Genomic DNA, 42,730 nt, shown 5'->3' with positions numbered 1-42,730 from the left:
ATAATAACAACGACGCCTTCAGGAGGTTCTGGATCATATACAATTAAATATGAGCTAATAAGACCTAATCTAGCCGATGGTTCTAGTGCTTCTACTTTAATCTGTGATGTAAATGGAGGTAGTGAGACCTTTGTGGGAGATCATAAAACAAATTCAACTTTAAATAAATTTAATGTTTGTAATACATCTGGAATTCCATCTGTTACATCAAATGAAATTGCCCTTGGAGAATCCTATGTATTAACAGTTAAATTAATGGCCGATGCCGTCATTATTGCTACAATAACTGACAGTTTTGGTTGCATTGTCCCAACTACTACTAAGATATCTGCAGAAGATATACGTTGTTTTGCCGGAAAAAGTGGTATTGCAAAAGTGAAAATGTGTCATCAAACTGGTAGCCCTAAAAATCCATGTACCGAAATTTGTGTAGATGAATCTGCTGTACAGATACATTTAAATCATGGAGATTTTGTAGGAACTTGTGGAACAGAATGTGGAGGAATGACACACTTAAGACCCGTTGTCAAAGGTAAGGAAGAAATCATAGATGTCTCTGAATTCAAAGTGATTGCGTATCCTAACCCATCGAATCATCGGTTTACGCTTGCCGTACAGGGAGGCAGCGATGAGCAAGTGGAGGTAGTGGTATATGACATGCTTGCCAGAATGGTGAAAAGGATCGCAAAACCAAATGCGAAAGAAATCCAATTTGGGGAAGAATTGCCTTCCGGTGAATACCTTTTGTTGGTAAGACAAGGTGAGAATCAAAAAGCGATCAACGTGATTAAAAAATAAGTTTCATGTTTTATAATTAGTTTAAAAACCAACCCAAGACCACTTGGGTTGGTTTTTATATTTAAATCTGTCGCATTGTGCAAACAAATTTTAAAATTTAGTTAAAAAAATGATGGACTGAAAAACTTACATTTTAAAAAGGTAAATTTGAGAAAACTAAAAAAAAAACTTATGAAAAGAAATGCCACCGCAGTATGGAACGGTTCCCTAAAAGAAGGGGGCGGAAAACTAACCACCCAAAGTAAACTGATAGAAAATGCGCAATACTCATTCAAATCTCGTTTTGAGCAAGGTATAGGAACCAATCCGGAGGAACTGGTTGCGGCAGCGCATGCAGGATGTTTTACGATGCAGCTTTCGGCCTATATTGGAGAAGAGGGTTTTGAAATCGATAGCATTGAAACCAAATGCGAAATTGATTTGGTGGATGGCACCATCATAACTTCCCATTTGACTGTTACCGCCAAAGTAAAAGGCATTTCGGACGATGTTTTTCAACAACAGGTTACGAAAGCAGAGAAAAACTGCCCGGTTTCTAAAGTGTTGAATGCCGCCATTTCGACTGCCGCAACTTTAGTGTAAAAAAACACTGATATAAAAAAAAGCTCGATTTTTATGATGAAAATCGAGCCTTTTTTATTTTATATATTTTAATCAAATAAATCGGAGGACAAATATCGGTCTCCTCGATCGCATATTATCGCAACTATGACTCCAGATTCCAGTTCTTGGGCAATTTTCAAGGCTGTAGCCACTGATCCGCCGCTGCTCATTCCCGCAAAAACGCCTTCTTCGAGCGCCAGGCGTTTGGTCATTTCGCGCGCTTCCAGTTCACTAACCTCAATTATGCGGTCCACCTTGGAAGCGTTGAAAATTTTCGGCAAATATTCCTGAGGCCATTTCCTGATTCCCGGAATTTGGGAGCCTTCACTGGGCTGTGCCCCGATGATTTGAACGGCCGGGTTTTTCTCTTTCAGATAAGTGGAAGTGCCCATGATGGTTCCCGTGGTTCCCATCGCCGAAACGAAATGGGTTACGGTTCCACGGGTGTCGTTCCAAATTTCTGGACCGGTTGTTTTGTAATGGGCTTTCCAGTTGTCGTCATTGGCAAATTGGTTCAGCATCACATATCCGCCGTCGGCCACTTTTCTGTCGGCGTAGTCTCTGGATCCCAGGATTCCATCCTTTGCGGATGTTAAAATAACCGTTGCGCCATAGGCACGCATGGTCTGGGTGCGTTCCCTGGTTGAGTCTTCCGGAAGTACTAATTCGATATCGATATTTAACAACTGGGCGATCATAGCCAAGGCAATTCCCGTGTTCCCGCTGGTGGCCTCGATCAGTTTGTCCCCTTTTTTAATGTCCCCTCTCTCTAAAGCAGATACGATCATGTTGTAGGCTGCACGATCTTTGACGCTGCCTCCCGGATTGTTCCCTTCGAGCTTCAGTAAAAGTTTCACCTTTTTGTTTTTGACCAAATTGACAGTTTCCACTAAAGGCGTATTCCCAATCAGGTCTAATAGTTTTTGTGGCTCCATATTATCTTAGCTCTTTTATTTTTACTTCTGTGGTGGTCGTGTTCGTAACCAGTGATCTTGCCGGAATGGACTTGGTAATCCAAGTATTTCCTCCAATAATGCTATTTTTGCCTATGATAGTTTCGCCCCCAAGAATCGTTGCATTGGCATAAATGCATACGTTTTTTTCCACTGTGGGGTGCCTTTTGCTGTTTTTCATGCCTTTGCTTACGCTCAATGCCCCCAAAGTTACCCCTTGATAAATTTTAACGTTTTTTTCGATCACGGTGGTCTCCCCAATTACGATTCCGGTGGCATGGTCAATAAAAATTGGCGAATCGATCGTGGCGCCTGCATGGATGTCCGTACCGGTGATTCGATGGGCATATTCACTCATTAATCTGGAAAACAACAGCAGGTCCAGAAGGTATAATTCGTGGCTCAAGCGATAGATGGCAATGGCGTAAAATCCGGGATAGGCAAGATATACTTCCTCGATGCTATTTGAGGCGGGGTCATTTTCCAAAAAGTAATTGGCATCCCGGTTTAATTTTTCGAGTACCGATGGTAATTTTTCAAGGAAACTATCCCAAATGGAATCGCATATTCCCTTCGGCTTTTTGCACGCGATTACCGATATTTCTTTGAAAAGAAACTTCAGTTCATCAATACTTTCGCCTAAAGGGGCGTTCGAATCAAACAGAGTATAGAAGAGTTTTTCGGTAAAAACTTCCGTTTTTGTCTTGATACCGTAATTAATGGTCGCATGGCTTTTTAAGGAGGCAATATTTTTAATAATCAGATCTTTTGTCATGATTATGGATTTGAATTGTTAATAGAAAAAGGACTAGTAAAAGTGTTTTTAGCAAGGGCAACAACAATTCCTTGAAGAAATTGAAAAGTTAATTTTGAAAAAGAGTTTCTTGTTGCTCATCACTATATTTTTTTAGTTCAAATATAAAATGAAACAAATATATTGAACTATTTTGAATAATATCGCAAGAACTGATAGAGTCTACTAATGGCGGTATAAATTTCAATTTATGCTAATCGTGGATGTGTTATTATTTTAACATAAATAATTTTAAATGCGTAAATTAGCGTTGTAAAATCTGTTTAAATGAAACCTATTCCAACATTTACAAGCGATCTTTCAAAGAGGGAATTTCCATTGACTGATAAGGTTTCTGGAAAAATGATTCGCAAGCCAATACTGGCTTTGATGAAAATTGATTTTCCGGATTTTAGCGCCGATCAATTTTTGTCCATTTCCGAACTGAACTTGTATAGGGAAAAATACATTTCCAATTATTTGTCCAATGAAATAGGTGAGTTGTCTAAAATAGAAGACGCGGTTTCAGAAGAATTGAAAGAGTCTGAGTCTACGGTAAGCAAAGTGGAAGAAACGCGAGAATCCAGAACTTTTGGACAGCTTGTGGCCGATAAAGTGGCTGATTTTGGCGGAAGCTGGAAATTTATAATTTTGTTTGGCGTGTTTATCGTATTGTGGATTTTGGCTAATATTTATATTCTGTACAATAAAGGTTTCGATCCCTATCCGTTTATTTTGCTGAATTTGATTTTGTCCTGTCTCGCGGCTCTCCAAGCTCCCGTCATTATGATGAGTCAAAATCGTCAAGAGGAAAAAGATCGGGAAAGGGCCAGGAAGGACTATATGATTAATTTAAAGTCAGAACTCGAAATCCGAATGCTCCATGAAAAACTGGATCATTTGATCCGGCATCAGCAGGAGGAGCTAATAGAAGTACAAAAATTACAAATAGAAATGATGAATGATATTATTAGCAGAATAAATAAGTGAATCCTCTTTTTTGGATAAGGAAGGGATCAAAAGTGTTTGTAAATATAGCCGGCTATCATAAAAGCGACGTTTATTAGCGCGATTGCCAAAATCAGTTTTTGGGAAAAGAAGCGTCTGTATATAAAATGAAAACCAATAAAACCCAAAAATAATAAAGTTGTAAATAGGGCTGGATACATCCGGAAAGAGGCGGCAAATTCCCCGTTCAAAAGAAGGATCAATGACCTCTGAAAACCGCAGCCCAAACATTCCACTCCAAAAAGTGTTTTGCTTACGCAAGGAAACATATATTTTTCTAAATCCAATGGTTTTGTTTTTTACAATTTACAAAATAATGGCAAAGCTTTTTAATAAAAAAACAAAGCTATTTTAAATTTGTTACTTTTGGAATCTGATATGTAAAGAAATGAAAAAAATTTTAATTCCAATTATGATTGTTGCGATACTGGTTGCTTTTTTTGAGCAAGTTAGTGAAGACAAAAATGTGTATATAACGGTGATTGCAATAGCCGTATTTATGTTTGGAATGATGCGGCTAAGCGCCAAAACGCCGAGTAAAAATCAAGAAAAAGACGATAAAGATGTTCAATAAAGGAGATAAGGTTACCGTGCTGGATGAGGCTATAAATGGAGTGGTGCTATCAACCAAAGATGACGAGGTAACGGTAGAAACAGAAGACGGTTTTGTGATGACATTTTTTGTCAAAGAGCTTCTTAAAGTAAACGATTCCAGCAACTTAATGGATTCTATTAGAAGGATTAATGTAGATGAAATTAAAAAAGAAAAAGAGATGCCAAAACAGCGAAGTTTCGTAAAAGAACGCAAAGACAAACACGAAATTTCGGCCCCTGAATTCGATTTGCACATCGAAAAACTGGTGCCAAACAAACGCGGCATGTCCAATTATGATATACTGACTTTGCAATCTGAAACGGCCAAGCGGCATATCGAATTTGCCATCCGCAACCGAATCCCGAAAATTGTTTTCATACACGGAGTTGGCGAAGGCGTGCTAAAGTCAGAGCTTGATTTTTTATTGGGACGCTATGACAATATCGCTTTCCAAGAAGGAAATTATCAAAAATATGGACAGGGTGCCACGGAAGTTTTCATCAAACAGAACAGCAAATAACAGCATTGGATTTTAAGTAAAAAGCTCCCATTTACGATTGTAAATGGGAGCTTTTTTTGCCTTGTTTCTTTGGGTAAATTTCGCTTTAATTGGTCGTCAACAAGTCCCCATAAATGTAATTGTCTCCCAGCATAAAATCGCTGTTCCCTCTCTTCAAAGTTACCTTTTTAAGTACGATGGTGTGCTTAAAACTTCCGGGCCCGTTAGTGGTTGTGGTTACCTCAATTATACCGCTTACGCCAATTATACCCGTTACGGCATTCCATTCCTGATTGATCACCGGAGTGGAAGGCGTTGCGGCATTGCAAAAATAATCGGCCGTAAGAAGCCCTGTAAACAGGCGATACGTTAAAATGTTTGTAGTTGTACCAATATATCCTATTCTTGGACTGTTTAATGGTGTTACCTCATTTGCAATCAATGTAGGCTCGATATCCAAAGTTAATGATTCGGCACTGGTATAGTTGTAAATTAAATTGGAGCCGCTGCATCGTTCTATTGTTTCGTCAAAAAGAAAGGGCAGGGCTGTGGCCGCCGTCACATAGTCACCGAAAGGGAAAGTTTCATATACCTGTGTACCACTACTTTTTGCAAAAGTGATGTTTTTGAAAACGATGTTATGATTGTAACCTGAAATTCGGGTACTATTGTCCGTTTCATTGACGGTTTTTACTGCAGTCGTGAATATTTGTATTTTTCCGGCAGTAGCATTCCATTGATCGGTTACGATAGGTGTTGCGGGAGGTATGGTTTCGCAAATGTTGTTTGCTGATACGTTTCCGTCATAAAAACGATAAACCACGCGATTACTTGAATTTACGTCCAGTATCATTGGTGTGCCTGTCGAAGAAGGTTCATTCATAAAAGAACTTTTCGGAATTTCAAGAAGTAAGGCTTCCTTCTCCTTTAGTTTATATATAACATCATTGGTACCGCAGCTTTGAGTATTGATATCCTCAAAATTGATGTCTTCCTGAATTAAATCTCCGTCATCACAACCGTTTAATGCTAACACAAAAACCATAAGGCTTAGAACTCTTTTCATCGTAAAATATATTTTCACAAAAATAGCGAAAAAAATGACAATTGTTATTGGAGAATACACAATTGATATTTCATAACTTTGCAGTAATGAAAAAAGTATATCTAGATAACGCGTCAACGACAGCCATTCGTGCCGAAGTCATTCAAGAGATGACAAAAGTAATGGCGCAAGATTATGGCAATCCTTCCTCAACGCACAGTTTTGGGCGTAATGCCAAAAGTGTTTTGGAACTTTCCAGGAAATCAATCGCCAGACAACTCAATGTTCCGGCCCAGGAAATTATTTTCACTTCCTGCGGAACGGAAGCCAACAATTGGATCCTTCGCTCGGCTGTTGTGGATTTGAAGGTAAAAAGAATCATCACCAGTAAAATAGAGCATCATGCCGTTTTATACACGGTTCAGGCACTGCAAAGAGAATTTGATGTCCAGGTGGATTATGTCGCTGTCAAGGCGAACGGTGAAATCGACATCACGGATTTGGTGGAGTTGTTATCACAGGGCAATAAAACTTTAGTGAGTCTGATGCATGTGAACAATGAAACGGGAAATGTTTTGGATTTGAAGCGGATAGGGGTGATTTGTGAAGAAAATAGTGCCTTGTTTCACTCTGATACGGTACAATCGGTTGGAAAAACAGAACTCGACCTGCAAGCGTTTCCCATTGACTTTCTAGTAGCCAGCGCCCACAAATTTCACGGACCTAAGGGTGTCGGGTTTGCTTTTATAAGAAAAAATTCAGGTTTGCAGCCTCTTTTTTACGGTGGCGAGCAGGAAAAAGGATTGCGTCCAGGCACCGAAGCGGTCCACCAAATTGCCGGAATGGCAAAAGCACTGGAGCTCTCGTATGCCAATTTAGAAACGGAAAGGACTCATATTTCTGAATTGAAAAAATATTTGATATCCCAACTTGAGATTGAATTCCCTGAATTTTCGATAAACGGTAGCCCCGATGGCTTTTACAATATGCTGAATGTGTTGTTGCCATTCTCTGAAGATAAGACAGCGATGATTTTATTTCATCTTGATATGAAAGGGATTGCGGTTTCCCGAGGGAGCGCCTGCCAGAGCGGAAGCATAAAGGCATCACATGTGTTGGCGGAAATGCTCTCCGATGCCGATTTGAAAAAACCAAGTCTGCGCATCTCGTTCAGCCATCATAACAGCAAAGAAGACGTGGATTTACTTGTAGATGCATTGAAGGGCATCTGAAAACAAAAACCGCTTTAAAGCGGTTTTTCTGTTTTCAGGCCGTAAAGCAACGATTTTAGTCCAGAATGCTTTCCTCTTTTGCTTTTCGTCTTTTCAGTATAATTGATTCCCTCGTTTTGGCAGTGATCATAAGGCCTAGCATCATGATGAAGGCACTTAATAAGATAACTTGAATAATTACGGATTTATTGATCAATAATATCTGGTTCTTTGGTGCAATCGAAAGAAAAAGCAAGATCGTTATAAGTCCCCTTGGCGCCACGAACAGCAATGGGAAAAGGGGTATTTTGGAGATTTTAAGTTGAATTATCCGCAATACAAAAATGCCCAGCACTATACCAACCGACCACACCAATGTGTCTACATTGATGATTTCAGAGGTCTTTATCAAATATCCAAATAGAAGAAAGAATAGCGCTCTAACTAGAAAAGTGGCTTCAACTATAAGTTCTTTAAACTTGGATACTTCCTTATTTAATAATAGCAAATCGAGGCGAAAATTTTGGATCCATTTTAAATTCTTCAGTTCATCCAAATTACCGATCGATAATCCAAACACCAAGATGAAAATCAGCGCGGGCAAATGGAATATTTTTGAGACTTCATAAATCAGAATTATAAGTAAGATGATCGGCACAAATTTGATATGATGGTCAATTTTCTTCAGAAGAAAAGAAAGCAAAATGGTGGCGACAAATGAAATCGCGACAATAATTAAAATCTCTAAACAGAAATATCCGAAAGTGTCTATACCAAAACTGTTATTATAGACGATAAAGTTAAAGAATATTACACCAAAAATATCTGACAAGCTACTTTCGTAGATAATAAATTCTTTTTGACTTGAAGATAGGTTTCTTACACTTGGGATGGCAATGGCGCTGCTTATTACACAAAAAGGAATGGCATTCATCAGGCTGTCTTTGTAGGAATAACCGCCGTAATAATGCAATAAATAAGCTAGAGAAAAGGCCAAGACTATCAATGGGAGAAATGCGCCCAAAGAGGATTTTTTTATGAGACCAATTTTAGACTTGTTAAGTTCAAGTTCCAACGAGCCTTCCAATACGATAAGAATAAGTCCAATTGTGCCTAGTATCGGTAATGTGGATGAAAGGTCGGGAATGTCTATACTAAATAAGAACGTAGCTTCCCTAACGACCCAACCTAATAGCAGTAGTAATATCACCGACGGTATTTTAGTCCTCGCTGCCGTAAGGTCAAATAAATAAGCAACCAGCAACAAGAGACAAAGTGCAATTATTATTGTCATAGAAAATTTTATTTTTTTTTTTATGTTTTATTGGATGACCGGCAACAGTGATGGAAGCAGCCATGCGGAAATATAGTACATTTGATTGTCAAAACATAAAAATTAGTTTAAATATCAAAAATTAGTTTCCATTTGTTAATTTCATCTTTCTAACTATAATTGCACTGTTTGTTTTATTATTGGATTACCGATTTGATAATTAATCTAAATATTTCTCCATTATCAAACGGGCTTTAAAATAACACAATGCAGATTCAGCACCCTGATTGATGTTAATGCACTTGTCCTCCAGTCCGTCGTAAGACGCTCCATTTTCAGGATTATACATAATTTGCTGAAGATGGTTATTGCCCAAAAACCAAATAAAAGCCAGTTTCAGCTGATCTTTGTATTTTCTGTTTCGGGTTACCTCATTAAACAAATCTAAGGCGATAATTGTTGTGGCCACCTCAATGGGTTGTTCCCCATAAAACGTCCTTTCATTCTCTTTTTTAAACCAGCTTCTGTTTGAAACCACTTTTAATTGGCCTTTCATAAAATAATGGGACAATAAAAAATCAAAGGTGGTTAAGGCGATTTTTTTATATTTCATTTTGCCGGTAACCAGATAGCTATACATCATGGCCTCGGGCAACACATTATTGGCATAGGTCATGTAATCTTCATACCAGCACCAATTTACTTCCGAGTTGATGTGATAATGGCGCAGTAATTCATCGGCCAGTTTTTCAATATGCTTCTCAATCGCTTCTTCTTTATAGGTTGAATAATAATTATATAAGCCTTTTATGGCATAGGCCATAGCCCGCGGAGAGCTGATGTCATCAAGTCTCACAATTGCCCTATCCCAGCATTTTTTTGCCCTAAGCACAATTTCAATTGGCAGTGTGTCCTTATGGGCCACTACAGTTCCCAAACTCCACAATGCCCTTCCATTGGCATCCTCCAAATTGACCTCGCCATTCTGCTTTGTCAATTGATTTTCGGAGTCCTTGTAGTTATCAAACCAACCGCTTTCCCTTTGGATATCCTCAATATATTTCAGATAAATGTTTGCCATTATCAAGGTGTCATCATCCGGGAAAAGTTTATGGTACATGACCATATCAATCAGCGCCCTTGCATTGTCGTCAAGCGTATATCCGGATTCCGGATCTGGTTCTGAAAATTTTGAAAACTGGAGTATGCCAAGGTCTGTTGTCAGTTTTTTGATGTGATCCATTTTTATCGGCGGCAAATTGAACCTCAAATCTTCTTCTCTATTTGTTAAAGCACCGAACATTGATCCATATTTAATGGCAATATTTTCCCATGTTGGACCATGTGATAGCGAAAAGGCATTTTTTCCCATCGCAATTCGCTCCTCTTTATCTTCAATAAGCCGCAGGATTGCTTGTCGGAATTCTTCAGGCTTGTCAAATGCGGTCAATAGAATTCCGGCATTGCGTTCAAGAGCTTCAATGGCATGGGGTATTGGTGTGGAAATAACGGCGCAGCCGCAACTCATGGCATACGCAAAAGTACCGCTCACCGCTTGATTAGGATCCTTGGAGGAAAACAGGTAAATATCCGATAATGTTAAGTATTCCAGCAGTTCTTTCAATTCGAGATATTCATTGATGAACACAACATTGTTTTCCAATTTTAATTCATCTACAAGGCCAATGAGCAAATTGCGATATTTTTCCCCTTCATGTAGGATGATTTCGGGATGGGTTTTGCCGATTATGAAATAAACAATCTTGGGATGCTTCGTAACGATTTCTGTCAGGGCGAGCAGTGTCGTTTCAATATTCTTATTTTCGCTGATGAGCCCAAAAGTGGACAGTACAATTTTGTCCGTATAACCATACTTGATTTTTAACTTTTCTTTTTGCTCCCATAGGACGCTGTGGTTACCATGGGGGATTATTAGGGTTTTAGTCATGGAACAACCGTAATCGCTAATCAAAATATCTTGCGATTTTTTGGTAAGCACTATTATTCTGTCGGACAAATCGGTTATCGCATGAACTATTTTTTTTCTCTTTTGGTCCGGTTTGGGTAATACGGTATGAAAAATAGTGGCGATTGGTTTGTTTAAAGCCAATATAAAGGCCAGGACATAATCGCCATATTCACCACCAAAAAGGCCAAATTCATGCTGGATGCAAACCAGACCGATGTCTTTTCGTTCGTTTATTTTTTCGGCTATAATTTGGTACTCCTCCAATTTGGAAGAATTTAAAGTATAGGTGACCTCCTGACCGTAATTGCATTGGTTTTTTTCGTTTTGCAAAGCGCATATTTCGATGGGTAATGTGTCGCCAAATACAGTTTTTATCGCATTAACTATGTCACTTGAAAAAGTCGCTAATCCACATTCTCGCGGGGGATAGGAGCTTACAACCAGCATTTTTATTCCTTTTTCAAATTTCATTTCAGTGATTTTTTAAGGTTGTTTTCTTAATTCAAGAAGCAATTCGTTAATGTCCATTTTTGCTACTGCAATATGCGTGTCAGCGGCACCATAGTATATATAGAGGTCGTTTCCAAATTGTGCATAACCTGTGGGAAAAACGATGTTGTTTACCACGCCTTCTTTTTCCCATTGTTTAGTGGGGGAAAAAAGTGGATAGGGCAATCTGGAAATTTCCATTTCAGGTTTATCCAAATGCAATAAGGCGGCTTTTGCGTGGTAAATTTTTCCCGTCGTTGTTTCATGAACGCCATGATAAATTAATAGCCATCCATCGGGCGTTTCGATCGGCGGTACTCCGGCGCCGATATAATTCATTTCGTATGGATCTTTCGGATCCAAGATAATGTGGTCGGTTAAATTCTGTAGATAATCCTTCCAAAAGTCAAGAGTCAATTGTTTCCAGTCGTCAAATTTCACAATTTGGATTCCTGGCCAGATTCTGTGCAGCAGGACAAATTGGCCATTTATTTTTCTGGGGAATAACACCACATCTTTATCCCTTAACAATCGAGTCTCGTCTCCTAATACTCCTATTTGGGCAAATAGATTGTAATATTGATGGTATTTGGGGTTTAATTTAGTTTCATCACTACATTTAACGTGACTTTCATATTCCTCATAGTTAACTTGGGGTGTAATGATTCCGTGTTTTTCAAAAAGGATTAAATCTTTAGACGTGGCAAGCGCCCCCATGGCATTTATACCGTCAAAAGCAGTATAGGTTATGTAAAAGGAATCCTCGATCTTTACAATTCGCGGATCTTCAACTCCCTGTTTCTCATAATCAAAATCTCTCATAATCAACGGTTTTTCCATTCGCTCCACAATTCTCGTAGGGCCATCCGTTCTGGCGTAGCCCACGGTGGAGAAATTTCCGGTCTGGACTGCCCGGTACAGTATGTGGAGCGCGTTTCCATCCTGATAAACTGCAGGATTTAAAACTCCGTTATTTTCAAATTCGAAATTGGTGGGACTCAGTAAAATACCAAGTTTTTCTATAGTAACCATAATTTGATATTTTGCTTTTTGATCTGTCTTCTTTCTGTGCCCTATTTCTTCTGCTCGCGTGATTTTTCCCTTTCCAATTTTCGGAAATATCCTCGAAACAGGAAATTGTGTTTTAAGGCTTCTAAATTCTCATTCAGCCGTATGCTCGCTTGATTCACATTTATCATCGTAGAATCAATTTTTTGCACCAATCCGGGGTCGTTGGAAAGGTAATTCAGCGCCCCTTTGCCGTCTTTTATGTTCAATATGGTTTTATTGACATTGGTAATAGCTTTATTTATCTCGACACTTGAGTCGTCCAGGTTGTTAACTATGGTTCTGATGTTATTGGCTACAGCCGTATCTCTTAGAATACCGATAACATTATCTTTATTGTTTAAAGCTGAAATAAGTCTATTCAGATTAGATATCGATTCGGAGGTTTTTTCACTCGAGGTTTTCAAATGGCGCATGGTTATTTTTAGGTCCCGTGCCATATCCATATCTTTGACTAATAGGCCCACCGTCCCTTCGCCTTTGTCGATGTCATCTGTGATTCTAAGCAAATTTTCGGTAAGTTTCGCCGCATTTTTGTTTGTTTTTCCAAGTGTATTTAAAATGTCATCGGTACGGATGCGATTCAAGGAGGTGATTTTATCTCCTGGTTCTACAGGAGGTGCAGTTCCTTTTCCCGGTATGATGTTTATGATCATGTTTCCCACAAGTCCGTCGGAACTTATGGTGGCAATGGCGTCTTTGTTGATGTGTTTAAATATGTTTTTGTCGATAATCATATCCACTTGAATACTGGTGTCACCAATCATTTCGATATTTCTTACCGTTCCAACATTTACACCGGAATAACGTACATTGTTGCCTAATTGCAAACCATTTACATTATTGAAGACGGCTTTAAGATGATTTGTTTTTCCAAACATTTTTTGTTTATCGCCAATGAAATATGTGGCTAAAACAAAAATTAATAGTCCAATTATAACAAAGAGACCGAGACTTATTTTTTGCGATGTCGTTTTTTCCATGATTGCAATTATTTAAAGAAAGCTTGAACCTTAGGATCTGTCGAGGTCGATAGTTCAGCAAAAGTGCCTTCCGCATAGTTGATGCCGTCGACGAGCAAAATCATTCTATTCGAAATTACTCTGGCACAATCGACATCATGCGTAATAATAAGAGATGAGGTGTTGTATTTTTGTTGGATTGATTTCATCAGGATCAATATTTCCTTTGCCGTTATTGGATCCAGTCCCGTTGTTGGTTCATCATAAAGAATAACTTTTGGTTGTAGGATTAAGGTTCTGGCTAGGGCAATCCTGCGTTTCATTCCGCCTGAAAGTTCTGCAGGCATCAAGTTTATGGCATGTACTAAACCTACGCTCTCCAAAGCTTCCATTACGAGTGCTGTCGTGTCTTTCAAGACTCCGAATTTCTTGGTATGGCGTCGCAACGGAAATTCCAAGTTTTCCCGAACCGTCATTGAATCATAAAGTGCGCTTCCTTGAAAAAGGAAGCCAATTTCTGTTCGGAGCTCGTCTAACGAAGATCGATTGAGCTCGGAAATATTTTTACCCATGACCATAATGCTGCCGCTGTCGGGTCTTTCCAGTCCAACGAGGCATTTAATCATAACTGATTTTCCGGAGCCCGATTTGCCCATGATCACCAAATTTTCCCCTTCGTACAGCACCATGTTAAAACCATTAAGCACGTGATTGTCACCATAACTTTTTCTCAAGTCCTTGATTTCTATAATGGGTTTGCTATTTGGTACGGTTGCAGTCATAATCAGTTATAAATCATAAAAAATATCGGTCACGAAAACGGCTATAAAGTCAATAATGAATAGGAGCATAGAGGTAAACACGACCGCCGAGTTAGCGGCAAGGCCAACACCCGCCGTGCCTTTTTTGCAATAATAGCCCTTGAAACAGCCCACTAAGCCAATGGCAAACCCAAAAAAGAACGTCTTGATTGTAGCTGGAATCAAATCACCAAACTCCAAGGCATTAAAAACCTGGTTGAAGTACAATAAAAAAGACACATGACCTTTTACGTTTTCTACGAGATAAGAGCCGAAAAGGGATATCGCGTCGCCAAAAAAAACCAATATGGGAAGCATGAATGTCGTTGCCATGATTCGGGTAACAACCAGATATTTGAATGGATTGGTCCCGGATACTTCCATAGCGTCAATTTGTTCCGTAACTCGCATAGAACCTAACTCGGCGCCAATTCCGGAGCCAATCCGGCCAGCACAAATAAGTGCCGTAATAATGGGGCCAATCTCCCTTATAATTGAAATGCTCACCATCGATGGCATCCAAGAAACCGCTCCAAATTCCTGCAGGGTGGGGCGCGATTGCAGCGTAAAAACCAATCCGATGATAAATCCTGTAACCGCAACAAGGAGCAGGGAACGATTCCCCATATTGTAGCATTGACGGAGAAACTCCTTAAACTCCATCGGACGCCTAAATGACTCTCTAAAAAAACGCCCGGCGAAAAAGGAAAGCTCACCGATTTCAAGTAAAAAAGATTTGATAATTCCGATTATTTTAAAAACAGCATTCATAGGCATCATGAATTAATTTCAACAATGAAGCGCTACTCAAATATACGTACTATTATGCTGATTATCAGATATTTCAGTTGTTGTTAGTCTGCTTTTTTGATGGTTTTGTCGATAAAAGGGAGATAAGGAAGGGACGGCAAAACATTTGATACATAAATTCTTATAAAAGATGCCATCGGGAAAATGTAAAGCGTTTTTTATTAACGAAAAAACTGAGGGGATCAAAAGATAGCAGGTCGGATAGGATGGCCCAGAAGCCAAATTGAAACTCTATTTTTTTAGTCAATCAGCAAATCGCTGATATCAATCCGGTTGCTTTCGTGGGGAATGGTATTGCAGGTAATGATTTTCGCGGCGCCTGCATCCTTAATTTCCTGGAAAGCATTTGATGCAAAAACGGCATGAACGCCGATACAAATCGGAGGATTCATCCCCGCGGTTTTCAGATGGGCAATAGTCTCAATCATGGTTCTGCCCGTGGAAATAATGTCATCGACCAAAACGGGAATGTGGTCTTTGTAGCGGTCAAAATGAGGAATGGAAACTTCCACTGCGCGATCGCCATGACGTATTTTTGTTAAAATTATATAGGGAGCATTGGCATTATTTGCTACTTCGGATACCCATTGTTCGCTTTCGGCATCCGGGCCAATTAATAGGGGGTTAGCAATATTGTATTTTATCCATGCCGATATATGATTTGCCGCATGTGCGACTTTTGTAGGTATGCTGTAAATTTCGGATAGCGATTTTCTCCGGTGCAAGTGGGGATCAATCGTGATTAAAGAATCTGCGAAGCCCGATATTAGCATCGCAAAATACGTAGAAGTGAGGCTTTCCCCTGGATTAAAAACGGTGTCTTGACGCATATAAGAAAGGTAAGGAGCAATTAGGCAAATGCTCTTCGCACCCAATTCTTTCGCTGTTTTGGCCAAAAAATAGACGGCCAGCAATTTACTGTCGGGTTGATGAAGTGTGCAAACCAGAATCGCTTTTTTATTCTTTACACTTGACAGTATCCTAAGGTAGGTTTCCCCATCGGGAAACTTTCGCATTTCAAGCATGCCTTTTTCAGCGCTTTCCTTTTGTGCAAGTGCGTCGGTAAGCTCTTCATTTCCGGGCATTGCAAAAAAAATTTTTTTCATGATATTGACTCTAATAAAATAATATCCGTTTCCGTTTTCATATACTCTATTGCATAATTCAATTCCCCTTCCGTTTCGGCATAGATGCAAAAAAGTACATCTTCTTTTTTTACTATCGTATTTAGAGGTGTCAGAAGCAATACCCCAGCTTTAGGATCATGCGGAGCCCCTGCAAGCTTAGCTATTTTAGCAAGTTTTCTGTTGTCAATTTCAGTTACGATTCCTGATTTTTCCGCATGAATGTCAATCTTATAAGGTGCAAATTCAGGTTCTTTGAATCCGCCCTGGGCTTTACAGATGCCCATGAATTTTTCGTACGCTTTGCCTGAGGAAAGGATTTTTTCGGCCGTATCCAATCCGTTTTCCTGTGGATGGTTATTTACCAAATCAATAATGCTACCCGCTATATATAAGGCTTTCTTTCTCAAATCTTGCGGTGCATTTTTCTCATTTCGCAATACGCTCAGCACATCCATCGCTTCCAATGAGGGGCCAATTCCCCTGCCTATGGGTTGCGAACCGTCTGTGAAAAGTACTTTTACTTCTATTCCAATCGCTTTCCCGACTACATGAAAATAATATCTCAATTTTTCTGCGTCTTCTTCCGTTCTCACCTTGGCGGTTTTTCCAATCGGAATATCAATAACAACATGGGTAGAACCTGCTGCAGCTTTTTTGGACAGTACAGATGCAATCATCTGCCCTTCGCCATCTACGTCAAGGGCTCGTTCCACGCGGATTAAAATGTCATCTGCCGGACTCAATTTAATCGATCCGCCCCATACAAAGCAACCGTTTTCCTTTTCAACCACTTTTCGGATTTGCTTGATAGAAAGGTTGACTCCGGTCATTGTTTCCAGAGTGTCTGCCGTTCCTGCGGGGGAAGTAATGGCGCGGGATGAGGTTTTAGGAATGGTGAGACCGAACTGGGCTATGATAGCGACGACGATTGGCGTTGTGCGATTACCGGGAAGCCCGCCCACAGAATGTTTATCTACCACAATTGTATTATTCCAGCTGAGTTTCTGTCCGGAGTTTACCATGGCCTGTGTAAGCCCGATGATTTCATGTATGTTGAGATTGTCTCCCGCGCAAGCGGTGATGAAAGCGGCAATTTCAATATTGGAATACTGCCCCTTCACAATATCATCAATAATGTTTTGAAGGGCCTCGTAATTTAATTCTTTTCCATACATTTTCGCACGAATGCTTCGCATAGAAATGACAGGCTGGACATGCGAAAAGCTGACTAGATCACCATCTTTTGCATTTAAATCTTGCCAAGCACTTTCAGATAATCCGGCTTTCCCTGCTTTCAGAATGCCATCGGTAATAATATACAAAGTAGCTATTAAAGATTTACCTTTTACCGTTATCAATACCCTGTTAAGCGCCTCAAAACCTTCAGATTTGCATATGTGGCAGTCCTTGCGCATGAATACAACATGTTCTTTTTGGGTATCGATGCCAAGGTGAACCAGTTTTAAGGTGTTGAATTTGGTTTCCGTTCCGGTCATTTTGAATGAGTTTTAAAATTTAAATAAAAAAGGGCAGTTTTGAATGACAAAAAGTGCTCCTCAATAAGCGGATAGCGAATTCGATAAATAGATTAAAAGTCAGTCGCAACAAAGGCCTTTAATTAGGTATAGGGCTAGTAAAAATAAAGGCAGACTAATGTGATTGTTTCTCAATTCTCATACAAGCGGAGTCGGTTTCTAACTGCTGTCAATTCCTTTTTTAGGGTGTCTATTTTTTGCAGCAAATTGAAAACAACATCTATGCCTTCAAGATTGACTTCCAATTCTTGGTGCATTCGAATCATTTTCTCAATTTCATAAATCGAATCCTGATGAACATATTGCATTTGCTCCACCGTTTGGATCTCAATCAAACCAATTTCATTTAAATTGGCGAAAAAGGAGAGGTCAACGTTATAATGGGAACATAAGGTTTCTAGAGGGATGAAGTTTTCTGTGCTCATAAGGTCCTTAACTTAGAAAGTTCGATGAATAGTTCCTTCTCTTTTTCAGAAAGGTCCGTTGGAATTTGTATCTGATAAGTGATGTACAGGTCACCAAATTGGCCTTCGTTTTTATAGACAGGAAATCCTTTTCCTTTCAGTTTTACTTTTGTATCATTTTGGGTTCCCGGGGCCACTTTTAGTTTTACTTTTCCATCAAAGGTATCGACGGTAATTTCGCCCCCTAGTATGGCAGTATAGAAATCCAAAGGAACGGTCGCGTACAGGTTATTTTTGTCCCGTTTGAAATTAGTGTGGTTTTCTATGGTGAATGTGATGTACAAATCTCCCTTTGGGCCACCGCCGGATCCTTCCGCACCATGTCCGGTTATTTTTATTACTTGCCCATTTTCTACACCAGCGGGAATGGTAAGGCGAATGTTTTTTCCGTTAATGGTTAAAGTACGTTTGTGGGTGGTATAAACGTCCTTTAGGTCGAGGTGCAATTCAGCATTAAAGTCCTGCCCCTTAAACTGGCTGCTGCGGCGGCCGCCACCTCGGGCAGAGCGGCCTCCAAACATAGATTCAAAGAAGTCGGAGTAATCGCCACCGCCTCCAAAGCCTGCAAATCCCCCTTGTTGACCGCTTCCTTGATATTGCTGTTGTTGCCTTTTTGATTTCTCAAACTCTTCCGCATGCTGCCAATTCTCGCCGTACTCATCATACTTTTTACGGTTTTCGGCATTGCTCAATACCTCATTGGCTTCGTTTATTTCCTTAAATTTTCTTTCGGACTCCTTATTGTTCGGGTTCAAATCAGGATGGTATTTACGGGCCATTTTACGGTATGCCTTTTTTATTTCGGCTTCCGTAGCTTTTTTGTCTACCCCAAGAACTTTGTAATAGTCTATAAATGCCATTTAGCTATTTTTTATAAGTTTGTTATTGTATGAAATTAGGCCTTTTGTTGGCTATTGCTTTTCACGCTTATGTTGTCCCATTTTATTTTTCCTCAGATTATCTGATGAAAAAAAGAGGCAAGTTTTTTGTAAATGTTGCTTACAATCATATTAATCGATTGCTGTCTTTAATTTGTCCGGCGGACGGTTTGTATCATTGTCCTCTGGTTGTTTTGCAATGAATTCTGCGAGGAAGAAATTTTTCTATCATAGTCTGGTGGGTATTATGAGCACGGGTTTTTTGGAATGTCGTATTACCTTTTCTGCAACACTACCCATAATCAAATGGGATATTCCGATTCTACCGTGGGTACCCAAAACGATTACATCAGCGTCCCATTCTTGTGCAACATTAAAAATCACTTCGTGTGGCTTTCCTTCTTCCAGAAAAGTCCAAACTTCATGGCCCTTAAATACGGTGTCAATGAGCATTTGCTGAAGCTTTTTGTAATCATTTTTAATGATTTCCGAAAATTCCTGCGGTGTAACGGCACCTTGTGTTTCAAGCATTGTTGAATCAATGACGCTCAGAAGCGCTATCTCGGCCTTTAATTGGAGTGCAAGCTGCAAACCGTGCAATGCTATTTTTTCGGCAGCGGGATCGTTATCAATCGCGATCAATATTTTTTTTATTTTATCCATGCCGTCTAGATTGTTTTATAATTGCTGGAACATGATGTTTTTAGAGGTTGGGGGCTAGCCCATTTTGTACAAATACACTATCAAATTTAATCATTTTTTGACGGATTAAATATAATAAAGTGTTTTATTTCAGAGTTTTACGTCACGAATAAAAAGCCGATCGCTTGGTTTTTTATGGGGGGGCGGCACATGTAATTATTTCCGATGCAAAATGAATCACTTAATCGAGAAGTCGGTAGATCGTGATTACAAGAATGACGATCATAATCGCGGAATAGATCGATTTATTGTGCCTAGCAAGCCAATTGGGAAGGTAAATGTCAAAATTATCTTTTGTAGAATCGGAATATTTGCGAGCTATAATGGTTAGTGGGCAATAGAATTTAAATAGTAATAGGACGATACCTTCCAAAATGATCAATGCATATCCAATCCAAAGCCAGTTATCCAGTTTATCTGCAATAACCGCATACAACATATAAAAAATAACAAAATTGAAAAACAGCCAGATCAAAGTATGTATGATCTTAATAAGCGTCAGTTTATTTTTCATTTTTGGGATATTTTTTGTGCATTGTCGATTTTGACAAATAAAATCAAATCAGCGCCTTGGTATTCGAAGTATTTGAAAATAAAAACGCCTAGAGGGGAGATATTAATGCCTAATTTCATTAGAGGAAAAATTGTGTTTTTAGATCCACAATTGTTCGGTTCTGTTGATTTTTGAGTCCCGTTTCTTTTTCAGGTCAATAAGATAGGACTTGTATGCTATGAATTCTTCATCTTTTGGGTTAATCTGAACCACAAAATTTATTTTCCCCAATAAATGTTCCAGGAAATTGGCTTGATTGATTTCTTTGTACTCGCGATGCTCGTCAATGCCAAATTTCTTGATGTAGTACATTGCTTGTCGCAGTTCGTTACGTTTATGGAATACGACTTGGGGTTTTTCGTTGACAACGATGCCGGTAACGGTCTGTCTTCTGTCTGGCGTCATTAATTTGGTTTTGCTTGTATTGATTTTCAGCTCAAGTTTTTGGACTATTTCGGTAGCCTTATCAAGCATTTCGCTTTCATCAAAATCCCCAGAAAAACTGAGGTCATCCGCATACCGGGTATATCTTATTTTTCGTTGAATGCAATATTCCGAAATTGAAGTGTCTGCATCTTCAAAAATCAGGTTCGAAAGATGGGGACTGCTGGGCGCTCCTTGCGGCAAAGAGCCATCTCGAGTGCATAATTTGGCCAGCAAATCGGACAGGGCTTTGGTGTAGCCCAGATCGACAAATATTTTTTCGACACTTTCAAAGCTAATGGACGGGAAAAAATTTTCCAGATCCAAGGTAAATACTTTTGGTTGGTTTTTATGAAATTTCAGGTTTTCGATGAGGCTCACTTTCGGTCTATAGGCCTTGGCGAAAGGGCTAACACGACGTTTATATAGGATGTTTTTTAGGATCCATTGCTGAATTTCTTTCAAACTGGGCAGAGGCTCGGAGATTTGTCTTTTTTTACCGTTTTTTTTGAGGATTTCAAAATCCCGATAAAAATATTTGGTGTGCAGGGCCGCTTTTTTGAGGTATTCCTTTTTGTATCCTACCAGTCCCGACAGGTGCGAGGAATTATAGATTACTGGCACATCATTAGAAAACAGTATTTCGGCGTAATCCAAGCAGTGTTCTATATCCTGAGGACTATACCCCATTTTTATGGCTTCCTTTGTAAAGGCATCTTCGTAGTGTTCAAAATCCATAAGGTTACAATCGTTAATGGAGTGAGGACTTTTCTGTCTCTCACTCCAGTTAAGAATACGGGTTTAAAAGGTTCGGAGCTCTGCGGAGGGCCTTTTAAACCCAGTGCTTGAAAAAGCATTCAATTACAGAACAGTGACTCACTGCTCCAATGTTAGCTTAGCTAACAGTATCGGCAAAAATGAATTAGAAAGGCAATTCTTTCTGAAGAGGTATGTAAATTGTTTTCTTGTCCAATTTTGGGATTTTACTCTTCAAATCCTTTGAAATCCAATCTTCTTTTTTTCGTTTTCTCATTTTGGAAATGTCCATCCTTAAATTATTTAAACAAAAGGTCCGTATAAAGATTTTAAATTCGCAATTCATTAACTGACAGCGATTTATTGCTGATAATCTAAATTAAAGTTACAAAAAATAATTTAGGAAATGGATATGAAATTAAAAATGTTTTTAACAAGTTTCATTGGCGAACGATGTACTACCGGGGGGTGTAATCTGTTCTTTAATAAATTTTTTTGAATCGTTTGTGGGGAAAATAGGTCACGACGTTCAGTATAACTCTTGCGGTCCAATAGGATAGCCAATTTAGGAAACCCGAAGAAACGGTGTTTCTTTTTTTAAGGGATTCCGGAGTTATCCTTTGGCATTGCGCTATGACGTCTTTGAGATGCGTGGAGTACGCACCTGAAAATGCGGGAGATTTAATTTCCACATTCATTTCCAGACTCCCGTAGGTGCTTAAATTATTCAGATTGAAGGAGCCAATGGTGCACCAGTAATCATCAACCACGGCGGCTTTTCCATGAAGTACGTTTTTATTCCACTCATACAATTCAATATTATTCTCAAGAAGGGTCGAGTATATATGGTAGGTAGCCCTTCTGGAAAGTGGGATGTCTGAAACTCCAGATAGGATCAATTTTATTTTAACCTTATTTCGCGCCGCTTTTTTAAGGGCATTATTCATTCTTCTGCCCGGAAGAAAGTAGCTCCCCACAATGATTATTTCTTTTTGTGCGCTATTGAAGGAATTAATGTAGGCATCGTAAATTTCGTTTTTCCTTTTCAACCAATCATTTTGAATTATACCGACAATCGTTTCTTCTTGAGTATTAAAAACGGACTCTAATTTTTTTTTGAACAGGTATCTTTTCTTGAAAAAGAGATCTCTGCAGAGCAACTGAAGTGCTTTTGCAATTTTTAAATCATTTACCTGCACGGAATAATCTAGCCAGGGTTTTTTTGACGCGGTCCCATGATATTTATTCGCAATGTTTATCCCTCCAATTAAAATAACACGTGCATCGGCGACCACCACCTTATGGTGCAATCTTCGGCCAATATAAAAAGAGTTTGCGGAAAAGAAGGGCGAAAAAAGGCGGAAATTGATTCCAAGGTTTTTAAGATCGACGATCACTTCTTTTGAAAAGGAATAGGAGCCAAAACCATCCAGCAAAATATATATTTTTACCCGACGTGAAGCTGCTTTTTTTAATTCTTCTAAAATTTTATTGCCTGTTGAATCATTTCTGAAAATATAAAATTGCAAGTGGATTTCATATTTAGCGTCTTGAATAATATGTTCCAATCTTGAAAAATAGTCAGCTCCGCTGTGTACTAATTCCACGCTTTCGGAAGAAGCGCTAAAGTAATTATTAATTGGCATAGTCTTTTTTTGATTTGACCCCTTTTATCAATAGAAATTCCAAAAGATTTTCGGTATCCAATGTACCTACCAGTTCATTATTTTCCATGACCAGCATCAAATTGCTTTTGTTTTTGTAAATTAATTCAAACACGTCTTCCAAAAGTGTTTCCACGTCCAGATAAATCAGGCTTTTGTTCATGGCCGAATGAATTAAAAAATTTTCACCTTCTTCGGAAAGGGCCACTATAATTTGGTCTCGATTTAATGTCCCTACCGGCTCGTTGTTCTCCGTGATCAAAAAAATCTTCGATTGGGAGTCCAACAACAAATCAATTGCTGTTTTTATAGGCTCAGCAGCATCAATGGTAGTAAATTGTTTCATTAACACATCTCTTACTCTGTAGCCTTTCAGGGAATACTTGGAGTCGGCATATTTACTTTCCATCTGTGCGCCCATAATTACAAATACGCCAATGAAAATCAGAAAAGGGTTGTATAAAAAACCTAGTAGTATAAATCCCATTGCCAAAAACTGCCCTATTCGTGCCGCTATTTTTGTCGCCACATGTCTTTCAAATTTAAAAGACAATATTGCTCTTAGTATCCTTCCTCCATCCATGGGGAAAGCGGGAATCAAATTAAAAACGGCCAATAAAATATTCACGATGAAAAAATTAAGGAAAAAATTACTGGCATTTACACCAGCGGACAATTCTTGAGCCAATGCCTCGGAAGTTGACGGAAAGTCAATAAATAGTCCCGTTATGAAGGCCAGAACAATATTGACCAACGGACCAGCCAAAGTGACTATCAATTCCTCCTTTGGTTTCTCGGGAAGGCTCTCCAGTCGCGATACCCCGCCGATGGGCAGGAGGGTAATGTCTTTTGTTTTAATATTAAATGATTTTGCAGCGAAGGAATGGCCAAGTTCATGCAAAAACACGGTTACAAAAACACAGACAATAAACAATACAGACCAAGCTATTTGCATTGCATTGTAGCCTGTCCTATAATTGATGTAAATAATAAATGCTATGAGTAATGTAAATGTCCAATGCACAAATATGCCGATGCCCCCTATCGTTCCCAGTTTGAGTGATCCTTTCATTTTTTTAATTTTTTAATTCAATTAGTTTTAAAGGAATTGTAAAAAAATGCACAATTGATAAAAAAATCAATAAATTGTAGGTTGGCTGCGGGAATTGGGGTTTCCTTATATTTACACTAAAAATACGACATTTTTTTTAAGAATCAGAGAAATAAAAGGTGAAGATAGAAATTGTTTTCTTCATTTTAAGGGCATAGGTTATAAAGTAGTTTGATTTTGTTGCATTCACAATTTCTCAAGGATAAATGTAGCGGTCACCAAAAAAACATTATTGTCCAATAAAGAAAGGGAAAGTCAACAAAGTAACACAGGATGACTTTCTAAACCATTAAGTCAAATTTTTATTACTGATGCGGTTGTCCTGATAGGTAAATTTTGAGGCAAAAATGGTTGAGCACCACAATCAGTGAATTTTCCATACGGCCTATCTTTATTTGATTCGCACAAGATTTTAATTTTTTAATTGACGCCGCAAGCGCATCCGTTTTTTACTTTGGGTCCAACCTTTTTTTCTTTATATAAAAATAGATGCTGAATGAATATGCAATAATAAAAATAATAGCCGTTAAGGAGTTGACTAAATCCTCTGGCAGATTGATTCCGGTAAGTTTTAAAATTAGAAAATGGATATAAGAATTGCTGTTGTCATTATAGCCTAAAAGCCGTCTTACTTCCCAATGCCAGTCGGTCATCGGGCAATAGCCAAAGCCGTACCATATTCCTAAAATAAACCACGAAAAGGCAGTAAGCGATAATGTAATTAAATTGGCAAACCTCCAGCGGGGAATAATCCAGCCAAAAACGTTAAACAGGATAAAGATGCTGTGAAAGAAAAAGAAAAAATAATCGATAAGATGAAGAAAGAGGCTGCTCATGATGACTGGATTATTTACTCTTTACTTATTTTTTGTTTGAGAAGTTTTTAATTTGGTTTTCAAAATATTTTCCTACATCGAATAAATGGATTGAAATGCTCTTAAATATTAAAAAAATAATCCAATTAACGATTCATAAAACCCTTTTCTATAGGTTACTACCGTTATTGACATTTTTCATTCTGTTTATCCATTTCTCTATTTCAACTGCCCAAAACACGATACTTGATGCCAGCAGAGTAATTAGCAGTTCGTATAGGTTAAGTGGCTTGGTCTTGAAAATGACATTTAGAAAAGGTACGTATATTATCATCATTTGAAGTGCAACTGAAAGAAGCAAAGCAGCAATAAGCGGCTTGTTTGAAAACAGCCCGATTTTAAAAAGAGAGTCCCTTTCAGAACGAATGGCCACTACATGGCCTAGCTGACTGAAGCAAATATAGGTGAAAGCAATTGTTTGCCAATGGGAATTTGCATTGTCTATTGCCCAAGCTTGAATTCCCAGTGTTGATATACCCATTAAAAAGCCAACCCATAAAATATGTTTTGCCATACCGCCAGCAAAAACACTTTGTTGTGGATTTCTTGGAGGCCGCTTCATAATATTTGATTCTGCAGGTTCTGACGCCAGTGCCAGTCCGGGCAAACCGTCGGTTATTAGATTTACCCAAAGGATGTGTATCGCTAACAAAGGAATTGGTAATCCAAAAAACGGGGCCAGAAATATTGCCCATATTTCGGCTGAGTTTCCAGTCATGATATACTTGATAAATTTCAGAATATTGTCAAATATTTTTCGCCCGTACATCACAGCAACAACGATTGTGGAAAAATTGTCGTCCAGCAAAATCATATCCGACGCTTCTTTGGAAACTTCGGTTCCGTTTATTCCCATTGCTATACCAATATCCGCGTTTTTAAGCGCTGGCGCATCGTTTACACCATCGCCGGTCATCGCAACAAATTGGTTTCTGGCCTGCAGTGCTTTGATGATTTTTAATTTTTGCTCAGGATTTACCCGTGCATATACGCGAACTTTTTCAACAATATTTTCAAACTCCGTGTCTAATAAGGAAGCAAGTTCTACGCCGTCCAACACTAAATCCTCTTCGGAAGTGATTATTCCCAGTTGTTTGGCAATTGATTTTGCAGTGAGCTTATGATCTCCGGTAATCATTATGGGAATAATACCCGCTTGTTTACACTCGGACACTGCCTGTTTCGCTTCCTCCCTTGGTGGATCAATCATTCCTGCAAAACCTATCAAGGTTAATGAGGATTCTATTTCGTCGAATTTCAGGGTTTTAGGCAGAGCGTCCATTTTTCTCATGGCATATCCGATCACGCGATAGCCTTGCTCCGCCATATTATTGGCTTTAGATTGAAATTCATCAATAAGTGGCTTTTGATTTACTACTAATTTATCTAATAATAGGTCTACTGCACCTTTAGTAATTGAAATTATTCCGTTTTCAGTTTGATGCAAAGTAGTCATGCACCTTCTGGTAGCGTCAAACGGTAATTCGGCAATTCTTGGAAATTTTTTTTCGAGTTCAGTTTTTATTATATTTTTATTGAAAGCAAATTGAACAAGTGCCACTTCAGTTGAGTCGCCTAGCCATTTCCCGTTTTCGCTTTTCGAAACGTCATTGTTCAATGCCATCATATGAAGCAAATCTTCATTTTTGGGAAAAACTGATGTTGAATCTATAAGGGGAGCCTCATAAACTTCTTGTACAGTCATTTTATTTACCGTCAGTGTTCCCGTTTTATCCGAGCAAATATAAGTTACCGAACCCAGGGTTTCAACGGCAGGTAGTTTTCGGATAAGTGCACTGTTTCGAGCCAATTGTTTGGCGCCAAAGGCCAGTGTAATTGTTACTAATGCAGGCAATGCTTCGGGAATGGCTGCTACTGCCAATGAGACGGAGATTAAAACCATATTTAAGAGTGCTTCTCCTCGTAACCAGCCTAGTGCAAAAATCACGGTACAAATAATGAGAATCACAATTGATAACCGTTTTCCAAAAGCAGTTAATCTCTTTTGCAAAGGGGTTGCTATTTCATCGGTTTGAATCATTTTGGCAATCTTACCCAATTCGGTGTTCATTCCGGTCGCCGTAACGTAGGCGGTGGCCCTACCGTTTGTGACAAAAGTTCCCTTGAAGCCCATGTTAGTGCGATCGCCAAGGCTGTACTCTCCTGGGGGAAGTGTGTCGATGTTTTTTACTACATTCTGGGATTCACCGGTCAGTGCCGACTCATCTATTGTTACTTGGTGGGTTTCTATAAAACGTATATCAGCGGGCACCACATTGCCGGTTTCAAGCAAAACTACGTCTCCGGGCACTAAATCGGCGGCAGGAATTTCCATGGTTTTTCCTTCCCGTAAAATGAGGGCATAGTTTGCGGCCATTTTCTTTAAGGCTTCCATTGCTTTTTCTGCCCGATACTCTTGCATAAATCCCACAATTGCGTTGAGAATAATTATGGCTAGAATGATTATAGTGTCTGTTAAATCACCAATGAGACCTGAAATGACTGCTGCCAGAATCAGGATAAGAATCATAAAATCGGTCAGCTGATGAAGCAGCATTTGCAGAACCGTCTTCTTAGCTTTGTCCCTGATCTGATTTTTTCCATATTCAACTAAGCGTTGCGAAGCAATTAAATTATCAATGCCCGAAGGGCTAGTATCTAACAGTCTGGATATTTCAGAAAGGGGTAGAAGGTGCCATTTCATCTGTGTTAATTTTGAATTTAAAATTTGCCTTCAAAAAGTGACAATTTTGCGAGAACATAAATCATATAGAGTATGATTAGGATTGTTGCTTCAATTCTTGAAATTCCCCTCTTGGTTGCCAAAAAAATCAATACCAATGATGTTATTATAAACAAAACAGGTAAGTCGAATTTTATCAGATTACTCTCCATCGAAATGTTAGTAATTGAACTTGCCAGGCCAATTGGTACAAGGATATCAAAAATTGTACTGCCAATGATATTTCCTAGGGACATTCCGGGTGATTTTCTCAATGCCGCGCCAACGGATACTGATAGTTCCGGTAAACTTGTACCAAGGCCAATAATCACAATCCCTACAAAAGATTGTGTAATTCCCCATTTCTCAGCAAAATGCAATGCATTGGAAACCACAAAATGCGATGAAACAATCAGCAATGCGAAGCCAAACACAAGGAACACAGCCAACATTATTGGTTTATAGTGCTGTATTATCACATTTTTACCTGCTTCCTTCGAGTCAGTTTTCAACAGAACTATATAATAAATCAAGTACGTAACCAATAGTAAAAAACCGTCAGTTTTTGAAATTTCCCCATCAAATCCAATGGCAAATAACAGCAACATAGCGGAAATGAGTGCAATGCTGTTACGAATCAACTCTTTTTTGGTGGTAGTGAAGTTTAACAGCAAACCGGATAAACCAAGAATAATACTTATTTGACTTATAGAACTCCCGATTGCATTTCCGGTAATGATTCCCGAGGATTCAATTCCTTTTAGTTGTAGTAAAGCTGCATTAACTGAAACAAAAACTTCGGGCAAATCTGTTCCTATTGACAAAATTGCAAGCCCCACAAATGCGTGGGAAAGATTAAAGCGATTGGCAATTCCAATGGCACTTTTGACCACCCATTTGGTTCCAAGCCACAACCCAATTAATCCCAATATGAAAATTAATCCCTCTACCATCTGAGTTTTATTTTAGTGCTGCAAGTTTGTTTTCACTATTTGGGGTTTATTATTTCATAAGATCATTTACCAGGAATTGTAAGCAAAGGAATTTGAATACGATAGGCCGTTCTTTTTGTTACGCTCTTATGAAATACCTTTTGCCATATTCCTTTCCTTTTTATCGGATTTACAACCAAGATGTCTTTATTATCAGCCATGTTTCTTCTAAAAGAGCCTTTGAAACTTCCTTTGGTTTTCCTTGATACTCTGGGTGAGGGGGTAAAAACCGATTTCAAAGCGAATGAAAGTATGATATAAAATAATTGAGGCATCCAAAAGTGCAGCCAGTTCTACGGCATAATTGATAACATAATCAGCTGCGATGGAAAAATCAGTGGGAACAAGTATCTTTTTTATAAATGTCATAATGCTTTCTAATTAGGGGATTTATATTTGCAAATACATTGTTAAATGGTTATATTTCAATTGTTTATCGATGTGAGATTCTTATTCGAATGTACGGTTTATTTGATGGTTTATCAAGGTTTTTTTTGTGTTTTTTGGGTTAGCTGTATCTAATATGTTTTAAGAAAATAATTATTTTGAATGGTCAGGCACATTTTAGATTTTGTCTTAAGCAAGTAAAAATGAGCCGCTCATTATCTCAAAAGTAGAAGTGCTACTAATTTAAAATAAAAATGCTATCTTGTTGTGCAAAGAATTAAAACAAAACTATGTTTTGGATAGTACTGAGGAATGCCATTTTAATTTGGATTAATTGCGTGTAATTAGGCACTTATTTAATTTGATTTTTTATAAGACTTTACATAAGGCTAAACATAAACGGAACGGTTCTCTATATTTTGACTTTTTATATTTGAAAAACGTAAACACAATGAGCTGCTTTTGTAATGTATACAATGGAGAAAGCATCATAATTTTAATTCAACCGACAATAATTATAGTAAATCATGAAAATAATCTTTATTTCAATTATTCTTCTCGCAACTGCTTTTGCTGGAATTGCCATTAAAATATTGGTAAAAAAAGACGGCAGGTTTTCCGGGACTTGCAGCAGCAACAATCCGTTAATACAAAATGGGGACGAGGCATGTAGCATTTGCGGGGCAAAACCTGACGAAAAATGTAAGTCTTAGTTCAGTTCTTTTATCCATTTTTTTAAGCTTTCGGATGAATATGTTTTCCAGATTCCGTGCTCGTCATAAATAAAATATACTTCCAGTTCTAAGTCTTTATTTACTTCTAAAAATTGTATCGACCTCTCCAATCCCATTACCATAAAAGCGGTGGCATATGCGTCGGCGGTAATGCCATCATCGGCAATCACTGTTGCGCTCAATAAATTCTGTTTGGCGGGGTAGCCAGTTTTAGGGTTGATGATATGGGAAAATTTCTGGCCGTTTTCTTCATAATATTTACGGTAATTTCCGGAAGTGGCAAGGGCTTTATCGTTTAAAATAATTACGGCTTCAAGTTCCCGTTCAGGGCTTTGTTTTTCATCAGGCTTATCGATTCCCACTTTCCAATTTTCATTTCCTTTTTTTCCATTGGCTTTCAGCTCCCCCCCCAGTTCAACTATGTAATTGTCGATTCCTTTGCTTTCAAGGAAATTCGACAAAACATCTACAGAGTACCCCTGGGCTATGGCATTAAAATCCAATTTAATTCCTGGTTTTGCTTTCAAAATTTTTTTTCCTTCAAGTTTCAACATTTTGTAGCCGACAAACTGGAGTAGACTGTCGATTCTGCTTCTTTCTAATGCCTTTTTTTCGGTAGCTCCAAATCCATAGGAATTCACCAAAGGTCCAACTGTAACGTCGAAAAGACCATCGGTTTTTTCTGAAACTTCAACCGATTTATTAAACACATCGATAAAATATTGGTCAACAAGCACAGGGCCGTCTTCATTATTGATTCTTGATATAATTGAGGAGGGAAGCCAAGTCGACATTGATTTGTCAATGTCTTTCAACAGCGAGTCGATGGCCGTTTTGTAATTGATGGCATCATCTGATAAATAGGAAATATGGTAGGTAGTTCCCTGTGCATTTCCTTCAATCTTAATTAGAGATTTCTTATTGGAGTTACAGCTTATAAATAAAGTGGATACGAGAATAAGGAATGGAAATTTCTTCATAAATTGTTTTTTTATCCTCCAAAATCATCAAAAGCAATATTTTCAGGCGGTACGCCAAGCTCGTCGAGCATTTTGAATACTGCGGCATTCATCATTGGCGGACCGCAAATATAATATTCGACATCTTCAGGCGCCTCATGATGCTTCAGATAATTTTCGTATAACACATTATGGATGAAACCGGTATACCCTGTCCAATTGTCTTCCGGCAGCGGTTCCGACAGCGCAATATTGTATTGGAAATTCGGGAATTCTTTTTCGATATCGCGGAATTGATCGGTATAGAAAACTTCCTTTGAAGATCTGCCTCCGTACCAAAAGGAAACTTTTCTGTCTCTTTCTTTTAGAGTATGAAAAATGTGAAATAAATGTGAACGCAAAGGCGCCATTCCGGCGCCACCGCCAATGTAAATCATTTCGTTTTTTGTAGGCTTGATATGGAAATCGCCAAAAGGTCCTGCAATATTTACTTTGTCGCCAGGTTTTAGTGAGAACACGTAGGAGGAGCAAATACCGGGATTTACATTCATAAACCCGCCCGCTTTCCTGTCAAATGGAGGAGTGGCAAGCCTGATATTCAACATAACGATGTTGCCCTCAGCAGGATGATTTGCCATCGAATAGGCGCGGAAAATGGGTTCAGGATTTTTCATTTTCAGATTCCAGATATTGAACTTGTCGTAATCTTCCTTAAACCGGTCGTCAATATTATAAAGGTCTTTTTTAAAATCAATTTCGCAGGGAGGAACATCTATTTGTATATAGGAACCCGGTTCAAATTCCAGAAATTCGGCCTCGGGTAATTTGACTACCAGTTCTTTAATGTATGTGGCCACGTTATTATTTGAAATAACTTCGCATTCCCATTTTTTGATTCCCAATATTTTTTTTGGAATGACTATTTCCATATCCTGTTTGACTTTTACCTGGCAACCCAGCCGCCAATTGGATTGCTGTTGTTTTCTGGAAAAATAGGGCGTCTCTGTAGGTAATATTTGGCCCCCGCCAGATAATACCTGGCATTTGCACATGGCACAGGTTCCTCCGCCACCGCAGGCCGAGGGTAAAAATATCTTTTGATTGGACAAGGTGGTAAGAAGGGTAGAACCCGCTTCCGTTTCGAGCACTTCTTTTCCGTTAATGATTATTTTGACTAATCCGGAAGGGGTAAGTTTCGATTTTGCATATAGAATCAGATACACCAATAGCAAATTGAATATTAAAAAAACAACCACGCTGCTTATCACTGTTGTAATATCAATGCTTAATGTTATCATTTCTTTTATTGATTATAGATTTATAACGTAATTCCCATAAAGCTCATGAATGCAATGGCCATTAATCCGGTTAGGATAAAAGTAATTCCCAAACCTCTTAGAGGTGCGGGGATATTTGAATACCTTAATTTTTCGCGAGTGGCAGATAACGCGACTATTGCCAGAAACCAGCCGACGCCAGAACCCAAGCCAAAAACGGTTGCCTCACCCAATGTGGCGTATTCCCTTTCTTGCATGAATAACGCGCCTCCCAAAATAGAACAGTTTACAGCAATGAGTGGTAAGAAAATACCCAAGGACATGTACAGTGCAGGTGCGTATTTTTCAACAATCATCTCCACCAGTTGTACGATGGAAGCAATGGTTGCGATGAACATGATAAAACTTAGAAAACTTAGGTCAATGGAGGCAAAATCTGCTGACAACCAACTTAGTGCCCCAGCTTTTAAAACATATTTTTCCAGCATATAACAAGCCGGCACCGAAATAAACAAAACAAATATTACTGCAAGTCCCAGTCCTACTGCACTTTTTACAGTTTTGGAAATGGCTAAATAGGAACACATACCTAGAAAATAGGCAAATATCATATTCTCGACGAAAATGGCTTTAATAAAAATGTTTACATGATCCATAAAAAATGCTTTAAATAACGTTTTTATTTGCTTTCAATCAGTTTTTTGTTCCTGCTGCGCTGTATCCAAATGAGAATCCCAACTATGATTAGTGCCATGGGAGGCATAATGACGAGGCTGTTATTAAAGTAGCCCATTTTATACAGCGACTCGGGTATAATACGAAAACCCATCAATTCACCGGAGCCCAGAAGTTCCCTTATCATGGAGACTATAACCAATATTAATCCGTAGCCAAAGCCGTTACCGATTCCGTCCAAAAACGAAGGCCAAGGCTTATTCGCCATCGCGAAGGCTTCCAGCCTACCCATGATAATGCAATTTGTTATGATTAGGCCCACGAAAACAGATAGCTGTTTACTGACGTCGAATACAAATGCTTTTAAAAACTGGTCCACTAAAATTACCATAGCGGCCACAATTGTCAGCTGAACTATAATGCGAATGCGGTTTGGAATAATATTTCTTATCGATGAAATGATAACATTTGAAAAGGCACATACGGTTATTACCGCCATGGCCATAACGATAGACGGTTTCATTTTTACCGTCACTGCCAATGCGGAACAGATGCCTAATATTTGCACCGTTATCGGGTTGTTATCGTTTAATGGGTCATATAAAAGCCGTTTGTTTTTTGGGGAAAACAATGCTTCTTTCGGTTCTTTCGGTTTTGCGGGAACTGCAACTGTTTCTGTGCTCATATGCTGTAGTTTAAGTTTATAAGTGCTGCATCCTTCTGCTTTTAAAATAAGGTATATAATTGAGAAGCGTCCTTTTAAACATTTCCGTAACGCCCTTGCTGGTTACTGTCGCTCCCGAAATGGCATCTACTCCATGCATATCATCGGGAGAGGCACCGCCTTTAATAGCTGTCACCGAAACAAAATTTCCTGCCTCATCAAATATTTTTTTTCCGACAAACTGCTGTTGAAATTTTTCTGTCTCAATTTCGGCGCCAAGTCCAGGAGTTTCGCTTTTGTGTCCGAAGCTGGCGCCATAGATGGTGCTCATGTCTGCTTCCAGTGAAATGTATCCCCATATTGGTCCCCATAATCCCTTTCCTCTCACAGGAATTATGTAAAAGGTTTTCCCTTCTTTATTGCAAATGAAGAGAGGAAATAATTGCTCATCAGTTTTACCGGTTTTTATTTTATCGAGTTCTTTTTTAAGGTCTATATCAAATGCGGCAACTTTACCGTTTATTTCTTCTCCTTTATTGTTTAAAACAATCTGTTTAGTGATGTATTGGTTGAAAAGTTGCTCCGTCTCGGCCGTTTCAGCGTGAACGGAAACGCTTGTTAGAATGTTTTTCATTTTCTCTATCCTAATGTTTTTTGCCTGATACGGAGCAAGACTTATGGCGGTCACAGATAGAAGTACTGCAATTACCACCACCATAACAGAGGAGAAAAGAAACGTGGCTTTATTGCTGTTTTTATCCATTTTGATTTTGTATTGGTTTTACCCTTTTTAATCTTCGTTTAATATTTGCTGCAACGACATAATGATCGATTAGCGGAGCCATCACATTCATGAATAAAATGGAAAGCATCATCCCCTCTGGATAGGCTGGGTTAAAAACCCTGAACAGAATGGCAAACATTCCGATCAAGAAACCATAAATGTATTTTCCAGTGTTTGTTTGGGCTGCACTAACCGGATCGGTGGCCATAAAAATGGCTCCAAATGCGAATCCCCCTAAAACTAAATGATGTAGAGGTGTCAAGTTCATTAGCGTGTTCAATCCGAACAGATTAAAAATAAGTGCCATTAGAAAACCGCCAACGAAAACGGATGACATGATCCGCCAGCTACCGATGCCGGTATATAATAATATAGCCGCGCCAATTAAGCAGGCTAGTGTTGAAGTTTCGCCTATGGAACCGGGAATGGCTCCAATAAAAGATTCCATCGTGCCAGGGATTTTATCTGCCAGACCTGCAGCGGCATCTCCCAAAGGTGTGGCCCCGCTATAAGCATCGACCACATTCTGTCCTTGATCATGGTTTGTACTTATCCATACTTCATTTCCCGACATTTTACTTGGATAAGCAAAAAACAAAAAGGCCCTGGCCGTAAGTGCAGGGTTTAGGATATTCATACCCGTTCCTCCAAAAACCTCTTTTCCTATGATGACTGCAAAAATGGTTGAAACTGCCACCATCCACAACGGCACGCCAACAGGCATTACCAGTGGAATCAACATTCCGGAAACCAAAAAGCCTTCATTTATGGTATGTTTTCTTATTATGGCAAAAATAAATTCGGTTGTCAAGCCGGCCCCGTAAGAAACGATAACTAAGGGTAATACTCTGATGGCGCCAAAAGTAAAATTATCGAACAAGGAAACACCCGTGATCCCCAGCGCTTGATAATGTTGGTAGCCAACATTCCAAATTCCGAATAAAAGGCAGGGAACTAAGGAAAGCACAACCAAGATCATGGTGCGTTTTAAATCGATGGCATCACGTATATGAGCGCCTTTTCCCGCTGTTGTATGGTCTGGAACAAAGAGAAAGGTTTCAAACGCGTCAAATGCCGGATAAAATTTTTCCAGTTTCCCCCCTTTTTCGAAGTTGGGTTTTAATTTGTCCAGTAATTTTCTAAGTGCCTTCAAATTCAAATGTTTTTGATTAAAACTTCATGAATCCGGTCGTTTACAACAGGTTTCGTAATAATAAACTCCTTAATAATTTTGCTATTCCTTCTGTTTAAGAATTAGTTATGACTTCAAATAAATTGAAGCTACTTGAACTCCTTGCGAACAATATCGAGTCCCTGACGTACGATGCTTTGTGATTTTATCTTTGAGGTGCACACCAATTCGCAGAGGGCGAAATCTTCTTCAAGTACCTCGTAAATGCCCAACTTTTCCATCATGTCTACATCCTCAATCAATATTGATTTTAAAAGTTGCACAGGATATATATCCATGGGGAATACCTTTTCGTATTGTCCGGTCATTACAAAGGGCCTTTCTTCACCGTGTAGGTTGGTGTTTAAATCGTATTTTTTATCTGGTGTCAGCCAAGAAAAGAACGTGCGAGACATACTGAATTTATTGAAACCTGGAGTCAGCCAGCCCATAAACTCAAATTCATGACCTTCTGGGATGACCGTTATTTGGGAATCGTAAAAACCCAAATACCCATCAGCAGGAATTTGGGTGCCGGTAAGTATATTGCCGCTGATGATTCTGTTATCTGCCTTTTTTAAACCGCCGTCAGCAATAATGTTTTTTATGGAACAACCAATGATGGTTTTATAATATTTTGGTTTGTTGATTTGTGAACCTGTTAACGCGATTGTTCTTGTCGCGTCAAATTCTCCCTCATTAAATAATTTCCCAATGATCATCACATCTTGAGGAGCGATGTACCAAACCAGTTCTCCTTTGTTGATAGGGTCTATATGATGAATTTGAACACCAACATTCCCGGCGGGATGAGGGCCTGATATTTTATTGATCTGGACAGCCTTTGCATTTGAAAAAACGGATGCAGGGCTAGGATTGGGGCGTACGTTCAAATGAATTTTTCCGTCAGTTAATTTTTTTATGGCATCCAAACCGGTTTGAAAATCAATTTCCCTACCAGACATGATAAAATCATTATCTGGCGCTAACGGACTACTGTCAAATGCCGAAATAAAGATGGATTTTGGATTTTCGTCGGGATTGGCTATAACACCATAAGGACGTTGGCGGATAAATGGCCAAACACCACTTTTTAAAAGCATTGCAACAACTTCTTCCCGGCTTAATTGGCTGGGATGTGATTTATGAAAAGGAATATGCCTAATATCCCTATCGGCCAGAATTTTAATTTCGATTATGGCTCTTTTGTTTCCGCGAAGTATTTCGACCACCTCACCACTAACTGGGGAACATATTGTAATGGCTTCATTGTTTTTATCGTAAAATAAAGGAGTACCTGCCTGAATGTTATCACCTTGTTTGACCAAAAGTTTTGGGATGAGACCAATAAAGTCCATTGGTTTAATTGCATATATATCAGCTAGAGGCATGTCCAAAACGGACTTGGCGGCTTCCCCCATCAATTTGAGATTCAATCCCCGCTTAATTTTAATATATTCACTCATACATTAACTTTATTATATTGGGCATTCCTGATCTGAAACCTGTAGGGCTTAATAGGTTTAACAGTCTTACTATGAGAAGATTGGTTTTGCCCTACGAAAGGACTAATCTAGTGAATTTAGGGAGAAAAAGCAACAAAAATTTCAATTTTGGCAAAAATGTCCCGCAAGAAGCCGAATTTATTTATTGTGTCGGCCAAATGCCTAAAATTTTGTTAATACGACCGGTAGCGATTTAATTTAGCTCGTTTCCACAAATCCCATTGTAAGCCCATGCATTTAGGTTTGCGATAGTAGTATTCGCGATTCCCTGCAATGCTTCATTGGTAAGAAATCCTTGATGTCCGGTAACCAGTACATTGGGAAAGGAGCGGAGTATGGTGTATATTTCATCTGAAATTTTTTTGTCAATATGGTTGCGAAAGAATATCTTTTTTTCGCCCTCATACACATCCAAGCCTGCAGCCGCAACGATTTCATCTTGTAGCGCCTCAATCAAGTCCTCCGTGTTCACTATTTTTCCCCGTGCGGTATTAATGAAGATGACTCTTTTTTTCATCAGTGCGAAAGTACTTTTATTAAACATGTATTTTGATTCCCTGTTCAGCGGGCAATGCACTGATATCACATCTGAATTGATGCAAACTTCTTCCAGTGTCGTATAGCTAATGTCCAACTGCTGTTTCAGTTCTTCATTTTCAACCGGGTCACACGCCAAAATCAAACAACCAAAGCCATGCATGATCTTTGCAAAAGCACTTCCTATTTTCCCAGTCCCAATAATTCCCACTTTTTTTCCATACAGGTCAAAACCAATCAAATGGTCCAATCGATAGTCACCCATATTCATAAGTTTTTGACCTAATACAATTTTTCTGTTTAAAGCCATGAGCAAGGCAACTGCATGTTCAGCTACCGAAAAATGAGAATAGGTAGGCACATTTGCCACTTTGATCCCCAGCGCTCTTGCCCTTTTTAAATCGATGTAATCATAACCCACAGAACGCAGTGCAATGTACCTGACCCCATTGAAATATAATTTTTCGAGAATTGCTGCGGAAGCATTATCAGCGGTGAATAATGAGATCCCTTCAAACCCTTTTGCAAGGCTTACGGTATCCTCGCTTAGGGCTTGGTCGGTATAGGCAAATTCAAGTTTGCCATGCATTGCATTTTCGATAATTGGTCTGTCAAATTCATAGCTGCTGTACATTAAAATTTTCATGATGTGCTTTTTTTAGATTCCCAAATCAAATACTGTTCATTTATAAAAGAGTAACTCTAATTTCAATTTACTGCCGTTCAATTTTTTCTTTTACATAAGTAAGCAGGCTCTTTAGTGTAGTGGTCTTTCCATAATCCTCTTCCGGTATTTCAATTCCTAATTTTTCGTCTAATGCCACAATAAATTGCAAAGCGTCAAACGAGTCAATATTGAGGGTTTCCCGAATGTTTTCATCGGGTTTCAATTGTGAGGGATCGGTTTCGGGTGCAATCCTTTTCAAGAGTTGAAAAATGGTCTGTTTGATATCTTGCTCATTCATAACGAATCGGGGTTTTGTAAGTGTTTGTTTAATGAACCCAAGAACCGGCTTCCGGTTACACCATCCGTGGCGCGATGATCGCCAGCCAGCGTAACCTGAACTACGGAACGGATTCCCAACATGCCGTTTTCTGCAAAGGCTTGTTCCGTAATTGCCCCAAAACCAATGATGGCAACCTGCGGCGGATAGATTATGCCAAAAACAGCATCAGCGCCACCTTCACCAATACTCGTCACTGTAATGGTGGATTCGCTGAGTTCAGAACTCCTCAATTTTAATGCCCTTGCCCTCGGGATGATGTCGTTTAGAACTTCCATTATTTCATCTACATTTTTAGAGTCGACTTCGTGAATAGCCGGAACGATAATTCCCCCTGTCCGCATTGAGACCACAAATCCAATGTTGATATCCTTCTTTGGTAGTAAGCCATTGTTCCAGATTGCATTCAAGTCCGGGAACTCCTTCAAGGATTTCGCAGTTGCTTTTAGCAGAAGTACAACAGGCAGCAACCTTTGTTTTACGGAGCGTTGCGTATTGGCTTCTTTTAACCAAGCCAAAGCTTTTGTGAGATCTATCTTTTTTTCCAGATAGTAATGCGGAATTTCCTTGTTTGACTTGCTCATGGCAGCTGCAACGGCGGAGCGGATGTCCTCTACGGAAGCGCTGCTTTTTTCTTTGCTAACTTGGATATGGGCTGTTTTTCCTGTAGCAATTTCTCCCCGTTCTATCATTGCGTTTTCTACATCTTCCCTGGTAATGGCACCCTCCGCTCCAGTTCCTTTCAGCAGCGACAAGTCGATATGATTTTCGACAGCAATTTTTCTCGCCAGTGGCGATATTTTGACTCTTGATTCAAGCTGTTGTTTTTTCGAGATTTTTTCTTCTGTTGGTTGTAATTTTATCGATTCCTTTTCTGCGATGTTTTCTCTTTCTGAAGCTGCAGCAGTGGGCCTTATCAGAGCCATTATGGTTCCCACGGGTACTTTGGTCCCCTCTTGGATCAACAATTTTTCGATGGTGCCCTCTTCAAATACCTCAATCTCGATCAATCCCTTTTGCGTTTCCACCTCGGCAATGATATCACCGCGTTTTACCGTATCGCCAGGATTTTTTTTCCATTCGATCAGGGTACCGTCTTCCATATCTGCACCCAAAGTGGGCATGGTAAATTCAATCATGGCTCATCATTTTTTTTACGGCATTTACAATGTCAATTGTTTGTGGAATGGCTTTTTCCTCCAGATGAATCGGGTAGGGAATGGGTACTTCAATGCCGCATAGCCTCTGAACGGGGGCATCCAAATCGTAAAAGGCTTTTTCCATAATTCGAGACGAAACTTCCGAAGAGATGCTGACGGATTTCCATGCTTCTTCGACTATAATTGCCCGATGCGTTTTAATAACCGATGCCAAGAAAGTGTTGTCATCCAAAGGGCGCAAGACCCGCAGATCAACGACTTCGGCATCGATACCCATCTCAGCTAACTGAGTTGCAGCCTCCAAACTTTTATAAACCCCCGCCCCATATGTGATAATTGAAACGTCTTTTCCTTCCCTTCTTATTTCTGCTTTGTTAATATTTACCGGGCTGGGATCAACAGGGATTTCTTTTTCCAAATTTAGCATGGCCGTATATTCGAAAATAATGACAGGGTCAGGGCTTTCCAGTGCCGTATGTAGCATGTTTCTTGCATCTTCATGCGTGCCGACAGACAGGACGATCAAGCCCGGAACGTGTGCATAAAAGGGTTCCCAGCTATGGGAATGCTGCGCGGCCAATTGCCTGCCGATACCACATCCTATCCTTATTACCACCGGCACATTTACCTGTCCGCCAGTCATGTGCAGTAAAGTAGCGGCATTGTTGACAATTTGGTCCAAAGCCAATAAACTGAAATTGACTGTCATCACCTCTATAATGGGCTTCATCCCAGCTATTGCGGCTCCAATTCCCGCCCCCACGAAACCGGCCTCGGACAGCGGCACGTCTATTATCCGTTCCTCTCCAAACTCCTGCAACAGCCCCTTGCTTACGGCAAATGCCCCACCGTAACGTCCTACATCTTCACCCATCAAAAAAACGCGTTGGTCATTTTGCAAGGCTTCACGAAGACCTTGTTTCAAAGCCTCCCGATAGGTACTGATCGTTTTTTTGATGTCGGTTTCCATTTTCTGTAAGTCGGTTCTTTAAAAAAGATTTTCATTGCCTTTCCAACGGCTTAATGTGGGCAAGATATCTAGAGCCTCTTGAATTGCAGCATCGGGAAGTTTCAATTTCTTCATTTGCATTTCGGAGGTTTCCATTATTTGGGCCAGTGTCAAATTAGGATCTGTAAACCCACCCAGATCGTAACAAAACTTGCAATATTCCTCACTTTTCAAACCATTTTTTTTGGTTCCTTTTATGGCATCGTTATCAAGAGGGATGCCACAGCTTTGACATAATGTTATGATTTCCATAGGAATAGTTTTTAGTTATTAATTAGATTTCCGTTTTATCTTCCCCTTCAAATTGTGCTATGCCTTTTGAACAGGGTCATGTATCTGTTTTTTAGCCGTCATCTTCGCTGTAAACAAATTTGGTCAATTGGTCGAGGGGTTCCCAAGTTCCTGCCTCTGCAAAGTCTACCGCTAACTTAATTTTCATTTCAATTTTCATCTCAAAAGCTTCAATTTCGTTTTCAGTGATCCATTTTTTTTCCAAAAGGTGTTTTTCAAACTGTGGAATTGGATCTCTTTTTTTCCATTCTTCAACCTCTTTTTTATCACGATACAGCTCGGCATCAAACATCGAATGCGCCCGAAAACGATAGGTATTGCAAACTAAAAAATAGGGCCGGCCACTGCTTCTTACTTTTTGCACCGCGGCATTTGCCGCATCCATAACCGCCAACAAGTCCATTCCATCCACGGCTGAAGATTCAATTCCATATCCGGCACCTTTTTTTTCCAGTTCCGTGATGGCGTGTGAATACCGAATGGCGGTACCCATGGCATACAAATTATTTTCGCAAACAAATAGAACAGGTACTTTCCATAGCGAGGCCAGATTCATAGCTTCATGAAATTCACCCTCTGCGGCGGCCCCTTCGCCAAAAAAACAACAGCAGATGTTCGTCTTTTTCTGTTTCTTGAATGCCAATGCCATTCCTACAGCCATGGGTAAGTGACCGCAAACTATGGCATTGCCGCCATAAAATTTTTTTTCGACATCAAATAGATGCATCGATCCTCCGCGGCCGCGGCTACAACCTTCCCTTTTGCCAAACATCTCGGCCATGATGATGTCGGGATCAATTCCGCGCGCCAAGGCATGGCCATGTTCCCTATAGGTGCCCAATACATGGTCATCCTCATCTAATGCCTGATTGACACCCACGGCAACAGCTTCCTCGCCGATATACAAATGCAGGAATCCTCTTATCTTGGCTTTAGTATACTCTTCGGCCGCTTTCTCCTCAAACCTCCTTATCAGAAGCATTTGGTATAACAGGAGTAATCCTTTTTTTACGTCGATGGGTTTTGGTAGTACAGCTGAATTTGTCATATTATTTTTTTTACCAGGATTGAATTAGAATGTAAAATGCCCATTTTCTTGTCTTCAACAGTTTTTTATAGGGGAAAGGCATAATAGTAGAACGTTGGGTCTCCCGCATATTTCCCTTGGAGCATTATTCCGCCTTGTTGCGATTCAACGGCTTCAACGAAGGATTTGACAGTATTTATCGGTCTTCCGTTGACGGAGGTAATTACAAAGCCTTCCCTTATGTCCGTATTTCTCTTGAGCTTGCCATCATAAAGTTTTATGATTTTTAAGCCATTGCTGATATTGTAAATTTTCTGGTCTTGCCTGGTGATCTCGGCAAGTTCAACTCCCAATTCCCTCAGCAGTCCCTTTGCTTCAATCATCGGAGTCTTGCTGATTGCCGGCTGTTTTTTGAGCGTCGCGACGACTTCCTTTTTTTCTTTACCGTTTCTGATTAGTGAAATTTTGATTTTTTCTCCCGGACGTTTTCGCATGACAATTTCATGTAATTTCGAGGCGGTAACCGTTTCAATGTCATCAATGCCGATTATCACATCTTTCGCTTTGACCCCTGCTTCCTTCGCGGCACCGTTCGCCATGACGCTGTCAACATATACACCGTTCGCTCGGGCGCTATTTATCTCTTTGGCAAGGTCACTATTCAGGTCCCGAATGCTGATTCCTAAGAAGCCCCTCTCCACGGATCCAAAATTCATAAGATCGTTAGTGACTTTTTTCACAATGTCTGCGGGAATGGCAAAAGCGTAACCGGCATAAACTCCGGTGGGCGTTGCTATCGCAGTATTGATGCCAATCAGTTTTCCCTCTAATGTAACTAAGGCCCCGCCGCTATTTCCAGGGTTGACAG

At 39.4% G+C, this 42,730-nt stretch carries 44 protein-coding genes; 7 read left to right on the top strand and 37 right to left on the bottom strand.

What is annotated here, in order from left to right:
• Together VIH09_RS07590 and VIH09_RS07585 are read left to right on the top strand one after the other, a co-directional pair.
• On the top strand, window positions 1–798 hold a 798-nt coding region (locus VIH09_RS07590; protein ID WP_331579506.1), incomplete at its 5' end, for a T9SS type A sorting domain-containing protein.
• Between the two features lie 171 nt (window positions 799–969).
• Window positions 970–1,380, top strand: coding sequence for an OsmC family protein (locus VIH09_RS07585; RefSeq protein WP_331579504.1), 411 nt, complete (start codon window positions 970–972; stop codon window positions 1,378–1,380).
• Window positions 1,381–1,448: 68 nt separating this feature from the next.
• Here VIH09_RS07585 and cysM read toward each other — a convergent pair whose 3' ends face one another.
• Both cysM and VIH09_RS07575 read right to left on the bottom strand, forming a co-directional pair.
• A complete protein-coding gene (cysM, locus tag VIH09_RS07580; protein WP_331579502.1) occupies window positions 1,449–2,336 on the bottom strand; it encodes a cysteine synthase CysM in 888 nt (295 codons plus the stop codon).
• Window position 2,337: 1 nt separating this feature from the next.
• Window positions 2,338–3,129 (bottom strand): serine O-acetyltransferase, encoded by a 792-nt coding sequence (locus VIH09_RS07575; protein WP_331579500.1) that lies wholly within the window; start codon window positions 3,127–3,129, stop codon window positions 2,338–2,340.
• A 306-nt stretch (window positions 3,130–3,435) separates the two neighbouring features.
• Between VIH09_RS07575 and VIH09_RS07570 the strand changes: the two genes are divergently transcribed.
• The gene (locus VIH09_RS07570) at window positions 3,436–4,137 is read left to right on the top strand and encodes a DUF1003 domain-containing protein (protein WP_331579498.1); all 702 of its coding nucleotides are present in this window, start codon (window positions 3,436–3,438) and stop codon (window positions 4,135–4,137) included.
• Between the two features lie 26 nt (window positions 4,138–4,163).
• Here VIH09_RS07570 and VIH09_RS07565 read toward each other — a convergent pair whose 3' ends face one another.
• Entirely contained in the window at window positions 4,164–4,442 is a 279-nt protein-coding gene (locus tag VIH09_RS07565) for a DUF2752 domain-containing protein (protein ID WP_331579496.1), read from the bottom strand.
• Window positions 4,443–4,543: 101 nt separating this feature from the next.
• On the opposite strand from VIH09_RS07565, the gene VIH09_RS07560 reads away from it, so the two are divergent.
• A complete protein-coding gene (locus VIH09_RS07560; protein ID WP_331579494.1) occupies window positions 4,544–4,729 on the top strand; it encodes a hypothetical protein in 186 nt (61 codons plus the stop codon).
• Window positions 4,719–5,270, top strand: a complete 552-nt coding sequence (locus VIH09_RS07555; RefSeq protein ID WP_331579492.1) for a Smr/MutS family protein — start codon at window positions 4,719–4,721, stop codon at window positions 5,268–5,270. The genes VIH09_RS07560 and VIH09_RS07555 overlap by 11 nt, the downstream gene beginning before the upstream one ends.
• Window positions 5,271–5,355: 85 nt before the next feature.
• On the opposite strand, the gene VIH09_RS07550 is transcribed toward VIH09_RS07555, so the two are convergent.
• Complete coding sequence (locus tag VIH09_RS07550) at window positions 5,356–6,315, bottom strand: hypothetical protein (RefSeq protein ID WP_331579490.1); 960 nt, start codon at window positions 6,313–6,315, stop codon at window positions 5,356–5,358.
• Window positions 6,316–6,401: 86 nt separating this feature from the next.
• Here VIH09_RS07550 and VIH09_RS07545 point away from each other — a divergent pair, with 86 nt between their 5' ends.
• Window positions 6,402–7,526: a cysteine desulfurase family protein gene (locus VIH09_RS07545; RefSeq protein ID WP_331579488.1), complete on the top strand. Its 1,125-nt coding sequence runs from the start codon at window positions 6,402–6,404 to the stop codon at window positions 7,524–7,526.
• Between the two features lie 55 nt (window positions 7,527–7,581).
• On the opposite strand, the gene VIH09_RS07540 is transcribed toward VIH09_RS07545, so the two are convergent.
• From VIH09_RS07540 to VIH09_RS07450, 19 genes are all read right to left on the bottom strand, one after another.
• Entirely contained in the window at window positions 7,582–8,799 is a 1,218-nt protein-coding gene (locus VIH09_RS07540) for a sodium:proton antiporter (RefSeq protein ID WP_331579486.1), read from the bottom strand.
• 199 nt (window positions 8,800–8,998) lie between these two features.
• Window positions 8,999–11,218: a glycosyltransferase gene (locus tag VIH09_RS07535; RefSeq protein WP_331579484.1), complete on the bottom strand. Its 2,220-nt coding sequence runs from the start codon at window positions 11,216–11,218 to the stop codon at window positions 8,999–9,001.
• Between the two features lie 12 nt (window positions 11,219–11,230).
• The gene (locus VIH09_RS07530) at window positions 11,231–12,268 is read right to left on the bottom strand and encodes a pesticidal protein Cry7Aa (protein WP_331579482.1); all 1,038 of its coding nucleotides are present in this window, start codon (window positions 12,266–12,268) and stop codon (window positions 11,231–11,233) included.
• Window positions 12,269–12,309: 41 nt separating this feature from the next.
• On the bottom strand, window positions 12,310–13,287 hold the full coding sequence (locus VIH09_RS07525; RefSeq protein WP_331579480.1) for an MlaD family protein: 978 nt from the start codon (window positions 13,285–13,287) through the stop codon (window positions 12,310–12,312).
• A gap of 8 nt (window positions 13,288–13,295) precedes the next feature.
• The gene (locus tag VIH09_RS07520; protein ID WP_331579478.1) at window positions 13,296–14,048 is read right to left on the bottom strand and encodes an ABC transporter ATP-binding protein; all 753 of its coding nucleotides are present in this window, start codon (window positions 14,046–14,048) and stop codon (window positions 13,296–13,298) included.
• Window positions 14,049–14,054: 6 nt separating this feature from the next.
• Window positions 14,055–14,846, bottom strand: coding sequence for an MlaE family ABC transporter permease (locus VIH09_RS07515; protein ID WP_414656145.1), 792 nt, complete (start codon window positions 14,844–14,846; stop codon window positions 14,055–14,057).
• 269 nt (window positions 14,847–15,115) lie between these two features.
• On the bottom strand, window positions 15,116–15,982 hold the full coding sequence (locus VIH09_RS07510) for a ribose-phosphate pyrophosphokinase (protein ID WP_331579474.1): 867 nt from the start codon (window positions 15,980–15,982) through the stop codon (window positions 15,116–15,118).
• Window positions 15,979–17,499 (bottom strand): thymidine phosphorylase family protein, encoded by a 1,521-nt coding sequence (locus tag VIH09_RS07505; protein ID WP_331579472.1) that lies wholly within the window; start codon window positions 17,497–17,499, stop codon window positions 15,979–15,981. Before VIH09_RS07505 ends, VIH09_RS07510 begins: the two co-directional genes overlap by 4 nt.
• A 170-nt stretch (window positions 17,500–17,669) precedes the next feature.
• The gene (locus tag VIH09_RS07500) at window positions 17,670–17,963 is read right to left on the bottom strand and encodes a chaperone modulator CbpM (RefSeq protein WP_331579470.1); all 294 of its coding nucleotides are present in this window, start codon (window positions 17,961–17,963) and stop codon (window positions 17,670–17,672) included.
• Window positions 17,960–18,862 (bottom strand): J domain-containing protein, encoded by a 903-nt coding sequence (locus VIH09_RS07495; protein WP_331579468.1) that lies wholly within the window; start codon window positions 18,860–18,862, stop codon window positions 17,960–17,962. Before VIH09_RS07495 ends, VIH09_RS07500 begins: the two co-directional genes overlap by 4 nt.
• 246 nt (window positions 18,863–19,108) lie before the next feature.
• Window positions 19,109–19,543 carry a universal stress protein gene (locus tag VIH09_RS07490; RefSeq protein ID WP_331579466.1) on the bottom strand — a complete coding sequence of 145 codons (435 nt, stop codon included), beginning with the start codon at window positions 19,541–19,543 and terminating at the stop codon, window positions 19,109–19,111.
• Between the two features lie 220 nt (window positions 19,544–19,763).
• Window positions 19,764–20,096 carry a hypothetical protein gene (locus VIH09_RS07485; protein ID WP_331579464.1) on the bottom strand — a complete coding sequence of 111 codons (333 nt, stop codon included), beginning with the start codon at window positions 20,094–20,096 and terminating at the stop codon, window positions 19,764–19,766.
• Window positions 20,097–20,234: 138 nt separating this feature from the next.
• Window positions 20,235–21,296: a reverse transcriptase family protein gene (locus tag VIH09_RS07480; protein WP_331579462.1), complete on the bottom strand. Its 1,062-nt coding sequence runs from the start codon at window positions 21,294–21,296 to the stop codon at window positions 20,235–20,237.
• 500 nt (window positions 21,297–21,796) lie between these two features.
• Window positions 21,797–22,960, bottom strand: a complete 1,164-nt coding sequence (locus tag VIH09_RS07475; protein ID WP_331579460.1) for a phospholipase D-like domain-containing protein — start codon at window positions 22,958–22,960, stop codon at window positions 21,797–21,799.
• A complete protein-coding gene (locus tag VIH09_RS07470) occupies window positions 22,950–24,050 on the bottom strand; it encodes a site-2 protease family protein (protein ID WP_331579458.1) in 1,101 nt (366 codons plus the stop codon). The genes VIH09_RS07475 and VIH09_RS07470 overlap by 11 nt, the downstream gene beginning before the upstream one ends.
• Before the next feature lie 488 nt (window positions 24,051–24,538).
• Window positions 24,539–24,925 (bottom strand): DUF2784 family protein, encoded by a 387-nt coding sequence (locus tag VIH09_RS07465; protein ID WP_331579456.1) that lies wholly within the window; start codon window positions 24,923–24,925, stop codon window positions 24,539–24,541.
• Between the two features lie 148 nt (window positions 24,926–25,073).
• Window positions 25,074–27,668, bottom strand: coding sequence for a calcium-translocating P-type ATPase, PMCA-type (locus tag VIH09_RS07460; protein WP_331579454.1), 2,595 nt, complete (start codon window positions 27,666–27,668; stop codon window positions 25,074–25,076).
• A gap of 17 nt (window positions 27,669–27,685) precedes the next feature.
• Complete coding sequence (locus VIH09_RS07455; RefSeq protein ID WP_331579452.1) at window positions 27,686–28,639, bottom strand: sodium:calcium antiporter; 954 nt, start codon at window positions 28,637–28,639, stop codon at window positions 27,686–27,688.
• 207 nt (window positions 28,640–28,846) lie between these two features.
• Entirely contained in the window at window positions 28,847–29,047 is a 201-nt protein-coding gene (locus VIH09_RS07450) for a universal stress protein (RefSeq protein WP_331579450.1), read from the bottom strand.
• A 545-nt stretch (window positions 29,048–29,592) separates the two neighbouring features.
• Here VIH09_RS07450 and VIH09_RS07445 point away from each other — a divergent pair.
• Entirely contained in the window at window positions 29,593–29,778 is a 186-nt protein-coding gene (locus tag VIH09_RS07445) for a membrane or secreted protein (protein ID WP_331579448.1), read from the top strand.
• Here VIH09_RS07445 and VIH09_RS07440 read toward each other — a convergent pair.
• The 14 genes from VIH09_RS07440 to VIH09_RS07375 all read right to left on the bottom strand — a co-directional run.
• Window positions 29,775–30,779, bottom strand: coding sequence for an FAD:protein FMN transferase (locus VIH09_RS07440; RefSeq protein ID WP_331579446.1), 1,005 nt, complete (start codon window positions 30,777–30,779; stop codon window positions 29,775–29,777). The genes VIH09_RS07445 and VIH09_RS07440 overlap by 4 nt on opposite strands.
• A gap of 11 nt (window positions 30,780–30,790) precedes the next feature.
• Window positions 30,791–32,056 (bottom strand): NADH:ubiquinone reductase (Na(+)-transporting) subunit F, encoded by a 1,266-nt coding sequence (gene nqrF, locus VIH09_RS07435; protein ID WP_331579444.1) that lies wholly within the window; start codon window positions 32,054–32,056, stop codon window positions 30,791–30,793.
• A gap of 20 nt (window positions 32,057–32,076) precedes the next feature.
• Window positions 32,077–32,691 carry an NADH:ubiquinone reductase (Na(+)-transporting) subunit E gene (gene nqrE / locus VIH09_RS07430; protein WP_331579442.1) on the bottom strand — a complete coding sequence of 205 codons (615 nt, stop codon included), beginning with the start codon at window positions 32,689–32,691 and terminating at the stop codon, window positions 32,077–32,079.
• Between the two features lie 23 nt (window positions 32,692–32,714).
• A complete protein-coding gene (locus VIH09_RS07425) occupies window positions 32,715–33,395 on the bottom strand; it encodes an NADH:ubiquinone reductase (Na(+)-transporting) subunit D (RefSeq protein WP_331579440.1) in 681 nt (226 codons plus the stop codon).
• A gap of 16 nt (window positions 33,396–33,411) precedes the next feature.
• Window positions 33,412–34,137 carry an NADH:ubiquinone reductase (Na(+)-transporting) subunit C gene (gene nqrC, locus VIH09_RS07420; protein WP_331579438.1) on the bottom strand — a complete coding sequence of 242 codons (726 nt, stop codon included), beginning with the start codon at window positions 34,135–34,137 and terminating at the stop codon, window positions 33,412–33,414.
• Window positions 34,130–35,311: an NADH:ubiquinone reductase (Na(+)-transporting) subunit B gene (locus VIH09_RS07415; RefSeq protein ID WP_331579436.1), complete on the bottom strand. Its 1,182-nt coding sequence runs from the start codon at window positions 35,309–35,311 to the stop codon at window positions 34,130–34,132. The genes nqrC and VIH09_RS07415 overlap by 8 nt, the downstream gene beginning before the upstream one ends.
• A 128-nt stretch (window positions 35,312–35,439) precedes the next feature.
• Window positions 35,440–36,795 (bottom strand): Na(+)-translocating NADH-quinone reductase subunit A, encoded by a 1,356-nt coding sequence (locus VIH09_RS07410; protein ID WP_331579434.1) that lies wholly within the window; start codon window positions 36,793–36,795, stop codon window positions 35,440–35,442.
• 232 nt (window positions 36,796–37,027) lie between these two features.
• A complete protein-coding gene (locus VIH09_RS07405; protein ID WP_331579432.1) occupies window positions 37,028–38,017 on the bottom strand; it encodes a 2-hydroxyacid dehydrogenase in 990 nt (329 codons plus the stop codon).
• Window positions 38,018–38,084: 67 nt separating this feature from the next.
• Window positions 38,085–38,336 (bottom strand): acyl carrier protein, encoded by a 252-nt coding sequence (locus tag VIH09_RS07400; protein ID WP_331579430.1) that lies wholly within the window; start codon window positions 38,334–38,336, stop codon window positions 38,085–38,087.
• Window positions 38,333–39,514, bottom strand: coding sequence for a dihydrolipoamide acetyltransferase family protein (locus VIH09_RS07395; protein ID WP_331579428.1), 1,182 nt, complete (start codon window positions 39,512–39,514; stop codon window positions 38,333–38,335). Before VIH09_RS07395 ends, VIH09_RS07400 begins: the two co-directional genes overlap by 4 nt.
• Window positions 39,507–40,505: a pyruvate dehydrogenase complex E1 component subunit beta gene (locus VIH09_RS07390; protein WP_331579426.1), complete on the bottom strand. Its 999-nt coding sequence runs from the start codon at window positions 40,503–40,505 to the stop codon at window positions 39,507–39,509. The genes VIH09_RS07395 and VIH09_RS07390 overlap by 8 nt, the downstream gene beginning before the upstream one ends.
• 18 nt (window positions 40,506–40,523) lie before the next feature.
• On the bottom strand, window positions 40,524–40,796 hold the full coding sequence (locus VIH09_RS07385; protein ID WP_331579424.1) for a zinc ribbon domain-containing protein: 273 nt from the start codon (window positions 40,794–40,796) through the stop codon (window positions 40,524–40,526).
• Between the two features lie 91 nt (window positions 40,797–40,887).
• Window positions 40,888–41,883, bottom strand: coding sequence for a pyruvate dehydrogenase (acetyl-transferring) E1 component subunit alpha (gene pdhA / locus VIH09_RS07380; RefSeq protein WP_331579422.1), 996 nt, complete (start codon window positions 41,881–41,883; stop codon window positions 40,888–40,890).
• A 65-nt stretch (window positions 41,884–41,948) separates the two neighbouring features.
• Window positions 41,949–42,730 (bottom strand): PDZ domain-containing protein (locus VIH09_RS07375; protein WP_331579420.1); only part of this gene is annotated, 782 nt, incomplete at its 5' end.

Source organism: Flavobacterium sp., from assembly GCF_036515215.1.
Lineage (GTDB): Bacteria > Bacteroidota > Bacteroidia > Flavobacteriales > Flavobacteriaceae > Flavobacterium.
Note: the sequence above shows the minus strand (reverse complement) of the source record. Positions and strands in the feature narration are given on the sequence as shown.

What these genes read in the sequence shown, in the direction of transcription:
- VIH09_RS07585 (WP_331579504.1), top strand. Translation starts at nt 970, where the DNA reads ATGAAAAGAAATGCCACCGCAGTATGGAACGGTTCCCTAAAAGAAGGG.
- cysM (WP_331579502.1), bottom strand. Translation starts at nt 2,336, where the DNA reads ATGGAGCCACAAAAACTATTAGACCTGATTGGGAATACGCCTTTAGTG.
- VIH09_RS07575 (WP_331579500.1), bottom strand. Translation starts at nt 3,129, where the DNA reads ATGACAAAAGATCTGATTATTAAAAATATTGCCTCCTTAAAAAGCCAT.
- VIH09_RS07570 (WP_331579498.1), top strand. Translation starts at nt 3,436, where the DNA reads ATGAAACCTATTCCAACATTTACAAGCGATCTTTCAAAGAGGGAATTT.
- VIH09_RS07560 (WP_331579494.1), top strand. Translation starts at nt 4,544, where the DNA reads ATGAAAAAAATTTTAATTCCAATTATGATTGTTGCGATACTGGTTGCT.
- VIH09_RS07555 (WP_331579492.1), top strand. Translation starts at nt 4,719, where the DNA reads ATGTTCAATAAAGGAGATAAGGTTACCGTGCTGGATGAGGCTATAAAT.
- VIH09_RS07550 (WP_331579490.1), bottom strand. Translation starts at nt 6,315, where the DNA reads ATGAAAAGAGTTCTAAGCCTTATGGTTTTTGTGTTAGCATTAAACGGT.
- VIH09_RS07545 (WP_331579488.1), top strand. Translation starts at nt 6,402, where the DNA reads ATGAAAAAAGTATATCTAGATAACGCGTCAACGACAGCCATTCGTGCC.
- VIH09_RS07540 (WP_331579486.1), bottom strand. Translation starts at nt 8,799, where the DNA reads ATGACAATAATAATTGCACTTTGTCTCTTGTTGCTGGTTGCTTATTTA.
- VIH09_RS07535 (WP_331579484.1), bottom strand. Translation starts at nt 11,218, where the DNA reads ATGAAATTTGAAAAAGGAATAAAAATGCTGGTTGTAAGCTCCTATCCC.
- VIH09_RS07530 (WP_331579482.1), bottom strand. Translation starts at nt 12,268, where the DNA reads ATGGTTACTATAGAAAAACTTGGTATTTTACTGAGTCCCACCAATTTC.
- VIH09_RS07525 (WP_331579480.1), bottom strand. Translation starts at nt 13,287, where the DNA reads ATGGAAAAAACGACATCGCAAAAAATAAGTCTCGGTCTCTTTGTTATA.
- VIH09_RS07520 (WP_331579478.1), bottom strand. Translation starts at nt 14,048, where the DNA reads ATGACTGCAACCGTACCAAATAGCAAACCCATTATAGAAATCAAGGAC.
- VIH09_RS07515 (WP_414656145.1), bottom strand. Translation starts at nt 14,846, where the DNA reads ATGATGCCTATGAATGCTGTTTTTAAAATAATCGGAATTATCAAATCT.
- VIH09_RS07510 (WP_331579474.1), bottom strand. Translation starts at nt 15,982, where the DNA reads ATGAAAAAAATTTTTTTTGCAATGCCCGGAAATGAAGAGCTTACCGAC.
- VIH09_RS07505 (WP_331579472.1), bottom strand. Translation starts at nt 17,499, where the DNA reads ATGACCGGAACGGAAACCAAATTCAACACCTTAAAACTGGTTCACCTT.
- VIH09_RS07500 (WP_331579470.1), bottom strand. Translation starts at nt 17,963, where the DNA reads ATGAGCACAGAAAACTTCATCCCTCTAGAAACCTTATGTTCCCATTAT.
- VIH09_RS07495 (WP_331579468.1), bottom strand. Translation starts at nt 18,862, where the DNA reads ATGGCATTTATAGACTATTACAAAGTTCTTGGGGTAGACAAAAAAGCT.
- VIH09_RS07490 (WP_331579466.1), bottom strand. Translation starts at nt 19,543, where the DNA reads ATGGATAAAATAAAAAAAATATTGATCGCGATTGATAACGATCCCGCT.
- VIH09_RS07485 (WP_331579464.1), bottom strand. Translation starts at nt 20,096, where the DNA reads ATGAAAAATAAACTGACGCTTATTAAGATCATACATACTTTGATCTGG.
- VIH09_RS07480 (WP_331579462.1), bottom strand. Translation starts at nt 21,296, where the DNA reads ATGGATTTTGAACACTACGAAGATGCCTTTACAAAGGAAGCCATAAAA.
- VIH09_RS07475 (WP_331579460.1), bottom strand. Translation starts at nt 22,960, where the DNA reads ATGCCAATTAATAATTACTTTAGCGCTTCTTCCGAAAGCGTGGAATTA.
- VIH09_RS07470 (WP_331579458.1), bottom strand. Translation starts at nt 24,050, where the DNA reads ATGAAAGGATCACTCAAACTGGGAACGATAGGGGGCATCGGCATATTT.
- VIH09_RS07465 (WP_331579456.1), bottom strand. Translation starts at nt 24,925, where the DNA reads ATGAGCAGCCTCTTTCTTCATCTTATCGATTATTTTTTCTTTTTCTTT.
- VIH09_RS07460 (WP_331579454.1), bottom strand. Translation starts at nt 27,668, where the DNA reads ATGAAATGGCACCTTCTACCCCTTTCTGAAATATCCAGACTGTTAGAT.
- VIH09_RS07455 (WP_331579452.1), bottom strand. Translation starts at nt 28,639, where the DNA reads ATGGTAGAGGGATTAATTTTCATATTGGGATTAATTGGGTTGTGGCTT.
- VIH09_RS07450 (WP_331579450.1), bottom strand. Translation starts at nt 29,047, where the DNA reads ATGACATTTATAAAAAAGATACTTGTTCCCACTGATTTTTCCATCGCA.
- VIH09_RS07445 (WP_331579448.1), top strand. Translation starts at nt 29,593, where the DNA reads ATGAAAATAATCTTTATTTCAATTATTCTTCTCGCAACTGCTTTTGCT.
- VIH09_RS07440 (WP_331579446.1), bottom strand. Translation starts at nt 30,779, where the DNA reads ATGAAGAAATTTCCATTCCTTATTCTCGTATCCACTTTATTTATAAGC.
- nqrF (WP_331579444.1), bottom strand. Translation starts at nt 32,056, where the DNA reads ATGATAACATTAAGCATTGATATTACAACAGTGATAAGCAGCGTGGTT.
- nqrE (WP_331579442.1), bottom strand. Translation starts at nt 32,691, where the DNA reads ATGGATCATGTAAACATTTTTATTAAAGCCATTTTCGTCGAGAATATG.
- VIH09_RS07425 (WP_331579440.1), bottom strand. Translation starts at nt 33,395, where the DNA reads ATGAGCACAGAAACAGTTGCAGTTCCCGCAAAACCGAAAGAACCGAAA.
- nqrC (WP_331579438.1), bottom strand. Translation starts at nt 34,137, where the DNA reads ATGGATAAAAACAGCAATAAAGCCACGTTTCTTTTCTCCTCTGTTATG.
- VIH09_RS07410 (WP_331579434.1), bottom strand. Translation starts at nt 36,795, where the DNA reads ATGAGTGAATATATTAAAATTAAGCGGGGATTGAATCTCAAATTGATG.
- VIH09_RS07405 (WP_331579432.1), bottom strand. Translation starts at nt 38,017, where the DNA reads ATGAAAATTTTAATGTACAGCAGCTATGAATTTGACAGACCAATTATC.
- VIH09_RS07400 (WP_331579430.1), bottom strand. Translation starts at nt 38,336, where the DNA reads ATGAATGAGCAAGATATCAAACAGACCATTTTTCAACTCTTGAAAAGG.
- VIH09_RS07395 (WP_331579428.1), bottom strand. Translation starts at nt 39,514, where the DNA reads ATGATTGAATTTACCATGCCCACTTTGGGTGCAGATATGGAAGACGGT.
- VIH09_RS07390 (WP_331579426.1), bottom strand. Translation starts at nt 40,505, where the DNA reads ATGGAAACCGACATCAAAAAAACGATCAGTACCTATCGGGAGGCTTTG.
- VIH09_RS07385 (WP_331579424.1), bottom strand. Translation starts at nt 40,796, where the DNA reads ATGGAAATCATAACATTATGTCAAAGCTGTGGCATCCCTCTTGATAAC.
- pdhA (WP_331579422.1), bottom strand. Translation starts at nt 41,883, where the DNA reads ATGACAAATTCAGCTGTACTACCAAAACCCATCGACGTAAAAAAAGGA.